Raw genomic sequence first — 57,671 nt, 5'->3', positions numbered from 1 at the left:
CCAATAAAACTTAATTTGATTCAGTGCACTATAAATGAAAACTTCATTCAGTGTTAAGCCGTGCGATAAAATAATAACGGGTAGCGTCAATATGATGTATGGCGCTAAACTATAAGCAGTCCCTCGGTAGATATCTTTGAAGAAACCTTCACCTGAGGAGAGGGTTGAAATCAAGTAGTTTGAAAACACAAACAACACAATCAACGATGCCAATATCGCAACCTCTCGAATCAACGAATACGCTTCTAAATTGGTGTAGTTAAACACAAACGCGGTTTGATAAACACTTGTGACGTTGATTGCGATAAAAAGCCCAAATAAGATCGTTGATGATAAATACGATGCTTTATTGTTTCGTTTGATTTCGTAAAACGTATCCACTGGGTGCCTAAACATCTTGAAGATTAAACTAAGTTCTCTAATTAACCGCACCTCAAGTAGTCGTTTTCGATAACTTCTCAGTGGGTCATAAATGTGGTATTTCTTGTCAATGAACTTAAGTGCTTTTAGTAAAACAAATAAACTAATCAACAAGATTAACACAATACCTAGATAGTTTTGCATCCATTCATATCTAATTTGCCAAAACGAATCACTATAGCCTTGTCTGTCTGCGGCAATTCGATAATAATCAAGTGCTTCATTATATTCTAGGTTTCTAAATCTTGCTCTTGCAATCGCGCTGTTTGCAAGGGCAAACATCGAATTCATGCGTAGGACTTCTTCCCACTGTTCGATCGAATAAATCCCATTATTAAAGTCTTCTAAGCCTTGATGCACCATCATGGTAAATTCTGCTCGTTGAAGCATTTGAATTTGATTGGTTGCTTTATCAAGCACATATAGATTATTTTGACTGTCGATATCGATGTCTGTTGGGTTGACAAATAGTCCTAAGACCCGATTGCCCTGGTCAAGCCCACCAAATTCAAAGATGAGATTGCCATAAGCGTCGTATTCCGTAATAATCCCTTCGTCTGATAAGGTATAAATATTATTAAACGCATTAATGGTAATTGCAACCGGTTGACTTTGATTACTCAGGGTCAAGACCACATTTGAAGCAATGTTAAACTTTTTCACCTGACTTGAGGTTGCAAGTGTGGTTGTAAAAACAGAACCTTTTTCATCAATTGCTAGATTTAAAGGCGACGTTGGAACGGTTTTAGCTAAATCCAAGCTAAACCATTCAGCGAGTTGTTGGTACCAGGTTTTTGTGGTCTCGTTGGTCCCAAAAAAACCTAAGAAATCCCCAGCGTAGTTTAACTGAATTAAACCCGAGGTCGAACCTTCACCTGCCACGTACATGATGCCTCTAGGGCCAGTCACGATTTTTGTTGGCACATAGGGTGAGTTTTGTCCAAAAATTGGTTCGGTAGGTCTACCAAATGAATCAAGTAGTAAACCAGTTTGATCGTATTTATAGACCATTTGGTTGCCTTTATCTGCCACATATATTTGATTAAACTCATCGACATGAATGCCCGTTGGTTGGTTTAAACTTGAAATCAATACCTCAAAATTGCCATTTAAGTCCAGTTTGACAATTCGTTTGTTGCCTGTGTCAGCGATGTAGATCACATCGTCTTTGATATAAAGATCCTCAGGGCTTGATAACCCAAGCCCAAGACTAACAATACCAGCGGGTTCATAAGCGGTTTGAGTGGTGATTCTTCTGCCGTTAGGTCCTGTGGTATAGGTCTCATAAGGGGCACTTGTTTGATTCACGTTGACGGCACTTAGTTGAACGTTAACAAGTAGTAATGTAAAAACTCCAATTAAAATAATGACTATTTTTTTCATCTTACTTAATCCCCGAATGCGCCATCGTATTCATGACGTTCTTTTGTAAGAAGATAAAGATCACAAGGTTTGGAATAAACATAATCAAACTGGCCGCCGCAGCCATCCCTTGTCCTGCTACTGTATTTGAGGTCGTTGTTAGTGTCGACATGTAAAACGCAAACGTTTTTAATGATTCGTTATTGATGTAGTTCATTGAGGTTTCCGTGTTATTCCAAACCCCTTGAAACGAGACAATCGCAATCGTTGCGATGGCTGGTTTGATTAGGGGTAGGATGATTGTAAAATAAATGCGAATATCACTTGCACCATCAATTCTTGAGGCTTCAATCAAATCTTTTGGAATTTGATCGATGAACTGTTTGATTAAAAATAACCCAACAGGAATTGCTAAACCAGGTAGAATATGAACCCAAAACGTATCGATTAAACCAAGACGTTCAATCACCAAGTACCTTGGAATAATCACCGCAGAGCCAACAAACATCAAGGCAATATTATTGGCAAGCATTAATGGACGTTTTATTTTAAAATCAAGTTTTGATAAGGCGAACCCCGCCAAACTTGATATGACAATCGATAACACCACCGTAACAAACGTAATCACCACCGAATTAAACAAATACCTCGACATCGGAATACCCGTAGTTGAGGTAACCGCAAACAAGTCTCTAAAGTTTTTAGTCGTTGGGTTAATCACGAAAAATCTTGGTGGCCATGCGAAAAGTTCATTGAGTGGTTTAAACGCATGGTTGAAAATATAGACAATCGGTAAAGCCATAATCACTGCGACTGGAATCAAAATGATTAAAAACTTGATTTGAGACACGTGAAAGCTTTGTGGGTTTATCTTTGTGCCTTTAAATGCAGCCATTTCTAATCACTCCTTTTCTCCAAATAATTTGTGGGCTACTCTTGAGAATACGTAGACCATAATCAGTAAGACCACCGAAATTGCAGCGGCATACCCCATGTCGTAACGTATAAAGCCAAAGTCATCGATGTGGGTCACAATCAATTGACCGGCGTTTTGAGGCGTTGGGTTTTGCCCAGATAATTGTACCCCAATGGCACCCGCATTAAACGTACCTACTAAGCTCATCACCGCACCAAAGAGCATTTGTGGCTTCATTGATGGAATGGTGATGTAGAAAATTTCTTGAAATTTATTACTCATCCCATCCACATAAGCCGCTTCATAAAGCTCTTGGTTGATATTTAATACACCAGCGAGCATCGCTAAGAATCCAATCCCCATAGAACTCCAAATGGTGACGATGATCATGATAGTCATTAAATAGTCTGGATTTGTGAGCCACTGGATTGGTGTATCAATTAAGTTTAAATTTAATAAAAACGAGTTTAAATACCCACTTTCATCCCCTGAGAAGATGATTTTCCACATGACTGACATCGCAACCCCTGCGGTCATTGATGGTGAGTAAATAACTAACGCCAAAACAGTTCTTAATTTGTGAGGTATTTGTGCAAGTAACCATGCTAAGAAAAAACCTAGCAAATAGCCCACAGGCCCCACAAAAAACGCAAACTTAATGGTGTTTGGGATGACTTGTTGCATAAACGCGTCATCCGATGTTAATAACGTAATGTAGTTAGATAACCCGATAAATGAAGCCGGTTCTAAGAGATTAAAATACGTAAATGACAACAACATCCCCATAAACACAGGAATCACGATAAAGGCGATAAAGGCCAGTATGTATGGCAAACTGAAAAGCATGCCATGGATGTCTTCTTTGATTAATCGTTTTTGCTTACTCTTTTTGATTAATAACTTCTCATCCATCCTAGTCTACCCACCTTTCGATATTCTCAATGGTCGGTAACACGTATGGTTTTAAAATACGACCGTTTCGATCAATAAAATTAAATTCAATCATTTTTCTTGTGATTTCTTTGTTGATGATGACTTGCGCATCTTCAACCGCAGTTCTTAGATTCACCCCATCATAAACCACTTTGTTCCACACGTTTGAAATTTCTCTTTCAAGCATGTAAGACGCAGGCGTTTTAGCGGTGTCATTGATCCAAGCCCATTGTTCTAAAAAGACGTCTTTATGAGACTCATCCCAACTAATTTCTCTGAATGCCTCAACATTTGAGGTATTCCACATGTATTCAGCACCCATTGAGGTAATTAAAGACTCCGAATAGTTCACTTGTGTTTCTTTTTTACTCCACCATTTTAAGAAATCCCAAGCTTCTTCTTTTAAGTCTGAATTCTTAAATATCATTGATGCGGTGGCTGCTCCATCGTAAGAACGGTTAACAACCCCATTTTGTAATACCCCTGGCATTGGGGCAATATCCCAAAGACCAGCAATTTCTGGTGCGGCGTGAAGGAGTTGAACATACATGCCAAAATCACCAATACCAATAGGTAATTTCCCATACCTAAAATCATTATAGAAACTCCCCACTTCAAGTGGTAGTGAATAAACCGTGTAAAGTTCGGTCATAAAGCGCAGTGCTTCGATGGTTTGTTCGTTATCAAGCGTAGCCTCTGTTACCGTGTCATTGTATATGGTGCCACCAAATTGATTGATGAAAGGCATTGTCGATTGAAACGCTTTAAACGCATTCGTCGTTGATAAGTTGACATAAAAATTCATCCCATAGCGTTGAAGCTCAGGTAGAATCGATAACATTTCATCCCAGGTGTCAGGCACAATCAAATCAAGTTTTTCAATGATGTCTTTTCGGTAAAACATCACAAAATAGTTTTGTGTGTCTGGTAGCCCATAAACCCCATTTTGATAGATTAATTGTAAGAATGCCCCATCCATGAATTGATTAGCAACCTCACTAAAATCATCAAAACTTCTTAAGTCAACGATCGCATTACGTATTGCAAAATCGTATGGACGCCAACCAGCAACCCCCATGGCAACGTCTGGTTCTGCCCCAGAGGATGCCGCTAGAATGAGTTTATCTTCATTTGGCATAATAGAGATTTTCACTCTTGTCCCAAACTCAGTTGTAAACTCATCGTCCGCCATTTGTTGCATCAAATTGACGTATTGTCGTGAGCGGTTAACCCATATTTCTAATTCGCCTTCAACGGGTTCGTCGTTGTATTGTTTGGTGAAGAAAGAGGCAAAAAAGCGTCTCACACTGACCCAAAAATTAACGTACCATTTGCTGTTGGCTCTTGGTAGATCAAATTGGCTACCATGAACGTATATACGGTCGATTGAAAGCGGTGAATCAATCGTTAAAGGCATGAGAATACCTAAACGTTGTAAGACTGAGTTTGTTGTCCCTGAAAGTTTTGATATATTTTTAGGCACACTATTTGGTTTATCTGCAAGCTCATATAACCATTGATAAGACAGTTTTAAACCGGTTGAGACTTCTGAGGCTTTTTTACTACCATTGATTGATACCCACTGTTCATAGGCGTTTTTAATCATGTCCCCATAGCCTCTTAAATCGTTTGCTAGATTTGGCATGTAGGTCGTAATGTCCCAGTCTCTGTTCTCATCGACTCGGTTACCCGTCAGTTTTTTGATATCTAACGCAAGATCGTTAATACCCGCCATGACTGTCTTTATGTCTTCATAAATTGGTCTAAACAGCGTTGCTGAGGCCTCTATTCCAACGGTGTTGATCCCTTCTTCTAAGTAAAACCAAAGCGGATTTCCCTCATCATCTTTAAACGTGTGGTTTTGCCATTTTGAAGACGATTTGATTGGCAAATTTCTTGCCTCTTCAAATGGTATCTTGCCATTGATTGAAATGGTTCTAAACACGCGCTGATATTCTTTGGTTTGTAAAACCTTCATTGATAACTGATAAAAACCGGCTTCTTTGATGTCAATGTCATAATAGATGGCTTGACCTGAGGTTTTAAAGGTCGATCCATCAATGATGTTTAACTTGTTTTCAATTAACCCAAAAGGTGTCACTGATGGGCTTTTATTGGTTGTGTATCGAACAGACAACGTATTTTTTAGGGTTGGATTTTCAGCCTCTACCGTATACGTACCTGTTTTGTTTCCAGTTTGAAATGCATTTTCTTCTAAATAGGATTCGTAACTCTGATAAGTCACTTGATTGCTCACATACAAATTCCCAAGTTTAAAATAACCATTGGTTCGGTTGATTTTAATCTCGTTTGTCCCCGCCTCTAATAAGAATACGAGCGGGTCTTCTTGAAGTCTAAGGGTGTCTTTAAGATACGCATGGCTCCATTTTCTAACTTGTGTGGCGTTTGGCATGATGTCATTGCCATAACGGTCAACCTTAAACTCAGAAGGTGCCTCATAAAACGAATTTAGTGTGATTTGAGAGGCCTCAAAGTAAGGGGTTTTGCCATCAACTTCAACGGACAGTTCAATTTCTCTGATGGTCTCTGTTAATGAGTAATAATCAAGCGCCAAGGTATATAGACCGGTTTCAGTCACATCAACCTCAAAAAGAACGTATTGATCACTCGTTTGACTTTGATCAAATTCGTAGACTTGGTTGACTGTCTCATTACTTAGCCCTTCATTCGTTAAAAACGATTGATAGCCTTCAGTAAGACTGGTTAGATACCCACTTGAATCGCTACTTAAAACAAAAAGAGAAGGCGAGATAATCGCCATAAATGAGTGATTATCTAGATACCCTTCTGCTTTCCACTGTTTTAATGTGGCAGAATAAGTGTTGTCTTCCAGTAGTGATGGGATCTCTTCATTTACCTCTTTTAGTTCAAACTGCTTTTGATTAAACACCCCAAAAGCAACCAAACAGCTCAGATATACCACCATTAATAGTTTTTTCATCTTATTCCACCTCATCTAATATTTATTCTTCTAGTTTTGCGTCTAATTGCGCTTTAACAATTGTGTATTCCGTATTTGCTCTGGTATTTAACCCAGCCGCAAGCGCATCCGCTAGTGAGATATTACCATCTCTAATTTGATCGAGTGCTTGAGACATATTGAGCTCTGCACTATATCTGCCTTGCCATCTTGAATTGACATAACCTGGCACAGTTTTCGCTAAGCTTTCAATAATGAAGGCATCATGATTACGAACAATTTTTTCAAACTCAACGAGTGTTGGGTATAAATCAAAGTATTGATCGACCAATGTTTCGTTTGCTACAATCGGAGCGAAGTTGACCGCACCGGCTTGTGGGAAGTTTTTCGCAATATCTAAACGCTTCGTGTAACCTTCCACACCAAAGCCCATCCATTTAGCAAACAAGTAAGCTTCTTCTTGATTCTTTGTGCCTTGTCCAACCGCAATGTAATCCAGAATGACTGGAATACGGTTAACAAGTGATTCTCCAACCATTACCGCAGGTGTACCAATAAAATCGATGTCATGGTTATATAACCCACGTTTTTCATCTAGTGTAAAACTCAACCAGTTACGTAGATTATAACTACCTGCGTAAGTAATGGCTTGTTTGCCAAGTTCAAAGACATTCCCTGTGCCATAACGATCTTCTACCGTAATGCCACCGTTGATGTCAGGGTTGCCTTGGGTTTCAAGCACATAGCCAGTGTAAGCACTTTGTGAACTACCAAAGTATTTTTGTTGTTCTGCCATCGCTGTAGCAAACGCAGGTGAATCAAAATGGTACCCAGATTCATTATAAGTAAACCAACCTAGACTTTGGTCGTATTGTGCAGGTAACCAACCAATTAAGTCGTTGACCCCATCAATACCGGCAATCCCGTCACCACCTTGAACGGGTGCTTTTGCGGCTTGTTGAGCTATTTGCATTAATTTATCATAGGTTACACCGTAAGTAGGGATATCTGCGTTACGTTCATCGATGATGGTACGGTTAATGAAAAACCCCATGTAGAACATCGCTTGTGGTAAAGCAAATAACTTATCCCCAAACTGAGCATCATTTCTGATGTCTTCTGAAATGCTTAAGAATTCATTATCCGCATTTGCTTGAGCTGAGATATCTTCTGCCCAACCATTGAGTATCGCCTTAATGACCACATCGACTTGAAAGACATCTGGCATCTTACCAATTGATGCTTGATTTGAGAAGAATTGATCCCAAGTGGAATCTTCTTCGATGCCTTCTTCATTCACAATGCGTGGGCGTTCAATGACATCCACACGAATGTCTGGGTATTTTTCCATAAATGCCGTAATCATACGGCGCTCAATGTTGTTATCTTCTTGAAGACCAAGATTCCATGCCGCATACGTAATGACGGTACGATCGTCTTTTGGTTTATCGTCTTTACAGGCACTTAATGTAAGTGCAAAAAGGGAAAAAACCAGTAAACTTAAAACTTTTTTCATTCTTTTCCTCCTCTAGCCATCGGCTCTCGAAACGTTTCGAAACTAAAACACTTAACTGTAACGAACTCTAGAAAACAATCATATTATGAATGCTAAAGCGGTGTTACAGTTAGAAAAATAAACTAAGTGGTAATCACTATCAAAACGTTTCGATATCTTATTCACTTTCATTATATTGTATTCGCTTACATTTTTCAAGTTATTTAAACTTCTTTTTTCTTGATTTCAAAAATTAATGCTGAGCACTGTTATTTTCTTGACTTACTCAATACTCATGTGCAAATAACATTGTCACATCTAAATCGGTTTCAATCACATAGATTTTAAAATCACTTAAGCCCTCAACCATCGCCTCATCAAGAAAGACCTCTTTTAAATAATAAGGCACTTCACTTCGTTGTCTTAAAACCAATCGATCTTTTTCTCTTTTTGTTTCAAATACTTGTAGGTAGTCTAAGTTTTGATACAACCTCTCGAGAGAAAGCGTTTGTATCAGCAATAATAAGGCATGCGGAATTTCATTAAATACGTGTTTGGTAATATAATAGTTTTTCATTGTTTAGATCCTCCATCTAATAGATAGCTAAAAGATCTATTTTTACTCTATAAAAAAGAAAAAACTACCGACTGATAGTTTTTATTTTGATTTAATTGCTGGGTATTTGATTGCGTTTTTTTCAATCTTTTCTTCAATCATTTCTTTAATGTCAAATCCGTATTTATCCGCAAGCATGATTGAGTAGATCATGATATCCGCAAGTTCTTCTTTGACGTTAAGGACGTCTTTTTCAACACTGCCCCACTGATAATTCAGTAAGAGTTCTGAAGCCTCAATCACAATTGATTTTGCTAGATTCTCTTTGGTATGGTATTCAAGCCAGTCTCTTTCTTGTGCAAACGCACGTAATTTTAATTTAATGTCTTCCATCTTAATCCCTCATTTCTTCTAAACAAATTGTATCATAACATTAGCCAAAAGAAAAACCGAAGGGGGTTCGGTTCTTCTGTAGGAAAAGGAAAAAAATTAGATGTAGGCTTTTACGTAAATGTCTTTTTTAGTTAACTCATAAGGAATTTCATGATCCGAGACGTATTTATCATCGATGTATAATCCCTTCTTAGGTCCTCTTAATACAGAGATGTGATAAGTGACGCCCCTGACTACTCTTTTTACCTCAAGTTCTTTTATCTCATTTGGTAGTTTAGGATCGATGATTAAACCATCGTAATTTGGTCTAATCCCTAAAATGTATTTGGCTATCGCCACAAAGTTCCACGCCGACGTCCCAGTCAACCAAGAGTTTTTGGCTTGCCCATGATTTTTGGCTTCTTTGCCAGCGATCATTTGTGAATAGACGTAGGGTTCTGTTTTATGAAGCTTTGTTTGATCTTCAATAAATGCCGGTGCGATTTGTTTGTAGAGACGGTAGGCTTGCTCATTTCGACCCAAGACCGTTTCTGCGATCATCACCCACGGGTTATTATGACAGAAGATACCACCATTTTCTTTATACCCTGGTGGGTAGGAACTAATCTCACCTAGTTTAATGTCATACGTTTGATAAGCGGGGTAGTTTAGAACCATCCCGTGGTTGGTTCCTAAGTGATGCCATGCGCTATCAAGGGCTTTTAATGCTTTACCGTCTTCTAGTCCAATTTCAGCCATCACACACATACCTTGTGGTTCAATGAAGATTTTGCCGAAGGTATTTTCTTTTGACCCAACTTTTTGTCCATAAGCGTCATACGCTCTTAAGAACCAAGACTCGTCATAACCGTGCTTCACAACCGCATCGGTCATTTTGTTGATGACTTGTTGTTTTAAGAAGGCTTCATCATGTAATCCAAGGCGGTTAAGTAACTCAACATAGGGTTTGGTTGCATAGACAAAGAGTCCAGCAATAAAGATGGATTCTGCAACTTTACCATCGCCTTTGTTTTGAACTGTTTGAAAGGATTCGCCAGGTTCACTAGAAAAACAGTTTAGATTTAAACAGTCATTCCAGTCGGCTCTTCCGATCAGTGGTAATCCATGTGACCCTAAGTTTAACGAGACTTTATCAAAACATAAATCCAAGTGTTCTTTTAAAGTGCCTGTATAAAGCAAATTGGATTCGTAAGGAATCACTTCATCTAGAATCAAGAAATCACCTGATTCTTTGATGTATTCACATACCGATAAAATCAACCAGTTCGGGTCATCATTAAACCCAGTACCTAAAAGTGTGTTTCCTTTTTTTGTGAGTGGTGAGTATTGATGATAAGCACCGCCATCTCGTAAAAGGGTGGATGCCAAATCAAGTATTCTTTCTCTAGTCTTGTCATAATCCATGTGCATAAAACCAAGTAAGTCTTGATTCGAATCTCTAAAGCCCATGCCTCTACCAACCCCAGACTCAAAATAAGACGCACTTCTTGATAGATTATAGGTCGTTGCGGTTTGGTATTGATTCCAAATATTGACCATTCGGTCTAATTTAGGTTCGTTTGATTTTATTTGATACTTTGAAAGTCTATTTTCCCAGTACACGCTTAAACTTTCAAACGCATCGTCTACTTGTTTACTCGTAGACATTTGATTGATCATTTCTTTTGCCTTGGTTTGGTTGATTTTACCATCAATGTACTTATCTTCAGGTTTATTTTCACCGTATCCAATCAAATAAATCAATTGTTTTTCTTCGTTTGGTTTTAAAGTGATGCTAAGTTTAGTTGCTGCGCATGGATGCCACCCATCCGCTACCGAGTTTGATAATTCATTAGACTCAATACCAATTGGGTTTTTAACGTCACGATACATGCCAAGAAACGCGTCACGATCAGTATCAAACGAATCGATTGGTTGGTTTACATGAACAAACGCATAATGATTTCTTCTTTCTCTATATTCAGTGATGTGGTAAATGCTGTTCTTATCAACAAACACTTCACCGCACGAATAGTTGCGTTGAAAGTTTGTCATGTCATCATACGCATCCCACAAGGCAAACTCTACGTAACTATAAAGTGAGATTGTCTTTGTAGTCTTTCCTTCATTCTTTAACGTGATTTGTTGAACCTCGCCAGTAAAACCTAGCGGAACAAATGCTTTTTGAGTCGCGTATATTTGGTTTTTTCTTGAAGTAATGATTGTATATCCAAGCCCCACTTTTGCCTCATAAAAATCAAGTGGTGTGTTGGTTGGTCTTGCACCAATATTCCAGACATCGGTTTCATCTTTGATGTAGAAATACCTGCCTTCGTTATCCACAGGCACGTTATTATACCGAAACCGAGTGATACGTCTTTCTTTGGCATCCTTGTAAAAGGAATAGCCACCAGCGGTGTTAGAAAACAACACAAAATAGTCTGATGACCCAAGATAGTTAATCCACGGGTATGGGGTATAAGGGGTTTTGATCACATACGTTTTGTCTTGGTCATTAAAATAGCCATAATCCATAGTAGCCTCTTTCTAGCCTTTCACACTGCCAAGTGTGACGCCTTTAATAATTTGTTTAGAGAAAATCAAATAGACAAACAACATTGGGAAAATCGCTAAGGACATAAAGACAAAGATCGGACCTAGATCAAACGTGTCTGGGCTTGAACTCTTTAATAGCGATATCACAATTGGAATGGTTCTTTTACTAGGCGATTGGATGACCAAGCTTGGTAAGAAAAAATTATTCCATGAGGCCACAAACGCAAAGATAAACTGAACCGCTAAGGCTGGTTTAATCATCGGTAGTGCAATACGGTGAAACGTTTGTAGTTCTTTTGATCCATCCATACGTGCCGATTCGATGACCTCAAAAGGCAAAATCGAATCCATGTACTGTTTGATGAAAAAGAACGTGGCTGGGGCTGCAACCCCAGGCAAAACAATCACATAAAAGTTATCCACTAAGTTTAAATGATACAAAATCGTCACTAGCCCAATGTTAGCAATTTGAGATGGAATCATCATGACCGCTAAAATAAACATATAAACGAATTGTCTGCCTTTAAACCGGTATAAGTGAATACCATAAGCCGTTAAGCTACTCACATAAGTAGTTAGCACTGCCGAACTAAGTGCGATGATTAAGCTATTTTTCATCGCATTAAATACGTTGATGTTTTTATTAGCCACGAGCTTATTAAAGTTTCTAATTAGATGATCAGATGGCAATAACGAGAAGCCTTTTTGAATGTCAAAGTGGCTTCGACTCGAATTGACAAATAGTGTGTAAAATAAGAATAAAACAACAACCGCAAACAAAACTAGTGTGGTATACACCATTAATTTTTGAAGAAACAAGTTCACTCTTGCTTGTTTGTTCATCTCACATCGCCTCCTTTTTTGAAGGATTCTCTGTTAAAGAAATAAAAGAAGGTAATTGAGATAATTGCTGTAATCAAGAATAGTACCGTTGAGACAGCACCTGCAAGACCATATTGTTTTGATGGGCCTAAAAGGGTACTAATGTACATCATAACAGTCATTGCTTTTGCCTCAGGCCCACCTGTACCAGAAGTGAATATTTGAGGAATATCAAAGAGCTGTATACCGCCAACAAGCGAGGTAATCATCACAAAGAGTAAAATTGGTTTTAACAGTGGTAAGACAATTTTACGAAACGCCTGCGAGGCACTTGCGCCATCCACTTGAGCCGACTCAATAATACTTTGATCAATGCCCATAATGCCTGCCATCAATAGAATCGTTGTATTACCAAACCACATTAAAAAGTTCATAAACGATATAAGAAGTCTTGTCGGCACGGCTTTATCAATAAAACTAAACGTCTCATTTAAAAGCCCACTTTCAAAGAGCATGTTGGTTACTGGACCGTTATTCGCAAATAGCCTTAGAAAAAGCAATGAAAATGCCGATGCCATGACTAAGTTCGGCATGTAGATCACGGTTTTAAAGAAACGTTGACCACGAATATTAAGTCTCGTCGAGGTAAACCAAAGCGCTAAGAGTAAGGATACGATCAACTGTGGTAGAAACCCTAAGACCCAAATCGACATTGTGTTGTAAAAATATTTAAAGAATTTCCCTTCAGTAAAAACCTTGATGTAATTATCAAAAAAAGCAAAGTTAGGTCCTACCTTTTGTGCCCCGCCAAACCGGTAATAGTACTCAAAAAAGCTATAGTACAGGGTTTGTAAGAGTGGGATGATTGAAAATAGAACATAGATGATAATAAATGGCATAATAAAACGGTAACCCCATTTATTATAATTTATTTTGGATTTTCGTTTGTTCATGGCTCTTTTTCTCCTTTATAATCGGTAATAGGGGGAATCATTCCCCCTATTGTCCGACTTAATGATTAAGCTGCAAATGGATCTTGTGGTGTTGCACCAAATTTCAATTCAGGGTATTTGGTGGTTGATGATTCTTTAAAGGCTGCCCACGCTTGTTCAAACGTAATCGTACCTAAGAAATAATCTCTAAATGCGGTTTGAATGCCTTCGTTAAGCCCTTGGTCATAAGGTGAAATGTTTGACATATCGATATCGCCAGCACTTTGATTAAATAGTTTGACATGGTTTTGACCACCAAGGAATGGTGAACCATACGTTTCATCTTGTGCTAATGCGTTCATTGCTTTTTGGTTATTTGTGTAATCTTCAACATCTAAAGTCACTTGTTTCATGATCTTTTCATTAGCAGTTAACTTCAACATAATATCTCTAACGAGTGTTGGGTTGTCTGTGCCTTTAGCACCAACTAACCAAGTACCACCCCAGTAATAACTAGCAGGTCCTTGAACCACGCGCCATTTACCATAAAGACCATTACCGACTTCTTTTGGACCATCAGCGTCTTCTAAGGAGTTACCTAGTAATGTAAAATTAATTCCCCAAGTTGAATAGAAGAAACCAAAGACATTACCAGTAGGACCTTGGTCAGCACTCCATTGTGAATCCCAAAGTTTTGTTCCGTGGTTATAACCATTTGTTGCATACTCTTTGGTTTGTTTGATCCAATTAAGGATTTGTTGATCTAAGACCACGTTATCGTTTGCATCTACCCAAGGGGCACTCATGTTATTTGAGAATGTACGATACGCATCATCAAAACCAGAAAGCATTAAGTATTCTTGTGCTTTCATTTGAGCAGCTACAGTATCAAACTTTTCCCATGTGTCTAGTTTTGCTTGTACTTCATCTGGATTACTTGTGCCTAAAACAGCCTCAGCAATATCCGAACGATAAGCAAATAGTCCAGGGGTTGCTTGCCAAGAAACCGCTCTTAATATGCCATCTTCATCTGTAACGATGTCTTTGGTATATTGGTATTGTTGACTAAGTGAATATTCTGGAATCTTTAAATCTTCAATTACATCAAGAGCGTACTGTGCATTAGCGTACTTCTTCGCATAGTCAGCTTCAATTAAGAATAAATCAACTTTGTCATCGGCTTTTGCACTTTCTTGATTTTGAAGTGCTACGTCAAGTGCGTTTTGATAACCGTTTTGATCGTTTGCTACTTCAATCCATTTAACGATTGTACCATCATCTAATAGGTCATCCCCATTGGATTTAGTTTCTAAATACCCTGGGTAATACGCTCTAAAGCGATCTTTGAATTCGGTATTCCAAACACGAATGTTTAATACCTTACCCTCTTCAGTTGCTACGACCTTAGTGTCTTCGCCGCAACTTACGACGGTAATCCCAAGTAGGACTACCATAATCATTAGTAATACTTTTTTCATTCTTCTTTTTTCTCCCTTCATAGTCTATGCTATGTAATTAGTGAATATCTTTGACCGTTTGCCCTTCTTGAAGCACACCTTTGACTCGTACTGGTTTTCTGATAAACGACTTGGGTTTATCGATTTGTTCTAATAGTCGATTGACGGCTTGTTTACCGATTTCTGTACTATTTTGAACATAAGAACACAAGATTGGTCTTAAGATTCGGCTTAAGAAGATGCCATCATACCCAACGACTGAAATGTCTTCTGGAATTTTTAATCCATGTTTTTCAATTTCAGTTAACCCACCCATAAATGCGTAATCGTCTGGATAGATAATACAGGTTGGTCTTTCCTTTAATTGAAGCAACTCACGCGTTCTTAAGCCTGCTTGCTTAGGAAAATGATAGAGCGCTTCTTTAATGTAGTCCTTTGGCACCTCAATTTGTAACGTCTCACACGCTTTATAAAATGACGCAATGCGTTGTTCGGTTACTGCGGTGTCCTCACCGTGAATAAAGGCGATCTTTCTGTGCCCTTTTTTATACACGTAATTAATGATTTGTTCTAAACCCTCGTCATTGTCTGATAGAATTGCACTTCGATTATTAAATACGTGGTCGATGGTTACGACCGGTATTTCAGATTCGACCAGTTCAATGATTTCAGGTTCTTTAAAATCTGCTGTAACGATAATGACGCCATCACAACGACGGTACCTTGCGTGGTTCACGTAAGATAATTTGTTTTCACCAATCGTGTTAGACACAAAGGTGAAATCATACCCGTGCAGTGATAACTCGTCTCTAATACTTGATAGCATGGTAGAAAAATAATCATGCCCTAGTCCTGCTCTTGATTTATCGACATAAACCACCCCAATGACATAAGACCGATTGGTTTTTAGATTTCTAGCCGATGAATTCGCTATATAGCCTAATTCATTTGCTTTTCTAATGATTCTATCGGTGACTTCTTCACTGATTTCATGACTATGCCTTAATCCTTTACTGACCGTACCAACTGATACACCTAGTGCCTCAGCTATGTCTTTCAGTTTAACCATCCATAACACCTACAATCTTAAAACGAAATCGTTTACGTAATCATCTTAAACCAAACGAAAGCACCTGTCAATCGATTATTAGAACCAAAATGTAAACGCTTTTTTATCGAATAATTGTCTTTTCGCGTTACAAAGACAAAAAAACGAAATTGTTAAACGATAACGTTTTCGTATTTTCGTAATTTCTCTCATGTTTTTTCGTACGATATAAAAAAACAGCCTAGATTCCTAGACCGTTTTACTTAAATTTAGATGACAAAGTTTCCGTCTTTAAAGACAACGACTTCGCTACCGTCTTGTTTAATGCCAATGATTGACATGTCTTTTGAACCAAACATAAAGTCAACGTGGATCAATGATTTATTATAACCACGAGTTTCTAAGTCCTCAATTTTTGCGTCAAGTCCACCTTTAATATTCATCGGGTAGGCTCTACCAAGTGCCATATGGCAAGAAGCATTCTCATCATATAGTGTATTTAAGAACAATAAGTTCGTATTTGAAATTGGCGAATCGTGACTGATTAGTGCAATCTCACCAATACGTGTGGCATTTTCATCGGTGTTTAATAACTCTTCTAAGGTATTTCTTTCTTTCTTAGCATCAAACTCAACGACCTTACCGTCTTTAAAGACTAAGTAGAAATCCTCAATGAGTGTGCCTTGATAGTTTAGAGGTTTTGTCGCAACCACTTTACCTTCTGTTTTAAACTTATGAGGCATTGTGAAGGTTTCTTCAGTTGGAATATTTGGGTTGAAATAAACGCCTTTGGTTGTTTTTTCTCCACCACCAGACCAAACGTGATCATCGACAAGACCAACCACTAAATTTGTGCCAACGCTATTCTTAAAACGTAATTCTTTGAAGTTTAAGTCGTTTAAGACTTTGTTGTGTTTTAATAACACGGCGTTATGAAGGTTCCAGTTTTCGATTGGGTCTGAATCTTCATACACACGGCACGCATTTAAGATCGCTGTCCATAACGCTTCAAGTGCTTCATCACCCTTTAATTCTGGAAATACAGCTTCTGCCCAAACTGGATTTGCCGCTGCAACAATGGTCCATTGACCTTTGTTTCCCATGGTGTATTCTCTTAAGAATGGCACGGCTTTTTGTGAGGCCGTTAAGGTTTTTTGCATTTTAGATGCATCTACCCCTTGATTGACACCAATCACAGGTGAAATGACGTTGATAAAACAAGCGCCATTATCCACATAGTAACGGTTTTGTTCAATGACATAAGAAGGAATTTCTTCTAAGCTTTCAATGCTTTGATAATCGTAAGCGTATCTTGAAATTTCTTCGTCGCTCCATTGTGTAATGACTTTTTTAGCTCCTGCTAAATAAGCTTCTTTCACAATCAAACGCGTTAATTCTTTTGATTCTGGTGTTGCTCTAACAACCACCAATTGATCTTTTTGTACGTTTACACCTACCACAACAGCAAGCTTAGCGTATTTTTGTAATAAACTTAATTTTGGCATAATAATCTCTCCTTATCGGCTATTATAACACAATTTTTCTTCAAATTTAAAGCTCAATCATTGATTCCCATCAAATCCGATGTTTTATTGAGAATCACTCCTAAGAAAAACACGCAATTTTCATTGCTAGTCGTGCTATAATAATAGAGTGAAACTTGTTTTGAAAGGAATAGCAATCAAAAACTTATTGCTCAAATGATACGATGGAAAACTTTAATATGCTTGGAGAGATAACCTCGTTACTTTTTATGACGGTCATCTACTTCTTTGTCAAAAACTTAAAATTTATCCCAACGATAAGAAATAAAACTTATGAACTGCTCATTACCATTTGCATGTGGTTTGTGATTATTTCAGTGGCTAACTTGATTTTTTTAGAAATTAAAATGCCTTATCAATGGTACCTCGCAAGCATCTCAACTTATCTTTACTTGATTGCTTCTGTCTCAATCGTCTCATTGATGTTTTTATACATATATACGTATTTATACGAATCCCATTTAGGGTTTAAACGCATTATTCCTTATCTTTTTATTCCAAGTTATGTCGCGCTATTCCTAATATTTATTAACCCGGTGACCAATCAAGTCTTTGAAATTACCGAGACCAATCGAATCGTGTTTGGTCAACAAGGTAACCTATCTTTCAATCTACTTGTGTTGTACTCCCTTGTTCAAATTGCGATGATTTTATTTTATAAGGTTCAAATCAAGTTAGATGAAAAATTGGCCTTATTATCACTACCTGCGGCTTCACTTGTCGCACTTGTCATTCAACTCGTGATTCCATCTCAAGTCATGACCTCTGCTGCCGTAGTGCTACCTTTATTAATCATTCAATTCTACATTCAACGCAAAGACATCATCATCGATTCTTCAACAAACACACCAAACCAGCACGCATTTCTCATCCATCTAAAAGCGTTGATCAACGATGAAATCACACCGAAGATCGTGCTTTTCAACGTTAAAAACCTAGCCGATATCAATGAGAAAATGGGTTATCAAACCTCAAACATCATGCTTTATCAAATGGTAAAAGACATACAAAAAGTATTTTCAAAAGGCATCATTTACCGATACAGTGGTTCAAAGTACTTGTATTTGACCAACCAATTAACCGACATCGAATCAAAATCCTTAATTCAGTCATTAAATGAGCTTAGAAAAAACGAAGGTGAACAACACTTTATTATCAACTATGCCTTCCTTGATGGCTCTTACATCGAACAAAACTCGACCCATTTCATTTATACCATTGAACAAACCTATATTGAGCTTAAGCTTCAAAAAGAAAACAACTTGTTTATTCTTGATCACAACGCATTTCTTCAATTTCAAAAGAATAAACGCATCATTGAACTGCTCAGTCAAGTGATTAATGATGAAAGCTTGCTCGTTCATTATCAACCACTTTATCATTACCACGACAAAAACTACTTAACCTACGAAGCCTTAATGCGTCTAAAAGACGACCAGCTAGGCTTTATATCCCCTGTAGACTTCATCAAAATCGCTGAAGAAAATGAGCAAATCATTCCACTTGGTTATCAGATGTTAATCAAAGTTGGCTCTTTCATTAAAGAACTTAAAGAAAAGAATATCCCGCTACAATGGGTTTCAATTAACTTATCCGTGATTCAACTCTTATCAAAAGACTTCGTTAAAAACGTGATTGCCATCACAAAGAAATACGACATTAAACCAAATCAAATCTGTTTTGAAATCACAGAAAGCATTCTTCTTGATGACTACGACACACCAAAACACGTTATTAACGAATTAAAAGCCGTGGGTTTCGTCTTCTCACTGGATGATTACGGGACTGGTTATGCCAATCTAAATAACATTTTGGCCTTACCAATCAGTGAAATTAAAATCGATAAGTCCGTTTTATACAACGCCGAAAGGTCTAAAAATGCTTACCACATTTTAAAATCGTTAATTAAAGGCTTCAACGACATTGGCCTTTACACCGTTTTAGAAGGGGTCGAAAACAGCAAACACGACGAAATGGCAAAAGACTTAAAAGTCACTGCCACACAAGGCTACTTCTATCAAAAGCCACAGCCTGTTGAACAAATCTTACAAAACCAAACCCTAAACTAACGCAATTGGCGCTCCAGTCAATTGTGTTTTTTTTTATCAATTTGATGCTTTATATAAAAAGAAAAAGGCCAAATGGCCTTAAATTGATTCGAATTGACTTTGTTTTGAGTTTGCAATTTTTACTAAGATTAACATGACCGGTACCTCTACTAATACCCCAACAATGGTTGCAAGCGCAACCCCAGGGTTTAACGGAAATAACGCAATCGCAACCGCGACGGATAACTCAAAGAAGTTACTTGCGCCAATCATCCCAGCTGGGGCAGCCACATCAAAGGGCAACTTCATCTTTTTAGCACTATAAAAGCTAATAAAGAAGATAAAGAACGTTTGAATCATCAGTGGAATACTGATTAATAAAATGTGTAATGGGTTTTTGATAATCAATTCACTTTGAAGCGAAAAGATAAATACCAACGTCAACATTAAACCAACCATCGTTAACTTGCTAAACTTTTTGATGAACACATCGTTGAAATAATTTAGTCCCTTTTTCTTAATTAAAACTTGTCTTGTAAATGAGGCAAACACCAATGGAACCACCACAAATAAAACCACACTTAAGATGAGTGTCAGCCAAGGCACACTAAACCCACCAATTCCTAAGAGTAAGCCCACAATCGGTACAAAGAGCACAAGAATAATCAAATCATTGGTTGCCACTTGAACTAAGGTATAGGCTGGGTTTCCTTTGGTTAGGCTACTCCAAACAAATACCATTGCTGTACAAGGCGCAGCCCCTAAGATGACGGCACCAGCCAAATAGTCTTTTGCAAGTTCACTAGGTATCCATAAACGGTAAATGTAGGTAAAGAACAAGAAAGCAATTAAAAACATTGTAAAGGGCTTAATTAGCCAATTGACCACCCAAGTCAAATAAAGGCCTTTGGGGTTTTTTGACACGTCTTTTACAGACGTAAAATCGATTTTTAACATCATTGGATAAATCATGAACCAAATCAGAAGCGCAATTGGAAGGTTGACCTTTCCAATCTCAAAACGAGAAAGCGTCTCTGGAATGATCGGCAAAAATCTGCCCACAAATACGCCAATACCCATACAAACTAAAACAATAATCGTCAAATACTTTTCAAATCGGTTGATGGGGTTTTTATTCATTAATTGAACGCCCCATCTTGGATTCGTTTGATTAACTCTTTGACCTTAACTTCAATCAAGTTTCTTGTTTCTATAAAGTCCTCTTTTGGCCCACCACTTGGATCGGTTAATCCCCAATCTTCACGGTATCTCGCACTAACTGCAGGGCATTCGACCCCACACCCCATGGTGATTAACACATCTAAATCCTCAGGTAATGTATCAATTAACTTGCTAGAAGAAAAACTCATATCAATACCTAAATCCGTCATCACTTCAATAGCCATTGGTTTTGGCTTGTCATACGTTTCAGTGCCCGCAGACATACTAATTGCCACATCGTTACCTAGGTGTCTTAAGAACCCTTCTGCCATGATGCTTCTGCAACTGTTGTGTACACAAACAAACGCTACTTTGATCATCTTCTTTTCCTCCATCAAATTTACATTAGTAATTCTTTTAACTTAGCCACACTTGGTACTTGACCCGAAAACAAAACCTTACCATCGACCACGAGTGCCGGTGTGCTCATCACACCATAACTCATAATGTCTTTGATTTCTGTCACTTTAATGACTTCTTCACTCTTGTTTAACTGCTTTAATGCCTCAATCACTTGTGCCTCAAGACGTTTACAACTTGCACATCCGGTCCCTAACACTTTAATTTCCATGTTTGTATCCTCCTATTTTATATGAAATAACTGCCTAAAAGATTAAATAAATACCCCGTAACAATGATACCTAGCGTAACAATTCCAAAGAATGTAAACAACAATTTCTTTTTTACCACCTTACTTAGTAAAACTAGCGATGGAAACGACAATGCCGTTACCCCCATCATAAAGGCTAATACCGTACCGATACCAACGCCTTTTAAGACAAGCGCTTCTGCAATCGGTAACGTCCCAAAAATATCCGCATACATTGGAATACCCACAAGTGCCGCAATAATCACCGACAACGGGTTATCATTCCCTAACACTGTATTTATCCAAGCCTCAGGAATATACCCGTGGATTAACGCACCAATACCGACACCGATTAAAACAAAGAGCCATACTTTTTTATAGATGTCCTTAACTTGAACAACCGCGTATTCGTGACGTTCTTTTTTAGTAGGTATTGATTGTTCTTCCTCAAAAAGTGCCCCTTCATAAACAAACGATTCTACGTATTTTTCCATCTTTAGTTTATCGATCATCGTCCCGCCAATAACCGAAATAAGCAAACCGACAACGACGTATGCAATCGCAATCGTCCAATTAAAGATGCTTGCTAATAAAATCACCGAGGCCAAATCAACCAGTGGAGAAGAAATCAAAAATGAAAATGTTACCCCGATTGGTAGTCCAGCTTTAGTAAACCCGATAAAGATTGGAATTGAGGAACACGAACAAAATGGTGTCACTGTACCTAATAGTGCCCCAAACACATTACCAGAAACGCCTTTAAATTTAGAGAGTATTTGTCTGGTACGCTCTGGTGTAAATTTGGCTTGAATGTAGGAAGACAGATAGATTAACGTCCCGAGTAAAATGAAAATCTTAATCACATCATAAATGAAAAATGACACGGCATCAAATAAATAGCTGTCTCTATTCAGTTGAAACACATAAACTAATGCGTTATCCACAAGTGTTTGTAACCACGTCATCTTAAGTAGTGCGTCATTTAAAAATGAAAAAATATCTTTTACGACTTGCATGAGATCACTTCTCTATTTTTAAGTTCTTCTAAAAACTCAATCATTTCATCAATTTTCTTTAAATCGATGTGGTGCTTCACCCAATTACCTTCTTTTACGGTATTGGAAAGCCCTGCGCTTGATATCATCTTTAAATGATAAGATAGCGTTGGTTGAGTAATTGGCATTTGATCGATGAGCGTGCACCCACACGTTTCGCCATCAATCAATCGTTTGATAATCTCAATCCGATTCTCATCTGTAAATAACTTAAATAAATTGGTTAAATCGTTCATCATGACACCTCTTCTACTATATCGATAACTATCTATATAGAAATCTATCTATATTCTAACACACAACCTTTTCGCTGTAAAGATAACCCTCAACTTTTTGTTGTAAAATAATGGTAAAGTCCGCTCACAACGGCCAAATTTTTCACATAAAAAACGCAGAACCTATGAAGTCTGCGTTTTGATTATTGTTGAAACGATACTTAATTATGAATCTTTTTAATAAATGTATTCCCCATATATCTACATACAAGAAAGTCACTAAATCTAAACTACATTTCATTAAAACAGGAAAATCAATAAGTAAGTGAGTCGTTAATTCGTAAATTGCTTGTTACTTCATATAAATATTTAAATCCTAAATCTTGTAAATCCCGTACTAAATAAATACTTAATTTTTGAAAACTAAATCTATATATGGGGAATACACTTACATTATAGCCAAGAATGTCAAATAATGCAAATCGATTAACCCTTAATTACGATATTAACGAGTTTGTTTGGAATGATTATGATTTTCACAATCTCTTTGTCTTCGAGATGTTTTACCACATTTTCTAGACCTAGCGCCATTTTTTTAACTTCGTCGTTACTTAAATCAAGTGAAGCTTTCATACGGTCTCTTAATTTACCATTAACCTGTACAACGACCTCAACCTCATCTAAAATCAATTTGGTTTCATCAAACGATGGCCATTCTTGATACGTCAGTGGGTCTTTTTTATTAAATACGGTTTGATAGAGTTCTTCAGTGATGTGTGGTGCGATTGGGTTTAATAATTTTAAGAACCCAATGGCTTGTGCACGAGAGAAGGTCTTCTTACGATAGACGTCATTAACAAAGATCATCATTTGAGCAATCGCCGTATTAAATGCTTGTTTTTGATAGTCTTCAGTGACTTTCTTAACCGTTTGGTGGTAGGTAAACTCAAGTGCTTCAACCTCATCAGTAATCGGTAAGAAATACATACGCCATACACGGTCTAAAAAGCGTTTTGCCCCATCAATCGCCTCAGTACTCCAAGGCTTATCTTGTTCAAGTGGTCCCATAAACATTTCATATAAGCGTAGCGTGTCTGCGCCATATTTACTAATGACGTCATCTGGGTTAACGACATTACCTCTTGATTTACTCATCTTGGTATTATCGTCACCAAGAATCATCCCTTGGTTGATTAGTTTTGTAAATGGTTCTACCGATGAGACCATGCCTAAATCGTATAAGAACTTATGCCAGAATCTTGAATAAAGTAGGTGACCTACCGCGTGTTCAGCTCCGCCAATGTAAAGGTCTACTGGTAACCATTTGTCTAATTCTTTTTTCGCTTCTTCGGTATTTAAAGGAATAAACCCAATCAATGTTTTTAAAACATAGCCCATGTGATACCAACTTGACCCTGCCAATTGTGGCATGGTGTTGGTTTCACGGCGATAATGCTTACCATCTTTTTTAAAGTTCACCCATTCATAAGCATTGGCAAGCGGTGATTCACCCGTGCCACTTGGTTTAATGTTAAACATTTTTGGTAACTCTAATGGTAGCTCTTCTAAGTCTAATGTGATGGTGTTTCCTTCTTCGTCAAACGCAACAGGGAATGGTTCACCCCAGTAACGTTGTCTTGAGAATACCCAGTCTCTTAGGCGGTAATTAATCTCTTTTTTACCAAACCCGTTGTCTTCTAAGTAATTAATGACCGTTTCAATGGATTCTTCGTTGTTCATTCCATTGATGAAATCACTGTTGATGTGAATACCATCACCGGTAAAACAACCATCATCTTCAGAGTCAATCACTCGAATAAAATCAAGGCCATATTTATTGGCAAACTCAAAATCTCTGGTGTCGTGTTGTGGCACAGCCATCACCGCACCTGTCCCATAGCTTGCTAGCACGTAGTCTGCAATCCAAATAGGGACTTTTTTATTATTGACTGGGTTAATCGCAAACGCACCCGTAAACACACCGGATTTGTCCTTGTTTAAATCACCACGATCCAAATCGGTTTTTTGTTTGGTTTGTTCAATATAGTTCTTAACGGTTTCGTATTCGTCCATCGACGTAATTTCTAAGACAAGTGGGTGTTCCGGTGCGAGTACGCAATAACTAACCCCAAACAGTGTGTCAGGTCTTGTTGTAAAAACATCAAACGAATGATCGCTATTGGCTACTTTGAAGTTGACTTTCGCACCAACCGATTTACCAATCCAGTTTCTTTGCATTTCTTTGATGTGTTCTGGCCAATCAAGTAAATCCAAATCGTTTAGTAGACGTTCCGCGTAGTTCGTGATTTTTAACACCCATTGTTTCATTGCTTTTTTAGCAACCGGGTATTTCCCACGCTCTGAGACCATCATACCATCTTTAATCTCGATTTCATCGTTGGCTAACACAGTCCCTAGTGCTTCACACCAGTTGACCTCAACGTCTTTGCGTTCAGCTAAGCCATGTTCATATAGCTTGGTAAAAATGAACTGTGTCCATTTGAAATACTCTGGATCAGCGGTCGCAAACTCTCTGTCCCAATCAATACCAATACCTGCCTCAATGACTTGACGCTTGAAGTTTCCAATGTTTTGGTAGGTAAACTCTCTTGGGTCATTTCCGGTTTGAAGTGCGTATTGTTCTGCTGGTAATCCAAACGCATCCCACCCCATTGGGTGTAAGACGTTATAGCCTTGCATTCGCTTAAAACGGCTCATAATGTCCGTCGCTGTATAAGATTCAATATGCCCCACGTGTAAGCCTTGTGCCGACGGGTAAGGAAACATATTTAACACATAATATCTTGGCTTGATTTGATCGTTTTCAGTCTTAAAAATTTTGTGATCTAACCAATACTTTTGCCATTTCTTTTCGATTTCTAAAAAATTATATTCCATATCATCACTACTCCATATAAACATTATAAAACAATTAAATATTTATTCAAGAAAAAGCGAAAAAAAAGAAGGGATTTCCCCTTACTTTTTAGCTTGTTCAATGTATGAAACTAAATGACCAACGGTTTTGATTTCTTGAGCTGCCTCATCAGAAATTGAAATATCGAATTCATCTTCAATGTTCATAATTAATTCAACGGCGTCGAGTGAATCTGCACCTAAATCTTCTTGAAGTCTAGCTTCAAGGTTGATTTTAGATTCCTCTACTTTTAGTTCACTTAAAATCATTTGTTTTACGCGTTCGAAAACCATGTAATGATCCTCCTTTATTATTGAAATCAATTGCTATTGTAATTCATTAGAGCTCATTTGTCAAGCCTAACAGTTTGAAGTTCTAAGTAATCTCATCTTCGTCATATGAAGCCAAAAAGTCAATTTGATAGTTCATGCTTTTGACTTCTTCTACAAACAATTGATTATCGATTACTTCTTCATAGTAGACCTTTAAAATCATTTCTTTGATATCAAAGCTTGCCTTATAAGCCCCAAGAGATAACGCCTTTTTTTCGATTCTTGAGATACAGGACCCACAATGAATGCCTTTAATGCGATAAATAGATAGAAACATCATTTCACCCCTTAATTATTTTAATAAGACCAAGTATTCGTTTACGGTTTAACATCAAAACAAGACCGGAAACTCTATTTTGATTAAAAAAACCATTGGTCGATGATTCAAGACTTCTTAATGGCATCGCCTTCATGGCTTTGGTCATCATGTGGACCGTTAAGTCATCCTTGCTCATTTTTTTGATTTTTTTGATTGCCACAGATAAGAGCACTTTACCAAGCAATCGATCACTGATATCTTCAAACGTTGTGTTTGCATGATACTTACTGGTGATATTATTCTCTACAATGGGTTGAGAAAAATAAGTTAAATACTCTTTAGTCGTCATTTGTATCGGATAAGTATTCGGATTTTGATCAAATGAGTGCCCAGCCAAATTGATTGATACCTCTTTAAAGTGATTACTCGATGATGTACCAATATAAAATTCATAGCTACCTTCTTCAAGACACATTTGTTTTGTGGTAGTCATATAACACATCAAATCGTCTAATAAAACATCAATTTGAAATTCCACCGTTGTTTTTTGACGAACCATTTGTTTATTAAAACCAACCAATCGGTAGGTTTCACGGTAGATTTTACTATCTTTTTTCCCCATATAAATTTGAATCACTTCCTTAGAATCTATGTTCGAAGTGTTCGTCACTAATACACGAAAGGTTAGTTTCTCTATATCTTTATCAACACCCACGTATTGATAACCAAATTTAGCGTATGAGCATCCAAAGCCAAAAGGGTAGTGTGATTTCTTACCTAAACTTAAAAGGTCTTTATACCCCACGTAAATCCCCTCTTTATAATAGCTGTTTATGCCCTGATTAAAGTACTTGGTTGATTCCAAGTCATTTAAATCGTATAAAAAAGTTTCTTGAAGCCGTCCGGATGGACTAAACTTACCAGTCAGGACGTCATAAAGCCCAGCATCGCCCATTTCACCAGAAAAATAAGACAACATAATCGCATCTACCCCTGCCTCAAAAGGCAATAGGACACTTGAGCCAGTTTCAATCACACAAACGATGTTTTTACATTCAACAATTAACCGTTCCATTAGCTTTAATTGATTGATTGGTAAATTTAAGTGTGTTCGATCAAAGCCCTCCGACTCTTCTTTTTCATAGAGCCCAAGGACCACAACAACAAGCGATTTATTTCTTGATTTAGTGACGGCTTCTTCAATGAGTGCTTCGTCGACTGCCTCGGTCGTTTCTTCATACCCATAGGCGTATTCAAAGCGCTTGCCATTTCGAATGAATTCATCGTAAAGAGAAACGACTTCTCTTGGGTTTACTCTTGAACTTCCAGCGCCTTGATAACGTGGTTTTTTTGCTAGTTTTCCAATCAAAGCGATTTGTTTGTCAGTCTTAAATGGTAAAACCCCATTATTCTTTAATAAAACAAACGATTCAATGGCAGCGATTTTTGCCAATTTCCTAGCCTCTAAGACACTAAATTCACTTGGTTTACGGTTTTTATCGGCTTGAATCGCCGTATGAATGATCCGGCACACCGCTTCATCAATTACCTTTTCATCCAGCGTTTTGTTTTTCACTGCTTTGATGATTTGTGTCGGTTTAAACCCACCAGGCATTTCTAAATCTAGACCGTGCTTGTAGGAAGCAACCCGGTCATTCATGGCTTGCCAATCGGTCATCACTAAACCTTTGTAGTTTAGTTTTTCTCTAATTTCTTTTTTTAATAAATCGGTCTCACAAACGTATGAACCGTTTACTTTATTATATGAAGTCATTAAAGCGGCAGGCTTTGCCTTTGTTATCGTTCGTTTGAACTGGTTTAAATAGACCTCATGTAAACTGCGATCATCAATAATTGAGTTTGAAACCATCCGGTTATTTTCATTATTGTTTAAAATAAAATGTTTCAAACACGCCATAACGTCTTCTGATTGAACCCCATTAATGTAGTTAATCGCACACTCGGATGACAAGTAGGGATCTTCAGAAAAATATTCAAAGTTTCTGCCACAAAGTGGGTTTCTCTTCAAATTTGCGCCTGGGGCAAGTAGCACATCTACGCTTTGATCTCTCGCTTCTTTGGCAATCATTTTCCCCACTTGATAAATCAAATCACGATTAAAACTACTACCAAGAAGTGCCAAACTCGGGTAACAAACGGCTTTTTCGCTTTGAGCCATAAAAGTTTGTTTTTTGGTTGAGACTTCTTTTCTTAATCCGTTAGGTCCATCACTAAAAACAACCGCTTTTAAATCGGTTTTTGGAATCGCTTTGATTCGCCAGTGATCTTCCCCGATCAACAGCGATACTTTTTCTTCTAGTGTCAACACCTCTAGAATTGAGTTGATTTTATCGTCATACATGCCATCACACCCTATACTTAATTATAACAAGACAAACCAAATAAATCCCTTATAAATGTTAATTTACCCAAAATTACTTAATAAGAATTGAAAAAAGGTCTGTAATTTTGTAAGATATACATTGAAGTTGGTGAAATTATGAAAGATTTATCGTTCTTGAAGAACTACCATATTTGTCATCGTGGGTTACATGATGAGAATAATAACATTATAGAAAACACGTTGACCTCATTTGATAAAGCCCTCGAAAAAAATTACGCCATTGAACTAGACACTAATATACTTTCTTGTGGCACAGTGGTTGTATTTCACGACAGGAACTTAAAACGGCTTGTTGGTAGAGAAGATATATTAAAAGACATCACTTACGAAGAACTAAAAGACGTCGTAATCAAAGGTACAAACGAAACCATACACACATTAGAGTATGTCTTAAACTATATCAATGGTCGAGTCCCCTTACTAATTGAACTTAAACCATTCGGGGATAAAAAACGACACGTTAAAGAAGTGATACGTCTACTAAGCAAGTACCCTCACGTCTACGCAATTCATTCGTTTAATCCCTACATTGTCTATCAATTTAAAAAGTTAGCACCTTGGATTATTAGAGGACAGATTACCGAGTATTTTAAAAATGACTCGCTAAATCCTATCGCAAAACAATTAATGAAACGAATGACCTTCAATTTTTTATCAAAGCCTGATTTTATTACTTACGGCATTGATGACCTACCAAATAAATACGTCAATAAAGCAAAAAAGAAAAACCTAGTTATTTTAAGCTACGTTGCCAAAACACAAGCGCAATTAGATTTTGTAAAAAGCCATTACGATAATGCTGTGTTCGAATCTTTTACTCCGAATTAATTTCGGGGTTTTTTTTATGTTTTCACCCATTTTGTATAATAGTCTCAGATTAACTTACTTTAGATATTAATATATGAGCTGTAATCAATATTATCATCATATAAATATGTAATTATCTTGAAATAACCTGATATTATCGCTTTAAATCAAGATTATTGATAAAACATTATATATTTCCATTGATTTAACATTATAAAAGTAAAAAAAAGATAGAAATCTATCTTTTTTAATTATCCAAGAAAACGTCCTGTACTTATCTTGTTAATAGTAAGCACACTCTCTATTCCTTGAAATTTCAATTGATAAGCCTTAATAATATCTTGTGTTTCTTTCTTAGATTCTAGTGTGAAATCTAACCTAAGGGTATTTATACCGCAAGCCAGAATATCAGGTAAATATGAAAGTAGTACCAGTGGTTTTGAATCCATAATTCTCATATTACAATTGCCATCATTGATCATCGCAAACTTACCGTGTTGTCTATCTTGTAAGTAGTATTGGTTCTTAAAACAAAGCTTACAATTTGGCTTGTACCCAAAGTTTTTTGCGACCGGGCAATACTTTGAAATCATTAAGTCTTTATAGCCATACACGATTAATTCTAAGTTAGGTTCACGTTTGTAAACACGCTCATAGCTTGTTGTAAAGTGTTTTAATCGTTCGTATGATAGTTCACTTGATAGTGTCACGCGTTTGATTCCATAGGTTGAAACGAGATTTGCTGTGTGTATGTTTGTGACGTTTAAGAACTCATCACCAATCATTTCTTTGGTTGTTTGTTTATTTCCTAGGCTACCAATTTCATTAAGTACGACTTTAGGGTCGTCCTTGTAGTCTTGGTTATCTTCAATGATGCGTTTAAGCACTTTGAACAAGGTTGCCTTTGGGTAGTTGTTTTCATTAACCTCTAATACGTCATCGTAATAAATTTCAGTAATACCTAATGCGTATGCGGCTTCTAATTGATCTAATGTGTGTACTTTTACGACCAAATGAGCTTGGTCCACGTCTTTAAATCCAGAACTCATTTCGTCAGAAACAATTTCTTTTCCTGGTTGGTTTAGTCTTAACTCTGTTAATTCGATGATTGCATCTCTTCTAAGATCATTTAAAACCTTGATTGGGACAAACGTTTGATTGTCTGTAATAAATTCGAATGAATCAATGAAAAAAGGACTTCTACCAAAACGATTGACTTCATTTTTAACCTCTTCGGCCGTCATTACATTCTTTTTAGCTTCCTCAAGCACTTGAGTACCGATTTTATAAACCTCATTATGCCTGTTATCTTTTACCTTAATGATCAAAGGCATACCAACAAACGCACTGACCTCAATCGATAAAGGGATTAGACTGTAGTTCTCATCCAAATAAACATCGAGTTCATTTTCTAGGTTCGAATCCGTTGTTTTATAGCAGTCACTACCAACTGCAATCTCTTCTTTAACTTCAAAATTCACAACATCGTTGGGTTTCGCTTTTTCAATGCTCGTTTGACCTATTTTTAGATTGAACAAAACATTGCCATAATCCTTGTCTCCAATCAAACGATAACCATCCCCAACTTGAAATGACTCCGTTAACCGAACGTAGACACGTTTTTCTTTATAATCTATAACCTTACCAATTAGAACACCCATGTGGTTTGGTCTAAAATCATTATTAATATCTTTTGGTATTTCATGAAACATATAACCTTTTGTGAACTCACGATTGAACACTCGTTTTAAACGATCTACTTCCTGTTCAAATGCCAACTGTTTATGATTCATGTGTGCCTCAATTGCATGTTTATAAGATAATACCACTTGAGTAACGTAGGTATATTTTCTCATTCTGCCTTCAATTTTTAGAGAATCAACCCCAGCATCTATTAGTTCATTGAGATAATCAAGTGTCATTAAATCTTTGGTTGATAATAAATATGCCTCATCACTGATTGGTGTTTTATCCTTAATCAATTGATAGTTTAAGCGACAACTTTGGGCACACTCGCCTCTGTTACCACTTCGTTTATTAATCATTGATGAGAACAAGCAATTGCCTGAGAAACTCACACACAATGCACCGTGTATAAACACTTCTATATCTATGTCAACTTCTTCTTTGATCTTTTTAATGGTTTCGATGCTCGTTTCTCTTGCAAGAATCACTCGTTTAACACCAAGTTCTTTTAAAAACTTCACGTGATGGATGTTATGAGCATTTACTTGAGTTGATGCGTGAATTTCCGTATTTGGATAGCGTTTTGTAAGTAATCCAATTAACCCCAAATCTTGAACAATTAGCGCATCGACATTACAACGCACGAGTTCATCTGTAAAAGTCAGTAAGGACTCAATCTCATTGTCAAACGTCAGTGTATTGATTGTAACAAATAAAAGCACATCTCTTAAATGTGCGTATAAGACCATCTCTTTAATTTCTTCGATACTAAAATTCGCTAAGTATGCCCTTGCTCCAAACTTTTGTCCTGCAAGAAACACCGCATTAGCGCCAGCGTTGATTGCCGCAATAAATGCTTCTTTGGTGCCTACAGGTGCTAATATTTCTGGTCTTTTCATTTGATCACCTTATCTATAACGTTTGTATTATATCACTATTTTTATCTAAAATATAGTGAACTTTTCTATCAATTTTAAAATAAAAAAAGAAGTCCGATTATCTCATGATAGACAATCGAACTTCCTTACTTATTAATCCATATCCACATCGAAACTTTCGATAATGGATTTTACCTCAGGCTTCACATCACCATGTTTGACAAAGAACATTGTCACAAACGATACAATGACAAACACCGTCGCGTATGGGAATAAAATCGTACGTCCAAAATTGTCCATAAACAACCCGGATAACAGTGGTGTAACAATTTGTGCTGCCATAGAGAATGTGTAATAATACCCTGTGTATTTACCGACGTCAGTACCTCTAGATAGTTCAACGACCATTGGATAGGAATTGACATTTATACTTGCCCAAGCAATCCCGGTTAGACCTAAAACAACGTATAACAGGATACCTGTTTTTGCCGTTAATATGGATGCGCTAAAGAAACATACGGCAAGTAATACCACACCGAATAAAATCATCTTCTTACGACCAATTTTACTTGAAATAATACCAATTGGAATGAATCCAACAATTGCGGTTGCTTGTGCAATCAACAACGGCGTTGCATAGCCCATGTTTAATACCTTAGGTGCGTAATCTGAGAGTTTTGTTGTTACCGCATTATACCCCATGAACCAAAAGAATACCGAAAATAGAATTAAAAGAAGTGAAACAAATTTCGCTTTTGACATTTGATCATGGGCTTGATTTTCTTCTTCATCCACAATTTTAAGTTCTGCTTCAAGCTTGATTTTTTCTTCAACTAGTTTCTTTTCATCTACTTTGTATAAGAAAATCGCAAGCATCATAAGCATAATAAATCCAACAATCACAAACGCCCATAAATAATTAACATAAGAATATTTATCGACCCCTAAAATCATCAGTAAAATAATGGAGGTAATTGCCCCAACTGCACCCATTAGATTGATGACTGCATTTGCTTTACTTCTTAATGGTTTAATCGTCACATCCGGCATTAACGCAACCGCTGGTGACCTAAATGTTGACATCATAACTAAAGTGAAAAACAACATCACGATAAAGATGATAAAGACCGCAGGTGATGCTTTTGTCTCTTCCCAAGCATGACTAGCTAGGTAATTATAATAATGGTCTTTAATCGTGTTGTAATCATCTTTTGAAAGCTTATCAAATAGCGAGTAATCCTCAAGTAGATTTGCCATACTGGTTTTATAGGATGACTCATCCATCGTTAAGACAATAATACCCCACTCGGCTTTAGTCGCATCCTCATCAATATTCTTAACAAGCTCATATTTTTCAATGATGTTTGTTTCGGTTTCAATTTTCTTTGTTTGGTAGTTATCGACAAATGACATGCCAACAAACAAGAAAGCCGCTAAAATCGTCCCAATAATAACATATGGGGTTCGTCTGCCCTTCTTATGATTGGTCTTATCCGATAAATACCCGAAAAATGGTAATAAGAATAACGCAAGCACGTTATCAAGTGCCATCACCGCACCACTGGCTGTTTGATTTAATCCAAACTTGTCAATTAAGATTTTTGGAATAATGGCATCGTACGCTTGCCAAAACATACTAATGAGTAAAAAAGCGAGTCCAACGTAAATCGTTTTCTTGTAATTTAGTTTCATTGTTCCTTTTTCCTTTGTTTTTGATTTAATTGTAACATTTTTTTGATGTTTCATCCATTGGTTTCGGTTGTTATGTTATAATTTATGCGTAAGTTGTAAGGAGATACTATGGAAAACTGTAAAATATATTTAAAACCTGGTGAGGAAGTGCGTTTAAACGAAGGTCACCCTTGGGTTTATTCAAATGAAATTAAAAACATTGTTGGTCACATCAAGACAGGCGATCTTGCCTACGTCTACTCATCTAAAAACGTGTTTGTTGGTAAAGGTTATCTAAACACCAATTCAAAAATATTTGTTCGTTTGTTGTCGCGAATTGAGAACCAACCAATCGATGACGCTTTTTTTAAAGACTTAATCCATAAAGCCAATCAAAGTCGTATCGACTTAGGTTATCGCAATTCCTATCGTGCCTTTTTCGGAGAGTCCGATGGAATTCCAGGTTTGATTGTTGATAAGTATGGCGAGTATTTATCCATTCAAATCTTATCATTACCGATTGATGAGCGTAAAGAGCTATTTATCCAATTACTTGTCGAAGAATTTAACCCGCTTGGTATTTACGAACGTTCAGACGTCGCGGTAAGAAAAAAAGAAGGTTTACCTCTTTTTAAAGGGGTGGTTTATGGCGATGTCCCTGAAAAGATTGCCATTAAAGAAAATGAACTCGACATGCGTGTTGATTTAATTAATGGTCAAAAGACAGGTTTCTTTTTGGATCAACAAGACAACCACAACGCGATTAAACCATACGTTAAAAATAAAAAAGTACTCGATTGCTTTTCAAACATCGGTGGGTTTGGTTTACATGCCGCCTACCATGGCGCAAAAGAGGTCATTTGTCTGGATATTTCAGAACGAGCAACCAACGATATCATGGAAAATGCCAAAATCAATGGCTTATCTCAAGTATCGACAAAAACAGTCAACGTCTTTGATCAATTAAGAGACTACGTCAAAGATAACGTTAAATTTGACGTTATCGTCTTAGACCCACCAGCGTTTACCAAATCGAAAGAAAAACTTGATAATGCGTATCAGGGCTACAAAGAGATTAATCTTCAAGCGCTGAAGTTAATCAATGACGGCGGTTACTTAGTCACCGCTTCTTGTTCTTCATTTATGACGCCTGACTTGTTCTTAAGTATGCTTCAGGAAGCTGCCGTTGATTCAAATAAAATGGTACAAATGGTTGAGTTTCGAATTCAATCAAAGGACCATCCAGCCAGACTCGGCAGTGAAGAAACACTTTACTTGAAACTGGTTGTCTTAAGGGTTTTACCGAAACGATAGGTGCGTTTGCATCTATCTTTTTTTTAGTGCTATAATAAAAGTAAGGATGTGATTTTATGAAAAACACCTTTCTGACTTTGTTTTCTTATTTAATGTATAATTTTAAGACACTTGCCATATTTGAGTCGATCTACCGCTTACTAGGTATTTTTTTACTCTTTCCATTTATCTCATTTATGTTTCAGTTTGCCTTAAGACTCAATGGCATTGTCTATTTAACAAACAAGAATATATTGAATTTTTTATCCAGTTACCAAACCATTTTAGTTCTTCTATTCTTATTTATCATTATCGCTTTTTACTTACTCGTTGAGTTTATATTTCTTTCCGTTTTGTTTGACGCAAGTCAAAGAAAATTCAAACTCTCCATCCAATTGCTCGTGTATTACAGCGCACTTCGACTAAAATCTAAAATTCTAAAAAAGCACATATTTGTCTTAGTGCCTACGTTCCTATTCTTCATTATCGTCGAATCGATTTATTTTTCATTAGGTACCAATCTATTTAAAATTCCTGATGTCTTGGTCAATCAAATTCGAGAGATTCCTTATTTTACCCCACTTCTCTATTTCATTTTTCTTCTTCTTTTTTTAAGCTTTATCGAAACTGTCCATACCGTCAGTCTTTACCAACAAGAGCAGATGACTTTTAAGAAGGCTTATAAAGTATCTCGCCAAATGCTTAGTAAGAAACGACTGCGCATGGTGACGGAATTTATTGTGTTGAATTTGGTCTTAAACGGTCTTTTTTATCTACTGTATTTGTTATTGGTGTATGTGGTTGGTTTTTCAGTTAGCCTCATCACACAACAACCTTATATCCTTGGTATTATCTTATCTGCTATTTATGCCTTATATTTAATATTAACACTGGTTTCCTCGGTATTCTTAATTCCGATGAACTTCGCACTTTTACGTGTATGGTACGCTTTTTCTTCTAAAACGAATCTAACCGATGAAGTTGAAACATATGCCGTCAAAGAAGAAATCAAACTCAACTACCCTTTAATCAAAAAAGGATTGATTTTGACATTTATTGCCGTTTTCCTCTTCAACTTAACGAACTTCATCTCCTTAGGAAATCAAGACAGAAGTTATGCCGAATATTTTAACTACCCAGAGATTATTGCACACAGAGGGTCTTCTTTTGAAGCCCCTGAAAACACCTTAGCGGCTTTTAATCTCGCCATTGAGCAAGGCGTTGATGGCATTGAATTTGATGTTAGAGGAACCGAAGATCACATACCGGTTGTGATTCATGATGCCACGACAAGACGAACAACAAACGACATAACTTCTAATCTAGTCTCTCGTGTCACTTATGATTATTTAAGTCAATTAGACGCGGGTAGTTTCTTTTCACTTGATTACCGAGGTGAAAAAATACCGACATTGGCGGAGTCATTGTCTGTCATCAAAGGTAGTGCGAGGGTGTTTGTTGAACTAAAAGTTTCCTCTACTTCACTTGAAGAATTGACAATGGAACTTCTTTCTATCTATGACATGCTTGATGAAGCAGTCATCATGTCGTTTGATTATCGTCAACTTAACCGGATTAAAGATAACTACCCAATGGTAAAAACCATGTTGCTAGTCCCTATTTTTTATGGCAACATCGATCCAATCTTATCTTATCGATACATCGATTATTATGGATTTTCTTATCAAATGATCCTAACCTATCCAGAATACATCGAAAAAGCACACCAATTAGGTAAATCCATTTACGCTTGGACCGTCAACTCAGAATCAAGCATAAGAAAAGTCGTGAACAGTGACGTTGATGGCATCATCACCGATAAACCATTACTTGCAATGGAAATCGCAAGTAAGAAAAACTTACCTTCTTTCTTAGATGAAATACTAGACATATTCAATCGAAAATAAGTTGAAAACCGCTCAATAAAGAGCGGTTTTCTTTGCTTATGATTATTCAAATGTGTCATCTTATTCAGTTCTAAGCGCAAGCACTGGGTCTTTCTTAGAGGCCCCTCTAGCAGGAATTAAACCAGCCAAGACCGTTAATCCGATTGAAATAACAATCAGTACGATCGCACTTGGTAATGATAAGGTTGAGATGTTCTTAACCTCCGTTAAATTATAGACAATCGAATTGATTGGGAAGGATAAGAGATAAGAGATAAATACCCCAATAAATCCAGCCAACCCACCGATTAAGAAGGTTTCTGCGTTAAACACGCGTGTGATATCTTTTTTTCTAGCCCCAATCGCTCTTAGGATACCAATTTCTTTGGTACGTTCAAGCACGGATACGTAGGTGATAATCCCAATCATGATGGATGAAACCACAAGTGAAATCGATGTAAAGGCAATTAAGACATAAGAGACGGTATTGACCATTTGTTGGAAGAAATTACCAAGTAATTCCGCCAAGTCTGTGTAATAAATCGCACTGTCCTTATTTTCCTTATTGTAATTGATTAATGTCTCTTTAATATTTTCTTTTGCTTCAAAGCTTGATGGGTAAATATTAATGGTGTTTGGTATGTCATTACCACCAAACATACGCAATACCGTCTTATAAGTTGCCTCATTGATGGCTGTACCTGTAAGCGGATTTAGATTAGGGTTATCCTTCATGAATGAAACGATTTCTGAATTCATGCTTTCAGTTTGAACGTAGTTATAAAGTTCTTTCATATAACCAAAACCAGTCGAGTGAACCGATTGATCGGTTTGCTCATTTTGTCTAATGATTCCAACCACTTTTAAGGTTAACGTTTCATCAAAATTGATGGTTTGTGGCGCTTTTAAGCGAAACACCCCATCCACATTCACATAGATTTGATCATTTAAAGTTAACTCGTATTCTTTATCAAAGATGGTACTAAAATCAACTTCTTCTAAATCATCGCCTGCTTCTTTTAAACCTAAACGTTCTAAGACCGTTTCAGAGACTTTGTTGTATTGATCAACGATCAAGACTAGTTCACTTTTATCTTTTGGAAGACGGCCTTCAATGACATCATATTGGTCATTAATAAAATCGTCATTGACGAGCATCGTCCAAGGACTTGCCCCACCGCCAAATGGTCCACCAGATTGTGCCTCGGTTTGAAGTTTACTGTAGACTTTAGTTTCGTTGACATCTTTTACATCATAGATATCTAATGTTAGCCCCGTTTGATAAGTCACGTCAAGCACCCATTCTTCTTTTAAGTTTTCTTCTAGGAAGGTAATGTAGCTTTCCGTAATGTCATTACGTTTCATCACGTCCTCAGCCGAAATCACCTGTTCAACAAATACTTTCTTTTGAGTTGGGAACTTCTCAAACACTTTGATGTCTTCAAGGGCACTCATCGCTGCATTTAAGTCAAACGCCGTTTCACTAATCGTTAGTGGGTTACTTGAGAGGGTATCTCTTTGAATTTTATCAATGTAGTTGTTCATACCCGTTGATAAACTAAGGATTAAAGCAACCCCGATAATTCCGATTGAACCCGCAATGGCGGTTAAAATCGTGCGTCCTTTTTTGGTAAATAAGTTTTTAAGCGAAAGTGATAAAGCCGTCGTAAAACTCATTGAGGTTTTATCCCTAGTTTTTTTCTTTGTTTGTTTTTCGATTTGCTTAATGGATTCGACTTGGTTTTTAAACACCACATCCTTAGACGCGTCGTATGGATTAGAGTCATCGGTAATCAAACCATCCGACATTTTAATGACACGATTGGCGTATGACGCAGCTAAATCCGGGTTATGTGTCACCATGATAACTAGACGATCACTTGCCACTTTTTTAATTAAATTCATGATCTGTTCTGAGGTTTTTGTATCAAGCGCACCCGTCGGCTCATCCGCGAGTAAGACCTCTGGGTTATTAACTAAAGCTCTTGCGATAGCGACACGTTGCATTTGACCACCAGATAACTGGTTGGGTTTTTTATACAACTGATCATCTAGTCCAACCTCCGTTAATACTTCGATTGCTCGTTTTTTACGTTCTTCAGATGATATCCCTGATAACGTCATCGCTAATTCGACGTTTGCGATGACCGTTTGGTGTGGAATTAAGTTGTAGCTTTGAAAGATAAAGCCAATACGCTTGTTACGGTAATTATCCCAGTCTTTATCTAAAAAGTCCTTGGTTGATTTGCCATTGATTAATAAATCACCACTGGTGTACTGATCAAGACCACCAATCAAATTCATCAATGTGGTTTTACCTGAACCACTTTGTCCTAAGATCGCAACAAACTCATTTTTTCGAAAATCGAGTGATACGCCTTTTAGTGCTTTTATTTTTAATTGTCCAATAATATAATTCTTTTTTATGTCTCTAAGTTGTAACATAGATAGACCTCCTTCTTGAATTATCACGACCATTCTACCTTATCAAGATAAACTGAACATAAACAAATCAAAAATTGTTTGTACACATTTATTATGATATACTTGAGTTAGCAAATGAGGTGTCTTTTATGGCAAGAATACTAGTGGTTGATGATGATAAAAATACGAGAAGACTGATTTCTGTCTCTCTTAACAAAAACAACGATATTTTATTAGCAACAAACGGTATTGAGGCCGTTAAACTGTTTGAACAAAACGTTGTTGATTTATTGATTATCGATGTCATGATGCCACAAATGGATGGCTATGAATTAACCAAACTCTTAAGAGAAACCAATAACAATAACCCAATCTTGATGCTTACCTCAAAACACGCCATCATGGATAAGCAAAAAGGCTATTCACTGGGGATTGATGACTATTTAACCAAACCATTTGACCCTATTGAACTACAGCTTAGAGTTGATGCGTTATTAAGACGCGCACAAGTGTCAAACAAACACATCTTAACGATAAACACCATCACACTTAATAAACGCTCACTTGAAGTCACCACTCCAAAGGAGACCATGCTTTTACCAAAAAAGGAATTTGATCTTCTCTTTAAACTCTTGAGTTACCCCAACGTCATATTCACAAAATATCAATTAATGGATGAAATATGGGGGATGTCAAATGACTCTGATGATCACACCATCAATGTCCACATTAATCGGTTAAGAAACCGATTTGCCGCATACGATGATTTTGAACTACGAACCATCAGAGGTCTAGGTTTTAAGGCGGTGACTAAACAATGAATCAAAAATACCATCACTATCATTCGGTCAAACGACTGACTATATTTATCTTTTTGACCATGATTCTTTCTGGTTTAATTACCTTACTCATCACTTTAAGCTTAATCTATGTATTAAAGGTTGAATTAAAGTTTCTTAGAAATCCACTTTACTTACTAGGGATGACGCTTTTTGCCTCGAGCTTGCTTGCGACAATCATCACAACACTCTCATCTAAGAACCAAATGAAAGAGCTAAATGATTTTCTTAATGCGATTAACCAAGTTTCAAAAGGTGATTTCAGTATTCGTTTAGGTGTACCTAAATCACCTCAGATGGAAGTAATTTATCAAAATTTTAATGACATGGTTAGTGAACTTTCAAGTATCGAAACACTTCGAAACGACTTTGTTTCAAACTTCTCACATGAATTTAAAACACCCATTGTATCCATTAAAGGTTTTGCAAAAATCCTTTTGAATGGCGACTTAACCAAGGAAGAACAAACCGAATACCTTGATATTATTTATCAAGAATCAACAAGGCTTGTGATGTTATCTGAAAACACACTAAATCTAACGAAACTAGAAACACAAAACATCGTTTTTGAAAAGTTCAACTACCCTGTAGACGAACAAATCAGACAGTGCGTTTTAATTTTACAAAACGAATGGGAAGAAAAATCTTTAAATCTTAACTTAGACCTTGACGACTTAACGTATTTAGGAAGTCCTGAGTTAATGCAGCAGTTATTTATTAACTTGATTAGCAACTCGATTAAATTTTCTAAACAAAACGGGGATATCGCCATTTCGCTAAAAAAAGTGGCTGATGGCTATCTCTTTATAATAACTGATAATGGTATTGGCATGGATGAACAAACATCAAAGCGAATCTTTGATAAGTTCTATCAAGGCGATTTGTCACATGTAACTCAAGGCAACGGGCTTGGTCTATCTATCGTTAAACGTATTGTCAATTTGATTAACGGCGAAATCACTGTTAAAAGTGTCTTAAACGAGGGAACGACTTTCCTTATCAAATTTTAAAAAAAATATGGCAAACCCAAGCGGGTTTGCCATTATTATTTATTGCACACTAAACTCTACTGCAACAAAGATGTCTTTAAATTCATTGAAGTGATTGTTGTTGACTTCATTGAATGCTTCAAACAACGCTTTAACTTCGTTTTGATCAGTAATTACCTGTGCTTTTGCAGCAATAGGGTTATTATCAACCAACAACGTTACTTCGTTGTATTCCTTAATCGATGCTACTTTATTGGATTGACCTGAGGTAATTGCATAGTATTTACCATCTTTGATGATGTAGTTTACCTTGCGTTGGTTTTTACCATAGTCTAAAATCATTACATTTAAATTTGCCATAATTATCCCTCTTTCTTTATCTATTACAATTATAAATAAAAAGACAGGTTTAATCAACTCATTTGCTTACTTTAAATACGCATCGACGTATCTTTTTGTAATTAATTGTGGTCTAGTAATAGCACTACCAACAACAATTGAAAATGGGTTTTGTTCTTTAATCTTTTTGATGTCTTCAATGCAGTTAATCTTGCCTTCTGCAATGACAGGAATCTTTAACTCTTTGACTAGTTTAGCCACAAGTTCGACATCCGGACCTTCTGCTTGTCTTGAATATGGCGTATATCCGGATAACGTCGTTGATACCATATCAAAACCTAAGCTTTGTGCAAAAAGTGCTTCTTCATAGGTCGAAATATCTGCCATTGCCAAAAGATTTGCTTCATGGATTAAATCTAGTTTCTCTTTTAAAGAAACATTATCTGGATGACAGCGGTTTGTCGCATCCATCGCAATAACCTCACAACCAGATGAAATCAGTTCTTTAATTTCTTTGGTTGTCGGTGTGATGTAAACCTCACACTCTTTATAATCTCTTTTTACAAGACCAATGACCGGTAGATTCGTTTCTTCTTTAATCGCAATAATGTCATCAACACCATTAGCACGAATCGCAACAGCACCACCTTCTTTTGCGGCTTTTGCCATTTTTCTCATGATGTGCGCACCATGAAGTGGTTCGTCTGCTAGTGCTTGACAACTTACGATAAGTTTGCCTTTAATTATCTCTAATATATTCATATCGTCAACTTCTTTCTAAAGGATTGGCTTTGGATGAATCGTGATTGATTCACCACCTAAAGCTTCTTGTTCTTTGGTCATTGTAATGCTAAATGATTCCGGATTTGGACATGCCATTGTGGCTTGTCTTTCTTGATTAAATGGCACTTTCATAACAACACCATTAATTCGGCGGTACAAGTAAACTTCATGCCAAACGGCTTCTGTCACTTTCGCTTTGGTTGGTTTAACATTCGATCCTTCATTACCGTATTGATCAATTGAGTTTACTCGTTTAAATTCCGCTTTTTCCTTATTATGTCCTTCACTATAAAACAGAGGGCTATAATACGTACTTGGTTTGTTGTCTTTTAAACCATAAACTGCTCGTTGTTTCTTATATTGTTCAATGGACGTTGGTTCGATTACCTCAATTTTTAGTTGAAGGTAATTTTCTACTGGACTATATACACTCATTTTAATCAAGTCACCAGGAAAATAATAATATTCAGGACGTTTTGGATCACTAATGTTCCAAGAGTTTACATTATTTCTTATAACGTTACCTTCATTGTCGATACAATCGCTGTAGATGTAACGATAAAAAGGCCGGTAACAGATTTTCTTAGAACCATAGTTTAATGATTCACTCATATCATTGGTTTCATAACCACTCATATAACCTAGTCCAGCATCGGATTCAGACAAGGCATGACCACCCATATAAATAGATGGTGAATCCAGATATCTCTTCCAAAACGTACGGTTATCACTGCCAAAGCGTTCGTCGTCTGGGATAAATTCGCCAAGACGGATGACACCTTCGATTCCTAGCCAATAGTCCTTAGAAGAAAATACTTTTCGATACCACGCACCTAGAAAACACTTTGGTGCTGCTGGTGTTTTTTCTTCTTCAAATTGACCTTGATAAACAGCTACGTCATTAAATTCATCTAATGGGACATAATGACTATCTAAGGTTGGTATGACTACTTTATTTAAATCTTTTTTCACTTAAATCCCCTCCAATACGGAATCTGGCCATCTTAGTTCTACCCCTTTAGAAGTTAAGATTGCTTGATACTCTTTTAATAATTGATCGTTTTCATGTACTTGTTTTGGTGTTACTTTTTTATTAATGCAATAAGCTACTAAGTAACCTGCACTTTCCCCAATATTCCATTCAACTGGGTGAAGTCGATAACAACCATTGGTCACATGCGTGGTGCCAATATTCTTACAACAAGCGATTAAGTTATCTTTGTTGTTTGGAATTAATGCCCCAAGTGGAATTTGAAACGGGTAGGTTTCATCAAAGAAATACGTCTTTGTTTTGGTGGTCATGTGTAAGTCAATGTGGTAATGACCAATCCCAATGGTATCTCTAAAATCTGGTGCTTTTTTAGCAAAACGTTTGTTGATGTCTTGTTCACGGATGGTGTATAACGCTTTGATACGTCTAGATTCTCTGATGTATGGCGCCATTGCTAAACCATCTTTTGTGCCTAGAACCTCAGGCATTAGCTTGATTTCTTTATAACCAACACCTTTTCCATCGTCTCTTCTAGCCTCTGTTTGTAGCCAGTAGATCAAAGATAACGTCAGTTGTTTGGCTTTAAATTGGTGATATTCTGCGTTAACGTCTTCAAAAATATTACCAAAGAAATAGTCATTTTGCGGCCAGTTGATTAACGTTACCGAACAATCTACCCCTTGTTTAAAATGATTCTTTTCAATCACTTGTCTGTAAGTAAACATTGCTGGTGTGTGTTCGTATGGTGCTTTTGCAAACATTGAAAATTCACGTTTTGAGCCTTGTTCAAGCCCAGCTGCATACCAAGATAACACCGATTCTTTAAAAGGCATTTGATAAGCTTTAAACTCATCATATAGCACTGGTTTTTCAATGATTTCTTTATTATTAGGATCAAAGCCGATGGCTGCAATCCAAGTAATTGGTTGCATGTCATATGGGTCTTTTTGCATTGGTGCGTGTGGTTCCTGAGTCTCTTCAAAAGATTCAGCGCCTGTAACGTAATTTGTCCCCGATAGCGGTAATAATTCCCCAGTATCGGTTGCATCTAAGAAATAATTAGCTTCAAAAATATGTTCACCTTTACTATTTCGTAAAAATACGTTGTAAATTTGTTCGTCTTGATAATCCGATCCAACAAGTGTGGTATTCAAATAAATATCTAGAATGCCACTTTGAACAAACGGATCTAGTAATTCGTTTAAATATTTTAATGAAATACGTGGATCACTTGAGTTCTTTGATACCCATCCATTGCCAGGATTAAAGACTTCTTTGGTCTTTAATTCGTCGATGATGTCTGGGTGTTTTCGGTAATAACTTCTTATTTGTTCTCTAAACGCACGATACGTTTTAGTTGCACCAGTGAATTCGATAAAATCATGTTCATCACTTGGTACGCCTTGACTGGTTAATTGTCCACCAATCCATGCGTATTGTTCAACTAAGGCTGTTTTTATGCCTTGATTGGAAAGCGCGTAAGCGGCCATAATACCACCGAGCGAGCCACCCACGACTACCGCTTGATATCTTTTTTTCATGTCATCAGTCCTTTTTTAGTAGAAATTCATACGCATCATCAAACTGTTGTTGATTGGGCATGTGTGGTGTATCATATAATTTAACGGTTGCTAATGGGTGATCTTTTAGCATTAATGGAAACCGATAAGGTATGGTTTCATCTTGAAGACCACCAGTTAAGAAAAGAGGGCATTGGATTTTGTCTTGATGCTCTACTGGGCAAAAATCGCTTAAATACGCTAAATTTGCCAAGTAGTACTCGTCTTCAATCCATTGATACTTTTCTTTCTTAAATTTATAAAACTCGACCATCGATGGTGAACCGACAAATGAGACTGCCTTTTTCAATGGGTAAATGGTCGATAAGTACGTACTAATTGCTCCACCCATCGAAACACCAATGGCATAAACTTCATTTTCAATGACTCGTGGCATGTACTTAATGTATTTTTCGTAGAGTTGCACCGCATCTTCTGCACTTTGAATGATCATTTGATTGATATCTTTCATTTTTTCAGACGCTGGTTTTTTCTCATAAACATCAATACGTCTTTCGCCATGGAGGATTGTATCAATCCCAACAACAATAAAACCTAATCTTGCTAAATAATCTTCACGTTTAAAATAATCCCCATCTTTATAGCCTGTAAATCCATGAAATGAAAAAATAACTGGTTTATCGTTTAAATCTTCAGTTTCATAGATCGATAGTGGAATACCATCAATCTGAAATTTTCTTACCAATATCGCCATCTAGAATACCTCGTTTTTTAGAAATTCGTAACTGTCTTCTAACATCTCTTTCGTTGAAACGTGACCTGTATCGTAATACTTTAATGTGAACTCAGGTAGTACTTCCTTTAAACGTTCTGCAAAGATTGGTTTAACAATCTCATCTTTTGTCCCACACCCCATAAAGATATTTTTATCTTTGAGTAATTGATAATTTGTTAGTGGGTCGTGCGCCTGATAATAAGCAATTTTTCTATCGTAGAAAAAGCCTTGATTAAAGCCATATAATGTCGCTTTATCTTTGTAATACTCAACAAACGATGGGGTTGGTACTAAACCAACAATGGTTTTTACTTTTTCATCGATGGTTGAAAGATAAAACGCTGTTAGGCTGCCCATCGACACGCCATACAAATGATAATTGTCTTTATGTACTTGTGGTCTATTCTGAAAATACTTCGCAAATAGACGTTTTGCATCTTTAGCTGTATGCATCACAATTTCGATGATGTCTTCATAGCGGCTGATGTTCGAACGGTTTTTTTCTAATTCAGGCATGCGTAACCCATGCATGTAGGAATCGATCGCAACCACATAGAAACCAAGGTTTGCAAGAATTTCACCTCTGCCCATGATGTTTTGATCTTTATTACCACTAAACCCATGAAAGAAGTAGATTAATGGTTTAACTTTACCATCTTCTACCTCGTAAGTAGTTAGTGGAACACCATCAAGAATCTCTTCACTTATTTTCATTGACTGTAACATCCAATCCGGTTTCAAACATACGATTCCAAGGGGAGTATATGTCATTAATTGTAATGGTATAACGGCCATTTAATTGGTCATTGATAAACGTTTGTAGTTCTTCTTTAATTTGATTTACCACATTTCCTTTTTTACCATCAAGTAAAAAGTAGTGGTTAGGTAAACTTAACGTTTGACTTACTTTTGAACGAACCACACTACAATACCCAAAGTCTTCAACGTATCTTAGACCTAAGAAATCAAGGTTCTCTTTACGGTTTGGGTAAAGGTAGTCAAACATACCTTGTGGTATGCAGGTACCTAGCGTATTCGAAGAAGTATTCCACCCAGCATAAGCCGATATTTTCATCAATAAATCTTTTTGTCTTAATAATTTTAATAAGTTTAAATCCCCACCATTGGCGTAAGCAACGTCAGCGATAATCACTTTTTTTCCAAGTTCGATCGCATAATTTGCTTGTTCCACGTACTCAATTAGATTTCTAAATGCGTCGTATTCAAGCGAAGCAACGTGTTGGTGATTGGTTTCTCTCATATGAGAGGCTGGCACATTGACTAACAAGACCAAATCACTGTCTTTTAAACTACTGACAATCATCCCACCAGCTGCAAGCACTTGATACTTAATGGTTTCATTTAATAGACGATCTTCGTAAAGTGGAATTTGCATACCACCTGTGATTGATGCGTAGGCTAAGTAGATTAAAGGCTTCTTACCTTCGTATTGATTAATCATACGTGCTAAAAGCGTGTTGGTCACTTCATCTGCCCCTGGGTACATATAGCAATCAAGTTCAATGTTATTGTCTTTGATTTTCTTTCTAACTTTGATTTGATCCGTCGCGGTTAAACCATATGGGCTTGAATCGTCTTGTGGGACAATACCAAACTCAATGATACCTTCTTTGACTAGGTCTAGAAAAGCTAAATTAACGACAATATTCTTTTCTCGTCTTTCTAGGTAATCTGTCAGTGAAGCTTGATCGATGGTCTTTTTAATTTCTTCAAAATGCATTTTTTCTTCTTCGGTTAGAATACCCAATTCACTCTTATGATCGTAGACACCATACAAGTGTATTTCTCTACCACACGTTTCATAGTAATCTGGTTCTTCTTCACTTGAAGAGTACTTCGGATTTCTCATGATTAAGCTATAAGCATATAGTTTTAAAGAAGGGTTTGACTCTTTGATTTTTCTTAATACATTTAGACGATCTAGTAATACAGCAGTTTCGTCATGGTGTAATCTAGATGGTACGATACCACCATAAACCAAGGTATCAACGGCAATTACCATGCCATCGACATCCTTAGATATCTCATATAACCATTTTGATATTTCAGGTAGATTTCCCTTTTTTTTCTTATCCCCTAAAATGGTTAACTCAGGTACAAAGATTTGATAGGGCATTCCTTTAACGAGTAATTGATTAAACGTGTAATTACAAGGTCTCTCATCCAGAGGTAGTACCGCTATTTTTTTCATAATATTCCTCTATTCTTCTTTCTTATGCGTGTTTAACGCACGTGAATTCATTGTTGATAATTGATCAATTGTCATCGCAAGTGATGTTTTAAATGGGTGAATCGCCACGGTCTCTCCACCAGTAACATCATCAATCCCAGTCGTTGTAAAGTATGAAGCTACCGGACAGCTCATCACCGCAGTACGTGTATCATTAAAAGGCACACGGTATAAGATACCATCGATGTTTCGGTGTAGATAAGTGTTATGCCAAATCGCTTCACCTACGGTCGTTGTGGTTTCTTTGACTGGTTTACCTTCATTTGCTACTTGGTCAATCGCATTCACGCGTTTGAATTCAGCTTTCATTGAGCCATGCCCTGAACTAGGAAATACTGGTGAGATAAAATCTTCTGGTGCTTTCCAGTCATTGAATGTGCGAACGCCCACCGAATAAGGTAGCGTCGATGCGGCAATTACTTCAATTTGAAGTTGTAAGTACCCTGGTTTTGGTGAGTAAACAATCATTCTTAGTTGATCGCCTGGTAAGTAATAATATTGAGTATCATTAAAATCCCAGTTACCACTACAGTTTTTTGACGTACCTGACCCATTACAGCTGACGGCGTAATAACGGCCATTGGCTCTGTCGTAGCTACCAGCGTCGTAATCGTATGAGGTAATGTAACGCCAAAATGGTCTAAATGCGTAAGAGCCAACCGAAATCCCCGTAGAACCCGCACTGTTTTTAACGAGTGCATTCTTTAGTGATAAGCCCACGTCACTTTCGGCGTAAGCATTCCCACCCATGTAAAGTGATGGGTTATCTAAATTTCTTGCGTTTGGATCAATATTTAATGAATCGTTATAAGTCATTTCATAGCGGTTAATGTCTGGCATTGGTAGCGTGACTTCTGCTTCTAAACCTAACCAATAATCCTTTGATGAAAATACTTTATGGTAGTAAGCACCTTGAAAACAATTAGGTGCCGTTGGTAGTTGTGCTTCATTAGAAATGGTGTTTTGATAGATTGGGTAAGACGCTAAAACGTCATACGTTTCTAAGACTGTGATGTATTTAATTAACTGATTAGAAACATTACCAGCACGGTCTAACACATAAAATACAAGTTCGTACGTCCCTGGGACTGATAAATCAAAGTCCCCTAAATCGGCTTCAATTTTACTTGTAATATCGCCTTCTAAATTATCAAGTGCTTTGAGGCCTTGATAAATGTCATACTCGCTGTTTTGCTTGATTGATACACTTTGTTTTGAGGCATCAGCAAAAGACAACAAGGGTGAAATCTGATCGTTTAAATACTTTTCTTCATCCGGGTCTGGTTGTGGCTTAGGGTCAACTTGAGGACCATCGCTTTGGCAGCCTACAATTGCCATCAACAAGAACACAATGATGCCCAATGTCATTATTTTTTTCATATTTTTTCTCTCCTTTGTTATACCTTCGTCTTTAAATAAATAAGCCTTCAGTCGATTCTTTTAAAAAGTTTAAGTAAACCTCATAACCCTGTTCACTCAAATGAATACCGTCAATGGTGTAATCTTCATTTAACAAACCATCCTTAAGAACGACGTTATATAAATCAAGATAGGTGGCTTTGTAGGTTTTCGATTTGTCTTTGATGAACTTGTTAATGATTTCAATTTCTTTATTATACGTTTTGACATTTTCTTTGACTAAAAGGCCCTCTGGTCTTCCATTCATCGGTAAAATCGATGTCAAATACACTTTTGTTCTTGGTAAGTTAACACTAATCATTTCAACTAAGGCGTCATACGTCTTGTGAAATGGGATTGTATACCCGTGAGGAAAATAACGCAAGTTACAAAGGAAATCATTGATGCCTATCATTAGAAAGACAACCTCAGGTTGATGTAATCTTAACTCTTTAACGAGTGGGATGAGTTCGGTTGTTTTATAACCGCCAACCCCGATATTGATCACGTTTGGGTATTGATTTAATTGTTTAAAACCAGCCGTGATTGAATCACCCATAAAAACTATTTTTTTCATATTGACCTCTTTATTTAAACACGGAGGTAGGCGTCACAAATGTGACGCACCTTCCTTTGTTGTTAGTTGTAGTAATTTTCACCTAAATTGAATTTTTCAATTAGGGTTGCTCGTAAGCTAGATTCCGTCGACGTCATGACGTTTCTAATGTCGCCATCACGAACCGATTGTTGAATCATAATCATATAAGACGTATCATTTTGATTTTGTGATTCCATCACACTATAAAAGTTATCCGGAAACGTCGTATTGATTAAATCCAAATGCACAAGGCGTGAATCTTCACTTGCATAGTTAGCAAGTAATCTTGTGTTATAAAAATCATCTTGAATTGCTTCAATTGTTTCAGGGAAATATTGCATATCTGCCCAGATTTTAAAGATAATTTCATCATGGATCATTAAGTCCTCATATCCAGCAGGAATATTCGCTTTTGAAAATGACGATGAAATGACATGAGTTGATTTACCACCGACCGTAAGCAAGCGATAATTTGACATATCTTCTAAGATTTCTGGTCCAACTGGGAATGGTACATAGTTAATATCAAAGTTTGCACTGCCCCATTTGTTTGATGCACTGATGTGCCATGATTCGCCATCTTGGAATGCCACGTTACCAGCGGTAAATTGTGGTTGTGATGTGTTCGATAAATCCGCATCGTCAATCCACATACCTGGTTGTTGGTACATGCCATTTAAAAACTCAAGTGTATCTAGGACTGGTTTGCTTGTTAAATAAGTATTAAAATCTTCATCAACAAGTCTACCACCATTTGCCCCGATAAACCCGTATGCCCAGTTATAAGTTCTGCCACCAAACACGTATTGAGCACCACCGTTTTCATCGGTTCTTGTGTGATCTAATTTACCATTAAGTTCTTCTGCTAACGCTTCAAACTTTTCCCAAGTCCATTCGCCTTTATTCCATAAGTCGATTGGCTCGTTTTTACGTGTTTCACCTAAGACTCTGCCTAATAAATCAACGTTGAAATAAAGACCTTTGTCTGCAATTGGGTATTGATCATCATACCCATAATGTTTTCCTTTGACTAAGCCGAATGCTTTTTTCTCAGGGAAAAACAATTCACTACCAAAAGCATCCATGTAGTCATCAAGTGAAACAATCGCACCTTGTTCAGCTAGATTACCGATCGAAGTTGAAATGATTTCATACACGTGCACCGATTGAGTCTTTAACGTTGACTCCTCAATGATGTAACGTTCTCTAGCGCCACCCCATGAAGCGTTGGTTGGGTAGTTCTTAAAGACGACTTTGACGTTGTATTTAGCTTCAACGTCTGTAATTTTATTGACCTTTTCTTGTTTGAAAAGACGTTCGTAAGTAGATGATCTTGGATCACATTTTTGTGCATTATCACACATGATGACAAAATCAATCCCACCCAAATCGTATTCTTTTTCAACTGGATCTGGGTTTGGATTTGGGTCTGGGTTTGGATTTGGTTTAGGTGAATTTCCACCACCACAGCCAACCATGAGAACCAAAAGTAAAACGAGTGTTACAACACTAAATACTTTTTTCATTTTTTTTATTCTCCCTTTTATTTTTATTAGCCTACAAGGCCACTTCTTTCAATACCTTCTGTAAATAGAATCTTTTGAACTGCAAGATAAAATATGAGTAATGGAATCATTGCTAACATCGCAGACGTATTTAACACCATTGAAGTAAACAGTGGGTTTTGAGTCACGTCTTGGTCAAATAATTGCCACACACCGGCTTGTTGAATTGCGCCTTGAATTGCATTTCTAATCGACATCATTTTGGTTGTTAAGGTCGAGAAATCACTATTGACCTTTGAAACAAAGTTCGCCGTGAAATAAGAATCGTTCCACTGCCACACAAAGGTTAAAATACCGGCAAGTACCATCGCACCTCTGGCGTTTGGTAACATGACTTTGAAGAACACTTGGATTGGGTTTGCCCCATCGACGTGTGCCGCTTCTTCTAGCTCTTCAGGAATCCCTCTAAAGAATTGTCTGAATAGGTAAATGAAAATACCTGACTTAATCCCCATGCCGGTGGCTGCAAATAAATACAAGACCAAAGGCGTTCCAAGTAACGATTTACCGGTACCTAGAAAATCCATTAAGGTTAATTTTAGTGGTAATTCAATGGTTGATGGTGCCACAATGATGGTTGCAAGAACAATCACAAACAGCACATTTTGTCCTTTGAACTTCAATCTTGCAAACGCATAGCCAGCAAGTGCGGTCGTTAATACCTGAAGTATTGTTACAATACCACTAAGCATCAATGAATTCTTAAGGGCGGTAAAGTAATCTAGAACTATTACCGATATCTTAAAGTTCATGAGTGAGAACGTTTCAGGAATCCACAAGACCAGTGGGTTATTGATATCCTCTGGCGCTCTAAGTGCAATCGATATTTGTTGAATTAACGGGTAAATAATGATAAATGCTAAACCATATAGTAGAAAATACTTTAACAGGATTGCCGCCTTTTCAAGCAGTAACTCAAACGTCATCTTTCTTTTATAAGCAGTTTTTAATCGTTTATCGTATACTTTTTTTGATTCGTTCTTTAACTTATCAAATTGACGATTTAGAAAGTGGGTTTTATTTTCTGTCATCATAATAGAACACCCTTCCTTTCATTAGCATAAATACAAATGCGATAATCCCGATGTTGATGATGAAGTAACTGACCGAGATACCCGCAGCTAACCCATAACGGTTTTGTGTCATCGCAAAATCTAAGAACCGGTAAATCGGTGCTCTTGTAAATGAATCAACAACTGTATAAATTGCTGCAGTTAATATCAGTGGTGTTATCATCGCAATTGTAATCTTCCAAAACATTACGTATTTTGAGGCGCCTTCCATTTTAGCTGCTTCATAGAGTTGATTTGGAATTGCTTGAATCGCTGCGATAAAGATTAAAATTTGTATGCCTGATAAGTTCACAATCATAAAAATTCGATCAACCGCTTGTAAGACGATTTCCATAAAACTCTTTCCAAGTCCAATTTCTAAGAAGAACATGGACAACTGCTCAACAAACATTTGATCTGCCCCTGTTGAGGAATCAATGTATTGACCAAAGCCTTTAGATAATGTGTCTGAAATTAACGTAAAATTATAAATGACTGGTATAAAGAAAATTGCTTTGATGATGGTTTGTCCCTTAAATGGTTTATTTAAGAAAACGGCAATCAAAATCGAGAATATCAAGATGATTGGTAAATCAATCGCTAGATTTTGAACAAACATGTACAACTCAACGTTGAACACCGTATTTCCATCAACAACGTATCTAGAAAACAACTCAATGTAGTTATCCAATCCAACAAACGATATGACTAAACCGTCGTTTGAAGGCATCACATTATTAAAGCTCCACCAAATCGATTTAAAAAACGATGGCAAGAAAAATAGTATCATCCCAATCAGCCAAGGGGTTGTAAATAAAACGCCCCAAATGACCTTTTGATTTTGGTATGGAATTCTTGAAAACCATTCTTTAAACTGACGATAAAGACCAACTTTTTCAAGTTTACCTTCATTAATTTGGACTAAACGTTCATCCATTCTTGTTAGTTGTACTTTGATCTTTTGATTTTTATCTGCAAGCTTAACAATTTTTTTGATGTTTTTATTTTTGTTTTCAGACATTAAATCATCAATCTTTTGTTGATTCTTTGTTTGTTTTTCTTGTAGACGTTCAATTGCATTTTCCGTTTTTATTCTGTGGACTTCAAGTTTGCTTGGATCGACATAAGAAATTATTTTATTTTTCATGGCATCACCACATAACTTTCTGTTTCATAATTAATACGAATGGTTTTACCATCTCGATAAGTCACCTCAACGATTGAACCTTGAGGGTTTAATACTTGGTGATTGATGACTTTTTGATTTAAAATATTTAAGTCATCTAGGGTAGTCATCATTGTGTTTAAATCTTCTAACCAATACTTATAGTATGTCGAAATCAAATAATTATATTCAGTCTTGACTAACTTCGTTGTTTCTTCTGCTGTAAAGCTAAATTGAAGGCTTGCGCCAGTTTCAATCGCTTTTAATAAATGCCAATGAATACTCTTTGAATCATCCATATTGACTGAATTACCTGCAAAATCCATATAGCCATTTAAAACCAGTGGTATGAATGGAATATCAAAATCAACGATTGGGTGCATTGTCCCCTTCAATGATAAATCAAGAATTTGACTTGCTTGTCCAATTAAATATTGGTTTGGATTTCTAAGCTGTACACTCTTATCTTCTAGACGATTCATCATGCTCATTTGGTTTGCCGCAATTTCATTACGGAACATCGTTTCTTTTTTATTTAAATTCGATGCGAATGATTGACCAAAGTCCGTTAATGAAATGTGGGTAGCACCAAGACGATTTGACGTTTTAATGACGTTAGAAAATACCCTGTTTTGAGCACTTGTGTTTAACACATAACTGATGGTTTTTGATTTATCCGCAAGTAGCGTTGCTTCATCGTATGGATAACGATACACGGGTTTATGGAAAATATTTTCCGTGACGTCCTTTTTCACATTTATATGCTGATCCGTATAAGCAAATGTGGTTGAAAATTCTAAGAATAGATCAATCTCTTCTTTGTTTAAATCTTTAACCAATTTTTCTAGTGCTTTTCTTGATGTGATGTTCTTATTGTAATCAGTTTCTAAGTACGCACTTGGTTTGACCCCATTGTTAGAAAAACCCTGGTAAGTCATATCAAATTGGTCGATGCCTAAATCGATTAGATCATCTTTAATTTGTCTAACACCTTTTGTTGAGGTTAATGCCTCAACACTCGTATAAGGAAACCCTAAGAAATATTTTTTCTCTAGGTAACCGCCAAGCAAGGTCACATGAAGTTGTTTTTGTTTGGTGATTTCTTCTAATTGATATAAGTCAACTAAATGCGTTTGGTAAGCATTGACCATGTCGTAATACGTTAGATTGCTTTCTTCGATGAACTGATATTCAAAGACAAAATCGTCTTTATTGTAGTCGATACTCCATGAAGTGACTCTTTGCGACGACGTTGATGATTGGAAAATAAACGCATCTCTTTCTCTAATAAAATAGCGATAGTTTGCGTAAGGTATTTTATGCACATAGACGCCACTAGATGACTCGGTTAGAAAGCCAGCCTTTAATGTGGTCATATGATCGCCTTCTTTAATGACGTTGATAAAACCATAATCATTTTTTGCATACCCATACATCGCAAACGATAAACGTTCGCCACTAGAGGGTTTGATTTGATGTGCGGTGCCCACACTCATATCTGAGCCGTAAATTCGTTTTTCATAACCGACGGTGTTGTATTTTTGATTATTGTGATCGATATAAACACCAGAGCCATCCGGAAGCACTGTAAATCCCTCATCGTTTAAGTTACCAGAACCAAAAAATGGGAGTAGGTCAATGTATGCAATCGGGAAATCTTCACTTTCAACGATTGAATCATTGTTCAAGCGTACCTCTAAGCCTTTTGAAGTCAATTGATACGTGACTGAAAATTCAAAGTATGGCAATTGTTTAGATGTTTCAAACCCATAAGTAATAGAATCCTCAATGTATTGATCATACGTATAAAGCGATTCATTAAATATTAAATTATAAACGATATCAATTGAATCCTGACTCGTTAATTCTTTTAAATAATAACGCTTATCATTTTCGACGTAATTAAACTGTGCTTTTAAAAAGCCTAGTTGACGTCTGATGGTTGAATCTGTTTGACCTTTTTCTTCAAGTGGTTCTAAAATCAAACGCTCAAATGTTTCTTTACCTATTTGTCTAGGTAAATCACTCATCATTAAGTTATGCTTTCCACCGACTTCATAGAGCACTTCAAGTTGGTTATCTTTAACTCGAAACTGATAGTTTTTGTATTTGATTGATTCATCATTGATACTTACCATTTTGGATGCTTCTATTTTTCTTTCATAATATAAGACGAAAAGTTCTCTTGCGTCTGCTGGAATGATTAGTGTATCGTGTTTGGGTGTCGAATACCAAATCTGATTTGTCACTTTATCAAGCAGTTCAAAATTTGTATCTTCTGTTTGTAGTGTCAATTTAAATCTTGTGTTTTCTAGAGTGATTTCATCCTCTGAATAATTCTCATTTTCTATAAACCCTGTCTTGTCGTAAGCAGGTCTTGGTTTATAAACCGTTTTTTGTCCTAACACTTGGGTTAATACAAACAACGACAAACCAAGAATTATTAGAAGGGCTACACCGTATTTAATTATTTTAGCTTTCATAAACCCTCCTAAGAATTTCTTATTATGAATTCATCGTAAACTTGACTGATGAATCCTGACAATTGTTGAAATAACGTTAAAATGAGTAAACCGATAAAGATAATTACGGCAACTGCAATTAACGAAACAAGTATCGTAACTAGTGTTTTTAATAAACCGTATTCGTGAACGACTAACAAACCAAATAATCCAAGATAACCAGTAAGAAATACCGATAATCCCCCAATTGCTATATAAATCGCAAGTTCTTCTTGAATCAGGAAATTTGAGACAATGGTCATTGGAATCCCTAACCATACCAATGGAATAATGGCATATGAGAGCACTTTGAAAATTTCTCCCATGTTGCCTTTACCATCAAATAATGAGGTAATACTCCAGTTGCCTATTGTGAGTAAGACAATGGGTGTGGCTACTAAGAAAAACGTCTTGACGATTGAGAAATCACCAACAAACGGTTCACTTACTAAAAACCCTGACCCGGTTACTTTTAAAGCATTTGTTATAACAAGTAAGAGAATGTAGATAACCGCAACGTGGTATTTTCCTTTTTTCTCATACTTAAAGTCCTCGTATCCCTTAAAAGGATGCGTGAGTATATAAAGTGGAAACTTAAAGAAGTCTTCTAGCACATTCTTAAAGCCTTGGCCATAATCATAGTTACGTAATTTAGATTGAATTTGCTTAAACATTTTATTCATCTCCTTCACGCTTAACTGCTTGTTTGACCGAACGCACAATTCCAACTGAGAATAACACAAATCCACCCACTAAAACATAAGGTAAATAGATCGCTAAGTTATTGTTTCGGTGCTGCTCATACGCTTTAGAGTAGTTGTAGTAATCATAACCGAGTTCAAGGTTTTTCATTGCCTCTTTATAGTTACCCTCTCTAAGTTCTGCTCTTCCAATACCTGCATAGGCTAAGAAATAGTTTGAATTTAGCTTTAAAACCTCTTGCCATGTTTCTTTGGCTTTATCATAATCCATGTCATGATAACTTGATACCGCTTCATTGACTAAGGAAGCAAACATCACTGGTTCAAATATTTTGATGCTTTTTGATATGTTATCTGTAACAATAATTAATTCATCAAAATAAGCAATCGATGTCGGACCAGACAATTCATTTTGTAAACTGCCTTTGTTTGCAGAAATGTATAATAAATTACCCTCTTTATCATAAGTAAATATACGGCCACGGTTTTGATCTAAAATGCTAAAGCGTTCTTTAGAACTATGAACCGTCACATCAATGATTTGAGATGGCCCTTGCGTCGTTCTTGTGTCTGTATCTTGTGTTTTGGCATCGCCAACCACACCAACATACCCTTTCGTTTCTAGGACGTCTCTACCTTTGAAATTTAATTTTTTAACCGGTTGCCAAAATTCAGCTTTTGAAGCCGTATAAATATAACCATCAGAATCAATATCGAGCGAAGTAAATGACGACTGTAATTTAAGTGCCATTTTATCTCTTTGTTCTTTGGTCGAAAAACGGTATATTAACGCATCTAAAACCGATAATCTGATGGTATTTGTTCCGAAGTAACGATTAAAATTACCTTCTTGATCAAATTCCATTACCCCTTCAAACACGTTATACGCAATGACGTTCATACGACCTGTTCGGTCAACTGCTACTCTAAGTGGTTTAAACTCTAAGTTATCAAAAATCACGTCATTTGGATTTTTCACTTCTTGAATGAGTCTTTTAGTTATCAGTGAAAAAATAGCAATACGGTTGTTGTTGTAGTCAGACACATATAATTGATCTTTAAATACATAAATACCTTGAGGTGAATTCAACTGACCTAATTCGTCTGTAGCCTCAGGTAGTGAAGACTCGTACTCAAATGCATTATTGAATATGTGAATTTGATT

Annotated in this window: 46 protein-coding genes (2 of these 46 cut by a window edge); 6 read left to right on the top strand and 40 right to left on the bottom strand. The window is 36.8% G+C overall.

Features of this window, described 5'->3' with window-relative positions; translation table 11 throughout:
- The 13 genes from BN853_RS02355 to BN853_RS02295 all read right to left on the bottom strand — a co-directional run.
- Nucleotides 1-1,803 carry the 5' portion of a YIP1 family protein gene (locus tag BN853_RS02355; RefSeq protein WP_030004341.1) on the bottom strand. It extends 198 nt beyond the left edge of the window, so only the first 1,803 of its 2,001 coding nucleotides appear in the window; it begins with the start codon at nt 1,801-1,803; its stop codon lies off the left edge, out of view.
- A gap of 1 nt (nt 1,804) precedes the next feature.
- A complete protein-coding gene (locus BN853_RS02350; protein WP_030004340.1) occupies nt 1,805-2,677 on the bottom strand; it encodes a carbohydrate ABC transporter permease in 873 nt (290 codons plus the stop codon).
- Between the two features lie 6 nt (nt 2,678-2,683).
- The gene (locus tag BN853_RS02345) at nt 2,684-3,544 is read right to left on the bottom strand and encodes an ABC transporter permease subunit (protein WP_052591437.1); all 861 of its coding nucleotides are present in this window, start codon (nt 3,542-3,544) and stop codon (nt 2,684-2,686) included.
- A 67-nt stretch (nt 3,545-3,611) separates the two neighbouring features.
- The gene (locus tag BN853_RS02340; RefSeq protein ID WP_030004338.1) at nt 3,612-6,593 is read right to left on the bottom strand and encodes an extracellular solute-binding protein; all 2,982 of its coding nucleotides are present in this window, start codon (nt 6,591-6,593) and stop codon (nt 3,612-3,614) included.
- 22 nt (nt 6,594-6,615) lie between these two features.
- Nucleotides 6,616-8,088, bottom strand: coding sequence for an ABC transporter substrate-binding protein (locus BN853_RS02335; RefSeq protein WP_030004337.1), 1,473 nt, complete (start codon nt 8,086-8,088; stop codon nt 6,616-6,618).
- A gap of 265 nt (nt 8,089-8,353) precedes the next feature.
- On the bottom strand, nt 8,354-8,644 hold the full coding sequence (locus tag BN853_RS02330; RefSeq protein WP_030004336.1) for a DUF960 domain-containing protein: 291 nt from the start codon (nt 8,642-8,644) through the stop codon (nt 8,354-8,356).
- An 81-nt stretch (nt 8,645-8,725) separates the two neighbouring features.
- Nucleotides 8,726-9,016, bottom strand: a complete 291-nt coding sequence (locus BN853_RS02325; RefSeq protein ID WP_030004335.1) for a nucleotide pyrophosphohydrolase — start codon at nt 9,014-9,016, stop codon at nt 8,726-8,728.
- A 96-nt stretch (nt 9,017-9,112) separates the two neighbouring features.
- Nucleotides 9,113-11,530 (bottom strand): glycoside hydrolase family 94 protein, encoded by a 2,418-nt coding sequence (locus BN853_RS02320; RefSeq protein WP_030004334.1) that lies wholly within the window; start codon nt 11,528-11,530, stop codon nt 9,113-9,115.
- 12 nt (nt 11,531-11,542) lie between these two features.
- On the bottom strand, nt 11,543-12,394 hold the full coding sequence (locus BN853_RS02315) for a carbohydrate ABC transporter permease (protein WP_030004333.1): 852 nt from the start codon (nt 12,392-12,394) through the stop codon (nt 11,543-11,545).
- On the bottom strand, nt 12,391-13,326 hold the full coding sequence (locus BN853_RS02310) for a carbohydrate ABC transporter permease (protein ID WP_030004332.1): 936 nt from the start codon (nt 13,324-13,326) through the stop codon (nt 12,391-12,393). Before BN853_RS02310 ends, BN853_RS02315 begins: the two co-directional genes overlap by 4 nt.
- A 65-nt stretch (nt 13,327-13,391) precedes the next feature.
- On the bottom strand, nt 13,392-14,783 hold the full coding sequence (locus BN853_RS02305; protein WP_030004331.1) for a hypothetical protein: 1,392 nt from the start codon (nt 14,781-14,783) through the stop codon (nt 13,392-13,394).
- Between the two features lie 37 nt (nt 14,784-14,820).
- A complete protein-coding gene (locus BN853_RS02300) occupies nt 14,821-15,831 on the bottom strand; it encodes a LacI family DNA-binding transcriptional regulator (protein ID WP_030004330.1) in 1,011 nt (336 codons plus the stop codon).
- A 248-nt stretch (nt 15,832-16,079) separates the two neighbouring features.
- The gene (locus BN853_RS02295; protein ID WP_030004329.1) at nt 16,080-17,315 is read right to left on the bottom strand and encodes an aminopeptidase; all 1,236 of its coding nucleotides are present in this window, start codon (nt 17,313-17,315) and stop codon (nt 16,080-16,082) included.
- Nucleotides 17,316-17,518: 203 nt separating this feature from the next.
- Here BN853_RS02295 and BN853_RS02290 point away from each other — a divergent pair, with 203 nt between their 5' ends.
- Complete coding sequence (locus BN853_RS02290; RefSeq protein WP_084232897.1) at nt 17,519-19,423, top strand: EAL domain-containing protein; 1,905 nt, start codon at nt 17,519-17,521, stop codon at nt 19,421-19,423.
- 78 nt (nt 19,424-19,501) lie between these two features.
- On the opposite strand, the gene arsB is transcribed toward BN853_RS02290, so the two are convergent.
- From arsB to BN853_RS02245, 9 genes are all read right to left on the bottom strand, one after another.
- Nucleotides 19,502-20,542, bottom strand: coding sequence for an ACR3 family arsenite efflux transporter (gene arsB, locus BN853_RS02285; RefSeq protein ID WP_030004327.1), 1,041 nt, complete (start codon nt 20,540-20,542; stop codon nt 19,502-19,504).
- A complete protein-coding gene (locus BN853_RS02280) occupies nt 20,542-20,943 on the bottom strand; it encodes an arsenate reductase ArsC (protein WP_030004326.1) in 402 nt (133 codons plus the stop codon). Before BN853_RS02280 ends, arsB begins: the two co-directional genes overlap by 1 nt.
- A 20-nt stretch (nt 20,944-20,963) precedes the next feature.
- Nucleotides 20,964-21,194, bottom strand: coding sequence for a thioredoxin family protein (locus tag BN853_RS02275; RefSeq protein ID WP_030004325.1), 231 nt, complete (start codon nt 21,192-21,194; stop codon nt 20,964-20,966).
- A gap of 17 nt (nt 21,195-21,211) precedes the next feature.
- On the bottom strand, nt 21,212-22,228 hold the full coding sequence (locus BN853_RS02270) for a permease (protein ID WP_030004324.1): 1,017 nt from the start codon (nt 22,226-22,228) through the stop codon (nt 21,212-21,214).
- Nucleotides 22,216-22,503, bottom strand: coding sequence for an ArsR/SmtB family transcription factor (locus tag BN853_RS02265; RefSeq protein WP_030004323.1), 288 nt, complete (start codon nt 22,501-22,503; stop codon nt 22,216-22,218). Before BN853_RS02265 ends, BN853_RS02270 begins: the two co-directional genes overlap by 13 nt.
- Nucleotides 22,504-22,968: 465 nt before the next feature.
- Nucleotides 22,969-25,380: a leucine--tRNA ligase gene (gene leuS, locus BN853_RS02260; protein ID WP_030004322.1), complete on the bottom strand. Its 2,412-nt coding sequence runs from the start codon at nt 25,378-25,380 to the stop codon at nt 22,969-22,971.
- Between the two features lie 81 nt (nt 25,381-25,461).
- Nucleotides 25,462-25,692 (bottom strand): acyl carrier protein, encoded by a 231-nt coding sequence (gene acpP, locus BN853_RS02255; RefSeq protein WP_030004321.1) that lies wholly within the window; start codon nt 25,690-25,692, stop codon nt 25,462-25,464.
- Between the two features lie 82 nt (nt 25,693-25,774).
- Nucleotides 25,775-26,008, bottom strand: a complete 234-nt coding sequence (locus tag BN853_RS02250; protein WP_030004320.1) for a heavy-metal-associated domain-containing protein — start codon at nt 26,006-26,008, stop codon at nt 25,775-25,777.
- Between the two features lie 4 nt (nt 26,009-26,012).
- A complete protein-coding gene (locus BN853_RS02245) occupies nt 26,013-28,352 on the bottom strand; it encodes a beta-glucosidase (protein ID WP_030004319.1) in 2,340 nt (779 codons plus the stop codon).
- Nucleotides 28,353-28,490: 138 nt separating this feature from the next.
- Between BN853_RS02245 and BN853_RS02240 the strand changes: the two genes are divergently transcribed.
- On the top strand, nt 28,491-29,222 hold the full coding sequence (locus BN853_RS02240) for a glycerophosphodiester phosphodiesterase family protein (protein WP_030004318.1): 732 nt from the start codon (nt 28,491-28,493) through the stop codon (nt 29,220-29,222).
- 230 nt (nt 29,223-29,452) lie between these two features.
- Here BN853_RS02240 and BN853_RS02235 read toward each other — a convergent pair whose 3' ends face one another.
- Together BN853_RS02235 and BN853_RS02230 are read right to left on the bottom strand one after the other, a co-directional pair.
- Nucleotides 29,453-31,786: a U32 family peptidase gene (locus BN853_RS02235; RefSeq protein WP_030004317.1), complete on the bottom strand. Its 2,334-nt coding sequence runs from the start codon at nt 31,784-31,786 to the stop codon at nt 29,453-29,455.
- 132 nt (nt 31,787-31,918) lie between these two features.
- Nucleotides 31,919-33,511, bottom strand: a complete 1,593-nt coding sequence (locus BN853_RS02230; protein WP_030004316.1) for an MFS transporter — start codon at nt 33,509-33,511, stop codon at nt 31,919-31,921.
- Nucleotides 33,512-33,565: 54 nt separating this feature from the next.
- Here BN853_RS02230 and BN853_RS02225 point away from each other — a divergent pair, with 54 nt between their 5' ends.
- Complete coding sequence (locus BN853_RS02225) at nt 33,566-34,750, top strand: class I SAM-dependent rRNA methyltransferase (protein WP_030004315.1); 1,185 nt, start codon at nt 33,566-33,568, stop codon at nt 34,748-34,750.
- Between the two features lie 56 nt (nt 34,751-34,806).
- A complete protein-coding gene (locus BN853_RS02220; RefSeq protein WP_030004314.1) occupies nt 34,807-36,636 on the top strand; it encodes a glycerophosphodiester phosphodiesterase family protein in 1,830 nt (609 codons plus the stop codon).
- Between the two features lie 60 nt (nt 36,637-36,696).
- On the opposite strand, the gene BN853_RS02215 is transcribed toward BN853_RS02220, so the two are convergent.
- Nucleotides 36,697-39,060, bottom strand: coding sequence for an ABC transporter ATP-binding protein/permease (locus BN853_RS02215; protein WP_030004313.1), 2,364 nt, complete (start codon nt 39,058-39,060; stop codon nt 36,697-36,699).
- 128 nt (nt 39,061-39,188) lie between these two features.
- Here BN853_RS02215 and BN853_RS02210 point away from each other — a divergent pair, with 128 nt between their 5' ends.
- The gene (locus BN853_RS02210) at nt 39,189-39,860 is read left to right on the top strand and encodes a response regulator transcription factor (RefSeq protein WP_030004312.1); all 672 of its coding nucleotides are present in this window, start codon (nt 39,189-39,191) and stop codon (nt 39,858-39,860) included.
- A complete protein-coding gene (locus BN853_RS02205; protein ID WP_030004311.1) occupies nt 39,857-40,888 on the top strand; it encodes a sensor histidine kinase in 1,032 nt (343 codons plus the stop codon). Before BN853_RS02210 ends, BN853_RS02205 begins: the two co-directional genes overlap by 4 nt.
- 39 nt (nt 40,889-40,927) lie before the next feature.
- Here BN853_RS02205 and BN853_RS02200 read toward each other — a convergent pair whose 3' ends face one another.
- The 15 genes from BN853_RS02200 to BN853_RS02130 all read right to left on the bottom strand — a co-directional run.
- Nucleotides 40,928-41,227, bottom strand: coding sequence for a hypothetical protein (locus BN853_RS02200; RefSeq protein ID WP_030004310.1), 300 nt, complete (start codon nt 41,225-41,227; stop codon nt 40,928-40,930).
- A gap of 66 nt (nt 41,228-41,293) precedes the next feature.
- Complete coding sequence (locus tag BN853_RS02195) at nt 41,294-41,962, bottom strand: putative N-acetylmannosamine-6-phosphate 2-epimerase (protein WP_052591432.1); 669 nt, start codon at nt 41,960-41,962, stop codon at nt 41,294-41,296.
- 21 nt (nt 41,963-41,983) lie between these two features.
- Complete coding sequence (locus BN853_RS02190) at nt 41,984-42,961, bottom strand: hypothetical protein (protein ID WP_030004308.1); 978 nt, start codon at nt 42,959-42,961, stop codon at nt 41,984-41,986.
- Nucleotides 42,962-44,521, bottom strand: a complete 1,560-nt coding sequence (locus BN853_RS02185) for an FAD-dependent oxidoreductase (protein ID WP_030004307.1) — start codon at nt 44,519-44,521, stop codon at nt 42,962-42,964.
- A gap of 4 nt (nt 44,522-44,525) precedes the next feature.
- A complete protein-coding gene (locus BN853_RS02180; protein ID WP_030004306.1) occupies nt 44,526-45,254 on the bottom strand; it encodes an alpha/beta hydrolase family protein in 729 nt (242 codons plus the stop codon).
- On the bottom strand, nt 45,255-45,989 hold the full coding sequence (locus BN853_RS02175) for an alpha/beta hydrolase family protein (protein ID WP_030004305.1): 735 nt from the start codon (nt 45,987-45,989) through the stop codon (nt 45,255-45,257). It lies immediately after the preceding gene.
- Nucleotides 45,976-47,487, bottom strand: coding sequence for a DUF4127 family protein (locus BN853_RS02170; protein WP_030004304.1), 1,512 nt, complete (start codon nt 47,485-47,487; stop codon nt 45,976-45,978). Before BN853_RS02170 ends, BN853_RS02175 begins: the two co-directional genes overlap by 14 nt.
- Before the next feature lie 9 nt (nt 47,488-47,496).
- A complete protein-coding gene (locus BN853_RS02165) occupies nt 47,497-48,906 on the bottom strand; it encodes an immunoglobulin-like domain-containing protein (protein WP_030004303.1) in 1,410 nt (469 codons plus the stop codon).
- A gap of 31 nt (nt 48,907-48,937) precedes the next feature.
- Nucleotides 48,938-49,501, bottom strand: a complete 564-nt coding sequence (locus BN853_RS02160) for an SGNH/GDSL hydrolase family protein (protein WP_030004302.1) — start codon at nt 49,499-49,501, stop codon at nt 48,938-48,940.
- Nucleotides 49,502-49,563: 62 nt separating this feature from the next.
- Entirely contained in the window at nt 49,564-51,048 is a 1,485-nt protein-coding gene (locus BN853_RS02155; RefSeq protein WP_030004301.1) for an ABC transporter substrate-binding protein, read from the bottom strand.
- Between the two features lie 26 nt (nt 51,049-51,074).
- On the bottom strand, nt 51,075-52,121 hold the full coding sequence (locus BN853_RS02150) for a carbohydrate ABC transporter permease (protein WP_052591140.1): 1,047 nt from the start codon (nt 52,119-52,121) through the stop codon (nt 51,075-51,077).
- Nucleotides 52,105-53,286 (bottom strand): carbohydrate ABC transporter permease, encoded by a 1,182-nt coding sequence (locus tag BN853_RS02145; RefSeq protein ID WP_030004299.1) that lies wholly within the window; start codon nt 53,284-53,286, stop codon nt 52,105-52,107. The genes BN853_RS02150 and BN853_RS02145 overlap by 17 nt, the downstream gene beginning before the upstream one ends.
- On the bottom strand, nt 53,283-55,787 hold the full coding sequence (locus BN853_RS02140) for a DUF5696 domain-containing protein (RefSeq protein WP_030004298.1): 2,505 nt from the start codon (nt 55,785-55,787) through the stop codon (nt 53,283-53,285). Before BN853_RS02140 ends, BN853_RS02145 begins: the two co-directional genes overlap by 4 nt.
- 8 nt (nt 55,788-55,795) lie before the next feature.
- On the bottom strand, nt 55,796-56,479 hold the full coding sequence (locus BN853_RS02135) for a Yip1 family protein (protein ID WP_030004297.1): 684 nt from the start codon (nt 56,477-56,479) through the stop codon (nt 55,796-55,798).
- Between the two features lies 1 nt (nt 56,480).
- On the bottom strand, nt 56,481-57,671 hold the 3' portion of the coding sequence (locus tag BN853_RS02130; RefSeq protein ID WP_030004296.1) for an NHL repeat-containing protein. Its footprint extends 246 nt past the window's final position; only the last 1,191 of its 1,437 coding nucleotides appear in the window; its start codon lies off the right edge, out of view; its stop codon occupies nt 56,481-56,483.

Source organism: Paracholeplasma brassicae (assembly GCF_000967915.1).
Classification (GTDB): Bacteria; Bacillota_I; Bacilli_A; order Acholeplasmatales; family UBA5453; genus Paracholeplasma; species Paracholeplasma brassicae.
The sequence above is the reverse complement of the archived record's forward strand: the minus strand, read 5'-3'. Positions and strand labels throughout refer to the sequence as shown.

What these genes read in the sequence shown, in the direction of transcription:
- acpP (WP_030004321.1), bottom strand. Translation starts at nt 25,692, where the DNA reads ATGGTTTTCGAACGCGTAAAACAAATGATTTTAAGTGAACTAAAAGTA.
- BN853_RS02200 (WP_030004310.1), bottom strand. Translation starts at nt 41,227, where the DNA reads ATGGCAAATTTAAATGTAATGATTTTAGACTATGGTAAAAACCAACGC.
- BN853_RS02300 (WP_030004330.1), bottom strand. Translation starts at nt 15,831, where the DNA reads ATGGTTAAACTGAAAGACATAGCTGAGGCACTAGGTGTATCAGTTGGT.
- BN853_RS02235 (WP_030004317.1), bottom strand. Translation starts at nt 31,786, where the DNA reads ATGAAAAGACCAGAAATATTAGCACCTGTAGGCACCAAAGAAGCATTT.
- BN853_RS02170 (WP_030004304.1), bottom strand. Translation starts at nt 47,487, where the DNA reads ATGAAAAAAATAGCGGTACTACCTCTGGATGAGAGACCTTGTAATTAC.
- BN853_RS02230 (WP_030004316.1), bottom strand. Translation starts at nt 33,511, where the DNA reads ATGAAACATCAAAAAAATGTTACAATTAAATCAAAAACAAAGGAAAAA.
- BN853_RS02295 (WP_030004329.1), bottom strand. Translation starts at nt 17,315, where the DNA reads ATGCCAAAATTAAGTTTATTACAAAAATACGCTAAGCTTGCTGTTGTG.
- BN853_RS02210 (WP_030004312.1), top strand. Translation starts at nt 39,189, where the DNA reads ATGGCAAGAATACTAGTGGTTGATGATGATAAAAATACGAGAAGACTG.
- BN853_RS02280 (WP_030004326.1), bottom strand. Translation starts at nt 20,943, where the DNA reads ATGATCAAAGTAGCGTTTGTTTGTGTACACAACAGTTGCAGAAGCATC.
- BN853_RS02220 (WP_030004314.1), top strand. Translation starts at nt 34,807, where the DNA reads ATGAAAAACACCTTTCTGACTTTGTTTTCTTATTTAATGTATAATTTT.
- BN853_RS02185 (WP_030004307.1), bottom strand. Translation starts at nt 44,521, where the DNA reads ATGAAAAAAAGATATCAAGCGGTAGTCGTGGGTGGCTCGCTCGGTGGT.
- BN853_RS02205 (WP_030004311.1), top strand. Translation starts at nt 39,857, where the DNA reads ATGAATCAAAAATACCATCACTATCATTCGGTCAAACGACTGACTATA.
- BN853_RS02310 (WP_030004332.1), bottom strand. Translation starts at nt 13,326, where the DNA reads ATGAACAAACGAAAATCCAAAATAAATTATAATAAATGGGGTTACCGT.
- BN853_RS02160 (WP_030004302.1), bottom strand. Translation starts at nt 49,501, where the DNA reads ATGAAAAAAATAGTTTTTATGGGTGATTCAATCACGGCTGGTTTTAAA.
- BN853_RS02340 (WP_030004338.1), bottom strand. Translation starts at nt 6,593, where the DNA reads ATGAAAAAACTATTAATGGTGGTATATCTGAGCTGTTTGGTTGCTTTT.
- BN853_RS02140 (WP_030004298.1), bottom strand. Translation starts at nt 55,787, where the DNA reads ATGAAAGCTAAAATAATTAAATACGGTGTAGCCCTTCTAATAATTCTT.
- BN853_RS02290 (WP_084232897.1), top strand. Translation starts at nt 17,519, where the DNA reads ATGGAAAACTTTAATATGCTTGGAGAGATAACCTCGTTACTTTTTATG.
- BN853_RS02150 (WP_052591140.1), bottom strand. Translation starts at nt 52,121, where the DNA reads ATGATGACAGAAAATAAAACCCACTTTCTAAATCGTCAATTTGATAAG.
- BN853_RS02350 (WP_030004340.1), bottom strand. Translation starts at nt 2,677, where the DNA reads ATGGCTGCATTTAAAGGCACAAAGATAAACCCACAAAGCTTTCACGTG.
- BN853_RS02215 (WP_030004313.1), bottom strand. Translation starts at nt 39,060, where the DNA reads ATGTTACAACTTAGAGACATAAAAAAGAATTATATTATTGGACAATTA.
- BN853_RS02135 (WP_030004297.1), bottom strand. Translation starts at nt 56,479, where the DNA reads ATGTTTAAGCAAATTCAATCTAAATTACGTAACTATGATTATGGCCAA.
- BN853_RS02325 (WP_030004335.1), bottom strand. Translation starts at nt 9,016, where the DNA reads ATGGAAGACATTAAATTAAAATTACGTGCGTTTGCACAAGAAAGAGAC.
- BN853_RS02240 (WP_030004318.1), top strand. Translation starts at nt 28,491, where the DNA reads ATGAAAGATTTATCGTTCTTGAAGAACTACCATATTTGTCATCGTGGG.
- arsB (WP_030004327.1), bottom strand. Translation starts at nt 20,542, where the DNA reads ATGAATAAAAACCCCATCAACCGATTTGAAAAGTATTTGACGATTATT.
- BN853_RS02345 (WP_052591437.1), bottom strand. Translation starts at nt 3,544, where the DNA reads ATGCTTTTCAGTTTGCCATACATACTGGCCTTTATCGCCTTTATCGTG.
- BN853_RS02275 (WP_030004325.1), bottom strand. Translation starts at nt 21,194, where the DNA reads ATGGAAATTAAAGTGTTAGGGACCGGATGTGCAAGTTGTAAACGTCTT.
- BN853_RS02315 (WP_030004333.1), bottom strand. Translation starts at nt 12,394, where the DNA reads ATGAACAAACAAGCAAGAGTGAACTTGTTTCTTCAAAAATTAATGGTG.
- BN853_RS02305 (WP_030004331.1), bottom strand. Translation starts at nt 14,783, where the DNA reads ATGAAAAAAGTATTACTAATGATTATGGTAGTCCTACTTGGGATTACC.
- BN853_RS02225 (WP_030004315.1), top strand. Translation starts at nt 33,566, where the DNA reads ATGGAAAACTGTAAAATATATTTAAAACCTGGTGAGGAAGTGCGTTTA.
- BN853_RS02270 (WP_030004324.1), bottom strand. Translation starts at nt 22,228, where the DNA reads ATGCAAGTCGTAAAAGATATTTTTTCATTTTTAAATGACGCACTACTT.
- BN853_RS02335 (WP_030004337.1), bottom strand. Translation starts at nt 8,088, where the DNA reads ATGAAAAAAGTTTTAAGTTTACTGGTTTTTTCCCTTTTTGCACTTACA.
- BN853_RS02250 (WP_030004320.1), bottom strand. Translation starts at nt 26,008, where the DNA reads ATGTTTCTATCTATTTATCGCATTAAAGGCATTCATTGTGGGTCCTGT.
- BN853_RS02155 (WP_030004301.1), bottom strand. Translation starts at nt 51,048, where the DNA reads ATGAAAAAAGTATTTAGTGTTGTAACACTCGTTTTACTTTTGGTTCTC.
- BN853_RS02165 (WP_030004303.1), bottom strand. Translation starts at nt 48,906, where the DNA reads ATGAAAAAAATAATGACATTGGGCATCATTGTGTTCTTGTTGATGGCA.
- BN853_RS02145 (WP_030004299.1), bottom strand. Translation starts at nt 53,286, where the DNA reads ATGAAAAATAAAATAATTTCTTATGTCGATCCAAGCAAACTTGAAGTC.
- BN853_RS02330 (WP_030004336.1), bottom strand. Translation starts at nt 8,644, where the DNA reads ATGAAAAACTATTATATTACCAAACACGTATTTAATGAAATTCCGCAT.
- BN853_RS02180 (WP_030004306.1), bottom strand. Translation starts at nt 45,254, where the DNA reads ATGGCGATATTGGTAAGAAAATTTCAGATTGATGGTATTCCACTATCG.
- leuS (WP_030004322.1), bottom strand. Translation starts at nt 25,380, where the DNA reads ATGGAATATAATTTTTTAGAAATCGAAAAGAAATGGCAAAAGTATTGG.
- BN853_RS02265 (WP_030004323.1), bottom strand. Translation starts at nt 22,503, where the DNA reads ATGAACGATTTAACCAATTTATTTAAGTTATTTACAGATGAGAATCGG.
- BN853_RS02175 (WP_030004305.1), bottom strand. Translation starts at nt 45,989, where the DNA reads ATGAAAATAAGTGAAGAGATTCTTGATGGTGTTCCACTAACTACTTAC.
- BN853_RS02320 (WP_030004334.1), bottom strand. Translation starts at nt 11,530, where the DNA reads ATGGATTATGGCTATTTTAATGACCAAGACAAAACGTATGTGATCAAA.
- BN853_RS02245 (WP_030004319.1), bottom strand. Translation starts at nt 28,352, where the DNA reads ATGTATGACGATAAAATCAACTCAATTCTAGAGGTGTTGACACTAGAA.